Source organism: Bradyrhizobium sp. 956_D2_N1_4 (genome assembly GCF_052076025.1).
Lineage (GTDB): Bacteria > Pseudomonadota > Alphaproteobacteria > Rhizobiales > Xanthobacteraceae > Bradyrhizobium > Bradyrhizobium barranii.
In genome coordinates this window covers 334,590-391,317 of record NZ_CP197237.1, presented here as the reverse complement: position 1 = coordinate 391,317, position 56,728 = coordinate 334,590, and the positions used below count along the sequence as shown (strand labels likewise).

Annotated in this window: 52 protein-coding genes, 1 tRNA gene and 2 pseudogenes (2 of these 55 only partly in view); 15 read left to right on the top strand and 40 right to left on the bottom strand. The window is 60.6% G+C overall.

What is annotated here, in order from left to right; translation table 11 throughout:
- Positions 1-391: the 5' portion of a MarR family winged helix-turn-helix transcriptional regulator gene (locus AB7535_RS01925; protein WP_085403315.1), read on the bottom strand. The gene continues 89 nt to the left of window position 1, outside the view; the window shows 391 of its 480 coding nt (coding positions 1-391); its start codon is at positions 389-391; its stop codon lies beyond the left edge, outside the window.
- 156 nt (positions 392-547) lie between these two features.
- Between AB7535_RS01925 and AB7535_RS01920 the strand changes: the two genes are divergently transcribed.
- Entirely contained in the window at positions 548-1,876 is a 1,329-nt protein-coding gene (locus AB7535_RS01920; RefSeq protein WP_063985290.1) for a Rieske 2Fe-2S domain-containing protein, read from the top strand.
- Positions 1,877-1,881: 5 nt separating this feature from the next.
- Positions 1,882-2,934 (top strand): ABC transporter substrate-binding protein, encoded by a 1,053-nt coding sequence (locus AB7535_RS01915; protein WP_085403314.1) that lies wholly within the window; start codon positions 1,882-1,884, stop codon positions 2,932-2,934.
- 14 nt (positions 2,935-2,948) lie between these two features.
- Here the strand turns inward: AB7535_RS01915 and AB7535_RS01910 are convergent, their stop codons facing one another.
- Genes AB7535_RS01910 through AB7535_RS01885 form a run of 6 tightly spaced genes read right to left on the bottom strand, consistent with a single transcriptional unit; the run spans position 2,949 to position 9,564 of the window.
- A complete protein-coding gene (locus tag AB7535_RS01910) occupies positions 2,949-4,067 on the bottom strand; it encodes an ABC transporter ATP-binding protein (RefSeq protein WP_085403313.1) in 1,119 nt (372 codons plus the stop codon).
- Positions 4,068-4,085: 18 nt separating this feature from the next.
- On the bottom strand, positions 4,086-5,849 hold the full coding sequence (locus AB7535_RS01905; protein ID WP_439037216.1) for an ABC transporter permease: 1,764 nt from the start codon (positions 5,847-5,849) through the stop codon (positions 4,086-4,088).
- Between the two features lie 7 nt (positions 5,850-5,856).
- Positions 5,857-6,873, bottom strand: coding sequence for an ABC transporter substrate-binding protein (locus AB7535_RS01900; protein ID WP_245344197.1), 1,017 nt, complete (start codon positions 6,871-6,873; stop codon positions 5,857-5,859).
- 47 nt (positions 6,874-6,920) lie between these two features.
- The gene (locus tag AB7535_RS01895; RefSeq protein ID WP_063985295.1) at positions 6,921-7,334 is read right to left on the bottom strand and encodes a Rieske (2Fe-2S) protein; all 414 of its coding nucleotides are present in this window, start codon (positions 7,332-7,334) and stop codon (positions 6,921-6,923) included.
- Positions 7,334-8,437 carry an amidohydrolase family protein gene (locus AB7535_RS01890; protein WP_135217089.1) on the bottom strand — a complete coding sequence of 368 codons (1,104 nt, stop codon included), beginning with the start codon at positions 8,435-8,437 and terminating at the stop codon, positions 7,334-7,336. Before AB7535_RS01890 ends, AB7535_RS01895 begins: the two co-directional genes overlap by 1 nt.
- Entirely contained in the window at positions 8,434-9,564 is a 1,131-nt protein-coding gene (locus tag AB7535_RS01885) for an amidohydrolase family protein (RefSeq protein WP_354113996.1), read from the bottom strand. Before AB7535_RS01885 ends, AB7535_RS01890 begins: the two co-directional genes overlap by 4 nt.
- 144 nt (positions 9,565-9,708) lie before the next feature.
- Between AB7535_RS01885 and AB7535_RS01880 the strand changes: the two genes are divergently transcribed.
- Positions 9,709-10,212: a MarR family transcriptional regulator gene (locus AB7535_RS01880; RefSeq protein ID WP_439037215.1), complete on the top strand. Its 504-nt coding sequence runs from the start codon at positions 9,709-9,711 to the stop codon at positions 10,210-10,212.
- Between the two features lie 241 nt (positions 10,213-10,453).
- Here the strand turns inward: AB7535_RS01880 and AB7535_RS01875 are convergent, their stop codons facing one another.
- Positions 10,454-10,927, bottom strand: coding sequence for an Arm DNA-binding domain-containing protein (locus AB7535_RS01875; RefSeq protein ID WP_343287581.1), 474 nt, complete (start codon positions 10,925-10,927; stop codon positions 10,454-10,456).
- Between the two features lie 526 nt (positions 10,928-11,453).
- A complete protein-coding gene (locus AB7535_RS01870) occupies positions 11,454-11,651 on the bottom strand; it encodes a hypothetical protein (RefSeq protein ID WP_135217087.1) in 198 nt (65 codons plus the stop codon).
- On the opposite strand from AB7535_RS01870, the gene AB7535_RS01865 reads away from it, so the two are divergent.
- From AB7535_RS01865 to AB7535_RS01855, 3 genes are all read left to right on the top strand, one after another.
- On the top strand, positions 11,644-12,795 hold the full coding sequence (locus AB7535_RS01865) for a fructose-1,6-bisphosphatase (protein WP_349642911.1): 1,152 nt from the start codon (positions 11,644-11,646) through the stop codon (positions 12,793-12,795). The genes AB7535_RS01870 and AB7535_RS01865 overlap by 8 nt on opposite strands.
- Before the next feature lie 50 nt (positions 12,796-12,845).
- Entirely contained in the window at positions 12,846-14,033 is a 1,188-nt protein-coding gene (locus AB7535_RS01860; protein WP_085403306.1) for a 6-phosphofructokinase, read from the top strand.
- 96 nt (positions 14,034-14,129) lie between these two features.
- Complete coding sequence (locus AB7535_RS01855; RefSeq protein WP_084795290.1) at positions 14,130-14,861, top strand: protein-L-isoaspartate(D-aspartate) O-methyltransferase; 732 nt, start codon at positions 14,130-14,132, stop codon at positions 14,859-14,861.
- A gap of 837 nt (positions 14,862-15,698) precedes the next feature.
- Here the strand turns inward: AB7535_RS01855 and AB7535_RS01850 are convergent.
- Positions 15,699-15,908 (bottom strand): cold-shock protein, encoded by a 210-nt coding sequence (locus AB7535_RS01850; RefSeq protein ID WP_038945713.1) that lies wholly within the window; start codon positions 15,906-15,908, stop codon positions 15,699-15,701.
- 311 nt (positions 15,909-16,219) lie between these two features.
- Between AB7535_RS01850 and AB7535_RS01845 the strand changes: the two genes are divergently transcribed.
- A complete protein-coding gene (locus AB7535_RS01845) occupies positions 16,220-16,432 on the top strand; it encodes a hypothetical protein (RefSeq protein WP_085403304.1) in 213 nt (70 codons plus the stop codon).
- A 203-nt stretch (positions 16,433-16,635) separates the two neighbouring features.
- On the opposite strand, the gene AB7535_RS01840 is transcribed toward AB7535_RS01845, so the two are convergent.
- Together AB7535_RS01840 and AB7535_RS01835 are read right to left on the bottom strand one after the other, a co-directional pair.
- The gene (locus AB7535_RS01840) at positions 16,636-19,419 is read right to left on the bottom strand and encodes a UPF0182 family membrane protein (RefSeq protein WP_085403303.1); all 2,784 of its coding nucleotides are present in this window, start codon (positions 19,417-19,419) and stop codon (positions 16,636-16,638) included.
- Positions 19,420-19,549: 130 nt separating this feature from the next.
- Positions 19,550-19,693: pseudogene (locus AB7535_RS01835) on the bottom strand (SUMF1/EgtB/PvdO family nonheme iron enzyme); the annotation flags it as partial.
- A gap of 306 nt (positions 19,694-19,999) precedes the next feature.
- Here AB7535_RS01835 and AB7535_RS01830 point away from each other — a divergent pair.
- Complete coding sequence (locus AB7535_RS01830) at positions 20,000-20,122, top strand: hypothetical protein (protein WP_256376430.1); 123 nt, start codon at positions 20,000-20,002, stop codon at positions 20,120-20,122.
- 35 nt (positions 20,123-20,157) lie between these two features.
- On the opposite strand, the gene AB7535_RS01825 is transcribed toward AB7535_RS01830, so the two are convergent.
- From AB7535_RS01825 to AB7535_RS01780, 10 genes are all read right to left on the bottom strand, one after another.
- Positions 20,158-21,162 (bottom strand): formate dehydrogenase subunit gamma, encoded by a 1,005-nt coding sequence (locus tag AB7535_RS01825; RefSeq protein ID WP_063985304.1) that lies wholly within the window; start codon positions 21,160-21,162, stop codon positions 20,158-20,160.
- Between the two features lie 42 nt (positions 21,163-21,204).
- A complete protein-coding gene (gene fdh3B / locus AB7535_RS01820; RefSeq protein ID WP_063985305.1) occupies positions 21,205-21,801 on the bottom strand; it encodes a formate dehydrogenase FDH3 subunit beta in 597 nt (198 codons plus the stop codon).
- Positions 21,802-21,813: 12 nt separating this feature from the next.
- Positions 21,814-24,762 (bottom strand): formate dehydrogenase subunit alpha, encoded by a 2,949-nt coding sequence (locus tag AB7535_RS01815; protein WP_063985306.1) that lies wholly within the window; start codon positions 24,760-24,762, stop codon positions 21,814-21,816.
- Between the two features lie 12 nt (positions 24,763-24,774).
- Positions 24,775-24,984 carry a twin-arginine translocation signal domain-containing protein gene (locus AB7535_RS01810; RefSeq protein WP_063985307.1) on the bottom strand — a complete coding sequence of 70 codons (210 nt, stop codon included), beginning with the start codon at positions 24,982-24,984 and terminating at the stop codon, positions 24,775-24,777.
- A gap of 28 nt (positions 24,985-25,012) precedes the next feature.
- A complete protein-coding gene (locus AB7535_RS01805; RefSeq protein ID WP_085403302.1) occupies positions 25,013-25,792 on the bottom strand; it encodes a molecular chaperone TorD family protein in 780 nt (259 codons plus the stop codon).
- A 119-nt stretch (positions 25,793-25,911) separates the two neighbouring features.
- Positions 25,912-26,565 (bottom strand): DUF3306 domain-containing protein, encoded by a 654-nt coding sequence (locus AB7535_RS01800; RefSeq protein ID WP_085403301.1) that lies wholly within the window; start codon positions 26,563-26,565, stop codon positions 25,912-25,914.
- Entirely contained in the window at positions 26,562-27,077 is a 516-nt protein-coding gene (locus AB7535_RS01795; protein ID WP_071916335.1) for a DUF3305 domain-containing protein, read from the bottom strand. The genes AB7535_RS01800 and AB7535_RS01795 overlap by 4 nt, the downstream gene beginning before the upstream one ends.
- The gene (locus AB7535_RS01790) at positions 27,074-28,081 is read right to left on the bottom strand and encodes a DUF6352 family protein (protein ID WP_085403300.1); all 1,008 of its coding nucleotides are present in this window, start codon (positions 28,079-28,081) and stop codon (positions 27,074-27,076) included. The genes AB7535_RS01795 and AB7535_RS01790 overlap by 4 nt, the downstream gene beginning before the upstream one ends.
- Entirely contained in the window at positions 28,078-28,617 is a 540-nt protein-coding gene (locus tag AB7535_RS01785; RefSeq protein ID WP_063985312.1) for a DUF6505 family protein, read from the bottom strand. Before AB7535_RS01785 ends, AB7535_RS01790 begins: the two co-directional genes overlap by 4 nt.
- Positions 28,614-29,321, bottom strand: coding sequence for a biotin/lipoate--protein ligase family protein (locus tag AB7535_RS01780; RefSeq protein ID WP_085403337.1), 708 nt, complete (start codon positions 29,319-29,321; stop codon positions 28,614-28,616). The genes AB7535_RS01785 and AB7535_RS01780 overlap by 4 nt, the downstream gene beginning before the upstream one ends.
- Before the next feature lie 211 nt (positions 29,322-29,532).
- Between AB7535_RS01780 and AB7535_RS01775 the strand changes: the two genes are divergently transcribed.
- Positions 29,533-31,503 (top strand): 4Fe-4S binding protein, encoded by a 1,971-nt coding sequence (locus AB7535_RS01775; protein WP_085403336.1) that lies wholly within the window; start codon positions 29,533-29,535, stop codon positions 31,501-31,503.
- On the opposite strand, the gene AB7535_RS01770 is transcribed toward AB7535_RS01775, so the two are convergent.
- On the bottom strand, positions 31,504-32,802 hold the full coding sequence (locus AB7535_RS01770) for a c-type cytochrome (RefSeq protein ID WP_085403299.1): 1,299 nt from the start codon (positions 32,800-32,802) through the stop codon (positions 31,504-31,506).
- Positions 32,803-33,015: 213 nt separating this feature from the next.
- Here AB7535_RS01770 and AB7535_RS01765 point away from each other — a divergent pair, with 213 nt between their 5' ends.
- Positions 33,016-33,255: a hypothetical protein gene (locus AB7535_RS01765; RefSeq protein ID WP_085403298.1), complete on the top strand. Its 240-nt coding sequence runs from the start codon at positions 33,016-33,018 to the stop codon at positions 33,253-33,255.
- Positions 33,256-33,450: 195 nt separating this feature from the next.
- Here AB7535_RS01765 and AB7535_RS01760 read toward each other — a convergent pair whose 3' ends face one another.
- From AB7535_RS01760 to AB7535_RS01750, 3 genes are all read right to left on the bottom strand, one after another.
- Positions 33,451-33,666 (bottom strand): hypothetical protein, encoded by a 216-nt coding sequence (locus tag AB7535_RS01760; RefSeq protein WP_085403297.1) that lies wholly within the window; start codon positions 33,664-33,666, stop codon positions 33,451-33,453.
- 420 nt (positions 33,667-34,086) lie between these two features.
- Complete coding sequence (locus tag AB7535_RS01755; protein WP_085403335.1) at positions 34,087-34,923, bottom strand: glycosyltransferase family 2 protein; 837 nt, start codon at positions 34,921-34,923, stop codon at positions 34,087-34,089.
- Positions 34,924-35,085: 162 nt separating this feature from the next.
- A complete protein-coding gene (locus AB7535_RS01750; protein ID WP_135216935.1) occupies positions 35,086-36,279 on the bottom strand; it encodes an aspartate kinase in 1,194 nt (397 codons plus the stop codon).
- 801 nt (positions 36,280-37,080) lie between these two features.
- Here AB7535_RS01750 and AB7535_RS01745 point away from each other — a divergent pair.
- The gene (locus tag AB7535_RS01745; protein WP_244623454.1) at positions 37,081-38,358 is read left to right on the top strand and encodes a complex I NDUFA9 subunit family protein; all 1,278 of its coding nucleotides are present in this window, start codon (positions 37,081-37,083) and stop codon (positions 38,356-38,358) included.
- A 795-nt stretch (positions 38,359-39,153) separates the two neighbouring features.
- On the opposite strand, the gene AB7535_RS01740 is transcribed toward AB7535_RS01745, so the two are convergent.
- From AB7535_RS01740 to AB7535_RS01730, 3 genes are all read right to left on the bottom strand, one after another.
- Positions 39,154-39,471 (bottom strand): ABC transporter substrate binding protein, encoded by a 318-nt coding sequence (locus AB7535_RS01740; RefSeq protein ID WP_161495882.1) that lies wholly within the window; start codon positions 39,469-39,471, stop codon positions 39,154-39,156.
- Between the two features lie 204 nt (positions 39,472-39,675).
- Positions 39,676-40,146 (bottom strand): hypothetical protein, encoded by a 471-nt coding sequence (locus tag AB7535_RS01735; RefSeq protein WP_167768314.1) that lies wholly within the window; start codon positions 40,144-40,146, stop codon positions 39,676-39,678.
- A 212-nt stretch (positions 40,147-40,358) separates the two neighbouring features.
- Positions 40,359-40,443, bottom strand: a tRNA-Glu gene (locus AB7535_RS01730).
- Positions 40,444-40,926: 483 nt separating this feature from the next.
- Here AB7535_RS01730 and AB7535_RS01725 point away from each other — a divergent pair.
- Entirely contained in the window at positions 40,927-42,696 is a 1,770-nt protein-coding gene (locus AB7535_RS01725) for an amidohydrolase (RefSeq protein WP_245344195.1), read from the top strand.
- A gap of 154 nt (positions 42,697-42,850) precedes the next feature.
- Here AB7535_RS01725 and AB7535_RS01720 read toward each other — a convergent pair whose 3' ends face one another.
- The 5 genes and pseudogenes from AB7535_RS01720 to AB7535_RS01700 form a co-directional block, all read right to left on the bottom strand.
- Positions 42,851-43,315: an ABC transporter substrate-binding protein gene (locus AB7535_RS01720; protein ID WP_439037214.1), complete on the bottom strand. Its 465-nt coding sequence runs from the start codon at positions 43,313-43,315 to the stop codon at positions 42,851-42,853.
- A 17-nt stretch (positions 43,316-43,332) separates the two neighbouring features.
- Positions 43,333-43,749 (bottom strand): annotated as a pseudogene (locus tag AB7535_RS01715) (ABC transporter substrate binding protein); the annotation flags it as partial.
- Between the two features lie 531 nt (positions 43,750-44,280).
- Positions 44,281-45,123 carry an enoyl-CoA hydratase-related protein gene (locus AB7535_RS01710; RefSeq protein WP_244623263.1) on the bottom strand — a complete coding sequence of 281 codons (843 nt, stop codon included), beginning with the start codon at positions 45,121-45,123 and terminating at the stop codon, positions 44,281-44,283.
- Between the two features lie 569 nt (positions 45,124-45,692).
- The gene (locus tag AB7535_RS01705) at positions 45,693-46,808 is read right to left on the bottom strand and encodes a DUF2336 domain-containing protein (protein ID WP_085403290.1); all 1,116 of its coding nucleotides are present in this window, start codon (positions 46,806-46,808) and stop codon (positions 45,693-45,695) included.
- A gap of 388 nt (positions 46,809-47,196) precedes the next feature.
- A complete protein-coding gene (locus AB7535_RS01700; protein ID WP_085403289.1) occupies positions 47,197-47,925 on the bottom strand; it encodes a sulfite exporter TauE/SafE family protein in 729 nt (242 codons plus the stop codon).
- Positions 47,926-48,625: 700 nt separating this feature from the next.
- Between AB7535_RS01700 and AB7535_RS01695 the strand changes: the two genes are divergently transcribed.
- The 3 genes from AB7535_RS01695 (at position 48,626) to AB7535_RS01685 (ending at position 53,174) form a co-directional block, all read left to right on the top strand.
- The gene (locus AB7535_RS01695; RefSeq protein WP_144030810.1) at positions 48,626-51,730 is read left to right on the top strand and encodes an ATP-binding protein; all 3,105 of its coding nucleotides are present in this window, start codon (positions 48,626-48,628) and stop codon (positions 51,728-51,730) included.
- Positions 51,731-52,488: 758 nt separating this feature from the next.
- The gene (locus AB7535_RS01690; RefSeq protein WP_085403286.1) at positions 52,489-52,950 is read left to right on the top strand and encodes a universal stress protein; all 462 of its coding nucleotides are present in this window, start codon (positions 52,489-52,491) and stop codon (positions 52,948-52,950) included.
- A gap of 95 nt (positions 52,951-53,045) precedes the next feature.
- Positions 53,046-53,174, top strand: a complete 129-nt coding sequence (locus AB7535_RS01685; protein WP_256376431.1) for a hypothetical protein — start codon at positions 53,046-53,048, stop codon at positions 53,172-53,174.
- Between the two features lie 66 nt (positions 53,175-53,240).
- Here AB7535_RS01685 and AB7535_RS01680 read toward each other — a convergent pair whose 3' ends face one another.
- The 6 genes from AB7535_RS01680 to AB7535_RS01655 all read right to left on the bottom strand — a co-directional run.
- Positions 53,241-53,807 (bottom strand): DUF1697 domain-containing protein, encoded by a 567-nt coding sequence (locus AB7535_RS01680; protein WP_085403285.1) that lies wholly within the window; start codon positions 53,805-53,807, stop codon positions 53,241-53,243.
- Between the two features lie 170 nt (positions 53,808-53,977).
- Positions 53,978-54,250: a hypothetical protein gene (locus tag AB7535_RS01675; RefSeq protein WP_085403331.1), complete on the bottom strand. Its 273-nt coding sequence runs from the start codon at positions 54,248-54,250 to the stop codon at positions 53,978-53,980.
- 236 nt (positions 54,251-54,486) lie between these two features.
- A complete protein-coding gene (locus AB7535_RS01670) occupies positions 54,487-54,753 on the bottom strand; it encodes a DUF3551 domain-containing protein (RefSeq protein ID WP_085403284.1) in 267 nt (88 codons plus the stop codon).
- A 154-nt stretch (positions 54,754-54,907) separates the two neighbouring features.
- The gene (locus tag AB7535_RS01665) at positions 54,908-55,417 is read right to left on the bottom strand and encodes a DUF2867 domain-containing protein (protein ID WP_063985328.1); all 510 of its coding nucleotides are present in this window, start codon (positions 55,415-55,417) and stop codon (positions 54,908-54,910) included.
- Positions 55,418-55,579: 162 nt separating this feature from the next.
- The gene (locus tag AB7535_RS01660) at positions 55,580-56,470 is read right to left on the bottom strand and encodes a sigma-70 family RNA polymerase sigma factor (protein ID WP_085403283.1); all 891 of its coding nucleotides are present in this window, start codon (positions 56,468-56,470) and stop codon (positions 55,580-55,582) included.
- A 20-nt stretch (positions 56,471-56,490) separates the two neighbouring features.
- On the bottom strand, positions 56,491-56,728 hold the 3' portion of the coding sequence (locus AB7535_RS01655) for a hypothetical protein (protein WP_071917696.1). It continues 71 nt past the right edge of the window; the window shows 238 of its 309 coding nt (coding positions 72-309); its start codon lies off the right edge, out of view; the stop codon is at positions 56,491-56,493.

The following is a 56,728-nucleotide window of genomic DNA, read 5'->3' as shown; positions in this document are numbered from 1 at the left end:
CGTGCGGATCGAGCGCGGCCATGAGCTTGCGCTCGACCCGAACAACGAATTTCTCGATATCCTTGTAGACCTTGCGGCCATCGGTCGTGAGGCTCAGGCTGGCGCGGCGGCGGTCCGCTTTATCCACGTCACGATGAATCAGCCCTCGGCGCACCAGCAATTCGATGGAGCGCGCGACCTTGAACGCATCGGACGAGGTCAATGTCGCAAGTTGCGTGGCCGTCAGCGGCTGATGCCTGGCAATGACCGCGAGGCTTCGCCAGGCCGGCATCGTCAGCTCGTAACGATCTTCGTACATGGGGGAGATGAAGCTGCCCAGCCGCGAAGCGATGAGACCGAACCGGTATCCGGTCCAGTTCTCGAGCGGGAGGATCGTGCTGACCTTGTTCATCAAGACAATTTGCTCGCGGTGATGGGAGCAGAACCATAACGAGTTGCACTGCACCGCTCAACCGCTCGCTTTCCGGACGATCGCGTCATTGACGCAGGGGCGAATTACTTGCATAATGCAAATAATAAGCATTCAAAAGAGCTAGGGAGGATCACCATGTCGAAATCGACTGACGGCCAGGATCTGACGCTGGTTGGCCCGGGTACGGTCATGGGCGAGATGATGCGGCAATACTGGATACCCGCCGCCCTCTCTTCGGAACTATCGGTCGACGGCGATCCAATGCGCCTGATGCTGCTTGGTGAGCAGCTCATTGCCTTCCGTGACAGCTCGGGCCGGGTTGGCGTGCTGGATCATCAATGTCCACATCGCTGTGCCTCGCTGTTCCTCGGCCGTAACGAGCAGGACGGCATCCGTTGCGTCTATCACGGCTGGAAGTTCGACGTTGACGGCCGCTGCCTCGAAATGCCGAACGTCCCCCCTCCGCAGGATTTCAAGGAAAAGGTCCGCGCAAAAAGCTACAGGGTTCGCGAGTGCGCGGGCCTCATATGGGTTTACATGGGCGCGCGGGCCGAGGCGCCGCCGATGCCGATGCACGAAGCGCTGTTCGTTCCGGAGCAGGATCTGACCGTCACCATCCTCCAACGCGAAGCCAACTGGCTCCAGGGCCTCGAAGGCGATATCGACACGTCGCATTTCGGCTTCCTGCATGCCGGACACATCAACCCTGATGATTTCGAGGAAGGCCACCCGGCCCGTCACACGGTTTCCAACCGAGCGCCGGAGTACAAGGTCACCGAGACCGACTGGGGCACGATGTACGGCGCGTTTCGGCCGGAAGCGGACGATCGAATGCACTGGCGCATGGCGCATTTCTCACTGCCGTTCTGGACCCAGACCCCGAACGCCGACTTTGCCGACCACGTGGTCGCCAAGGCGTGGGTGCCCATGGACGACACCCACACGATGCTGATCTCGATCTATGGCGGCCGCGCCAAGGGGGCGACTTACTCGAGTTCCAAGCTGAAATCCGGTGGCGGCATCCCCGGGGCCGACGGTCTGGATTATCTGCCCAACACCACGGACTGGTATGGGCGCTGGCGTGCGGTCCAGAACATCGGCAACGACTGGCAGATCGATCGCGAAGCTCAGCGCACCAACAAGATCTACACCGGCATCCGCAACATCGTGATGCAGGACCAAGCCGTCACGGAAAGCATGGGGCCGATCGTCGATCACACCAAGGAACATCTCGCACCGAGCGACGTGATGATCGCGCGGACGAGGCGGCGCCTGCTCAACGCTGCACGGGCATTCGCCAACAGCGGCACCGTGCCGCCCGGCGTCGACGATGCCGAGGTGTTCTGGAACGCGCGCGCAGGCTCCTACTACGCTGACGCGAAGATCGACTGGCTCGAGGCCTATCAGGACAAGTTGAAGACCGCCATTCGCTGGCGTGCCCCGAGCCCGCAAGCCGCGGAGTAGCGACAATGGCCACGCCGGACCGGGAAAAGCGCGCGCGCATCACGCGCCGCGCTACGGTGTTTGGACTGACCGCCTCTTCGATCCTGCCATCGATCATGGCCCCGTCGAGAGCGGAGGGCGAATGGTCCGCGTTGGTCGCAGCCGCAAAGAAGGAAGGCCGCGTGGTGCTCTACAGCGCGTTCGTCGGCCTTGCCGCGCACAAGGAGCTCAAGAAGGAGTTCGAGTCCGCCTACGGAATCACCGTGGACATTCTCGAAGCGCGCGCGAGCGAAGTCCGGGAGCGCATCCGCATCGAGCAGGCCGCGGGCCGCAACGCAGCCGACGTCTCCGAGAACGGGCGGACCACGACCACGCTGCAGATCAAGGAGGAGCGTGTCTTCGAACCTCACGGCCCCCTCCCCAGCCTCGGCCGTCTCAAGGCGGACTTCCCAAGCGACGGCATGCGGCTCCCTGTCTTTGCGATCGTCTACGGCATCCTGGCGAATACCATGCTGGTCAAGCCGGCGGACGAGCCGAAAAGCTGGCTCGACCTGACGGATCCGCGCTGGAAAGGAAAAATCCTCAGCGACGATCTGCGGACGCTCGGCGGCGGCGGCGTGCTCTTCTCGGTCCTGCAGGACCTCTACGGGCGCGCCTTCCACGAGAAGCTTGCCCAGCAGGACCTGAAGTTCAGCCGGGAGATACCCGCAAATGAGCGCCGCGTAGCGCGCGGCGAATACCCGCTCTACATCCCCGACAGTCTGACATCGCTGCTCGAACTCAAGGGCCTCCCGGTCAAGTTCATCGCGCCAAAGGAGGGGCTGCCCTACGTCGGCTACGATCTCGCGCTGCTGAAGAATGCGCCTCACCCAAACGCGGCGCGGCTGCTGATGGAATACTATCTGGGCAAGACGATGCAGCAGAGCCTTGCGAGGCTCGGGCTGCTGCCGACCACGGCGGACGCGCTGACCGGTGTCGATCCCGCGGTGGCACAGATCGAAACAACGAAGCTTCTCGGCACCACCGATCCCGAACGCATGAACGAGATGCTGTCTTTGGCTCAGCAGATCTATCGCTGAGAGGCACCCCCGGCTTAAGGGGCTGCGCCGGCCTGCTCCGGCACTGCCCAAGCTGATTGCTGCGGAACGACGACGGTCACATTGTCTCCGACGGAGAAGCCACCGAACGGCGGCGCATCGACATTGAGGCGGCTATCGTCGGTCTGCACCACGACCGACCGGATCGGGCCGCGGAAGATCGTGTGCGCAATCTGTCCGGACCATCGAAGCTCGTGGTCACTGTGAGCCGCATCCGGCGCCGCGATACGCGCGTCCTCGGGACGAACCATGACGGTCACGGGCCGCCCGGGCCGGATCTCGCTTGCCGACTCGCACGCTCCACGCCAGCCCTTGCCGACGACGTTGAGCCGCACCCGGCGATCGTCGATCCGCGTGCAGGCCTCCACACTGGCCTCCAGCAGGTTCGGTGTTCCGAAGAAGGCCGCCACGATCCGGTTTGCGGGATAGCGATAAATTTCCTCGGGCGCACCGATCTGCTGGATTCGGCCGCGATCCATCACGACCACACGGTCGGACAACGCCATCGCTTCGGCCTGATCATGTGTCACGTACAGGCTCGTCATCCCAAGCCGTCTCTGGATCGAACGGAACTCGTCGCCCATCTGCAGACGGAGCTTTGCGTCGAGATTGCTGAGCGGCTCGTCGAGCAGCAGCACCTTGGGTTCGAAGACGAGGGCCCGCGCGATCGCCACTCGCTGCTGCTGGCCGCCGGACAGCGCCGGTGCCGGCCGCTCGGCGAAATCCTGCATTTCGACGAGGCGGAGTGCCCTGGCGACGAGATCGCGTATCTCGGCCGCGGATTTGCGGCGCACCCGCAGCGGATAGGCGACGTTCTCGAAGACGGTCATGTGCGGCCAGATCGCGTATGACTGGAAGACCATGCCGAGCCGCCGGCGCTCCGACGGAACAAAGACGCCGCGAGCCGCATCGCTGACGACCTCGTTGCCTATGCTGATGCGGCCGCCGGAATTTTGCTCGAGGCCCGCGACCATCCGCAACGTCGTGGTCTTGCCGCACCCCGACGGCCCCAGCAGGGTGACGAATTCACCCTCGCTGACGCGCAGGTCGACGCCGTCGACCGCGACGAAATTACCGAAGCTCCGGCTCACCTTCTCAAGAACGACATTCGACATGGCACGATCCAAGCCTGGTCACATTCCACCGATACGGCTGCTGATGAACTTGAGTTGAACCCAACGGAAGACGATCACGAGAACCATCATGATGAGCCCAATGACACTGACCTGCTCCGCATTGCCGTTCGCCCACAGCTTCAGCAGCACGACAGACAACACCTCGGAGCCGACAGAATAGAGCAGAACGGATGCGCTCAGCTCGCGCATGATGCCGAAGAACACCAGCACCCATCCGACGGCGAAGGAAGGCCAGGCCAGGGCAAGGACGATGCGCCTCATGGTTTGCAGCCAGCTTGCGCCATGCACCCGGGAGCACTCCTCGAGGTCGAACGAAAGCTGCGCATATGCGCTCGACATGGCGCGCACCGAAAGCGGCGTCCCAAGCGAAATATAGGCCAGCAGCAGCGCCCAGATCGTGCCGTAGATCGGAATCGCGTGAGGCAGCAGAGCAAACCCCCAGAGAAACCCGACACCAAGGACGATGCCGGGCATCATCCACGGCAGCCAAGCCATCGAATCGATCAGCAACCGGCCTCGCCACTTCGTTCGGACCGAGACATAGGCGACGGTTGCGCCGAGCAACATCGTCAGCGTGGCGCCGACGAGGCCCAGGAACATCGTGTTGCTGAACCCGCGCCAGAACTCGCTGCTGCCGAACACCGCCTGATAGTGCTCGAGTGTCAGCATGTCCCACTGGTAGAACCCGAAGAACTTGAAGAACGAGCCGATGATGAGTTGCCCGACCGGGAGGACCACCGTCACCACAAAGAACAGAACGCAAAAGGCAAAGGTTGCCCATCGCCATGCACCGAGTTTCATCACCGAAGGTGAATAGCCCTTGCCGGTGATGGTCTGAAAACTCCGGCCGCGCAGCATCCGCCGCTGCAGAAGAACGATCAGGAACAATAGCGCCATGATGACGAAGCTGATCGCGGTTGCATACTGATATTGCGGCGGCGACCGCTGGTTGATCGAGTCGTAGATGTCCGTCGTGATGACCCGAATTCCCGCCGGTGAGCCGAAGAAGAGCGGCGACTCGAAATTCTCGATGCCGCGAATGAAGCTCAGGATGGCCGCACCGGTCAGCGCGGGCAGCATAAGCTGCAGCGTGACAGAGCGAAAAGTTCGCAGGCGTGATGCGCCGCACATGGTCGCCGCCTCCTCGAGACTCGGATCCATCGCTCGGAAGGCGTCCACGATAAGAAGAAACAGGAACGGCACGGAATACTGCATCATGTGCCAGACTACGCCGCCATATGAATAGACGTTGATCGGCGCTGTCTCTGATCCCGTGACCCACTGATAGAGCTGATTGAGCAATCCGACCTGCGGATTGCCGAGCATGCCCCACGCCATTGCGGTCAGGATCGGGGGAATGAAGAATGGCAGCGTGATCAGGACTTCCAGAGCCCCCCGGAATGGCGTGTCGGTTCGCGCCAGTATCCAGGCGAGCAAGACGGCCAGGATTACCGAAGGGATGGTCTTGGCCAGGGATATGCCGACGGTGTTGAAGAGTGTCACCGCGCTTTGCAGCGTGATGACGTCGCGATATCCGTCCAGATTGAAAGTGCCGGCCATTCCCGGCGGCGTCGAATGCAGGCTTCCATAGAGCAGCATCGACAGCGGATAGACGGAAAGGAAGGCGAGAACGACGACGAGCAGAGCGAGCGCCGCAAGGCGGCCTGCCGCAGTCGCCTGCAGCCACCGCCCGATCCCGCTCAGGCCGGTCGTACGCCTCTCGACGAGGTTGTTCACTCCCTCTCCGGCTGAAACGCTCATGGGTCTCTCAGGGGTAAAGCTTCTTGGCGAGATCCATCATCGAGGAGCGCTCAGCCAGCTTGGCGGGACCAATGATCTTGGCGTTCACGAACTGCTGCGCGTCCGGATTGGCGCGCTCGGCGGCCGCGGCGTTCACCGGAAGCATCCATGCGTTCGCGTAGAGCAATTGCGACTCGACGCTGAGGAAGTGGTCGATGAACAAACGCGCAGCGTTGGGATGCGGCGCGTTCTTGAGCACCGCGAGATCCATCTCCGCGAAAGGTGCACCCTCCTTCGGAATCACGACTTTCACCGGCAGCCCCTTCAGATCGGACGTAAAGGCAAAGATCTGCGGGATATAGATGGCGTACTCGCCGCGAGCGACGCGCCGCGCGTCGTTTCGCATATCGCGGCTGAACACGGGCTTTTGCTCGGCGAGCTTCTGGTTGAAGTCGGTGCCCATGGTCTTTTCCAGGATGGCGAACATGGTATTCCCGCTGCCGAGCGGCCGCATGTCGTCCGAGAGGATCTTGCCCTTCCATTTGGGATCGTTGAGATCGTTCCAGCTCGTCGGGATGTCCTGCTCCTTGACCAGCCGCGTGTTGATGAGGATGCCCATCGGCTGCATGAAGGCCGGCACGCTGTATTCATTGGCTTTGAACGGCGGTCGCAAATGGGCGGCATTCGGGATCGGCGGCAGTTTCTGCACGAAATCGCCGTTCTTGAGTTGCTCCTCGATCATGGTCGTCGTGACCATTTCCGCGTCGCCCAGAAAGCGGCCGGCCGCCTGCTCGGTGCGGATGCGCTCGGAGAGCTCACTGGCACGGAGGTCGAGACTCTCGACCGGAATTCCGTACTTCGCTTCGAACGACTTGAGGACAGCCGTGAAGTAGGGAGCGCCCAAGGCCATGTTGTAGACCACGACTTTGCCTTCCTTCTTGGCGGCCTCGACGACCTTGTCCCAAGAACCGTCCTCGGCTTGCGCGGAGCTCAACAGACCCACGAAACAGGCGACAGCCGCCGACATCCCTAGCTTGAACACCACTTACTCCTCCCAATGCGCTTTTATTTGCTTAATTGATTCACTGGTCTTCAGACTTCCAAGACAACATATTGCTTGTCGATCGTGACCTGAAACGTTTCGGCGCGCAGCTCGCCTTCGATCAGCGCGCCTCCGGGCTCGACTTTCAGCTCATAGCTTCGGACCTTGGTGCGATCCGGCTCGCACCATGACCGACCGGTTCGCAGATCGAATTCCCAGCCATGCCACGGGCAGCGCAACAACTCACCACGACGGCTGTATTGATAGTCACCGGGCCCCGTCGCCTCGACGAGCCCGACGATGCGTCCCTTGCACAGGGACGCCCCCTCATGCGGGCAACGATTGCCGACGGCGAAATACTCGCCCTCGACATTGAAGATGCCGATCTCGCGTCCATTGACCTGGACCAGCAGGCGCTGGCCCGGCGGGATCTGATCCACGGTCGCAACCACATGCCGCGCCATCAGTCCAGCCTGTAGAACTTGCGCGCATTCTCGTAGAGAAGCTGCTCGCGCTGGGCCTGTGTGAGGTTGGCACGAAACGCGTAGCGCGGATCGTCGAAATCCCAATGCGGGTAGTCGGTGGAGAACAGCAGCCGATCCCATCCGATCCTGTCGAACAGATCGATCAATTCGGCCGACGTCGCCGGCTCTTCCATCGGCTGCGTGCTGAACCACACCTGCTCGCGCACATATTCCGACGGCGGCTTCTTCACATGAGGAACCTCGCTCCGAAGGCGTGCCCAGTGCTTGTCCATGCGCGCATTGAGCGACGGTACCCAGCCCAAGCCGCCTTCCATGATCACGACGCGCAACTCGGGAAAGCGCGCCAGGACCCCTTCGAAGACAAGGCTCGCCACGACCGCCTGCATGGTCTGGGCGACCGAGTGATGTTCCTCCATGTAATAGGATGTCCATCCGCCGCCGGTCGATGGATGGCCATTGGTGCCACCGACATGAATCGTGATCGGCAGGTTGTTGCGCACGGCCGCCTCATAGATCGGCCAGTAGCGCCGGCGTCCGAGCGGCTCGTCCGTCTTGGGCAGGATCAAGATCTGGGTAAAGTTGGGATCCCCTCCCCTGGAATCGATCTCGGCGACGGAGGCAACCGTGTCTTCCTGGGCGATCAGCACCGAGGCCCTCAAACGCGGCTCCTGCTTCACCCAGCGTTCGACCTGCCAGGTGTTCATCGCGCGGGTCAATGCGACGCCAAGGTCGAGATTTCTCTGACTGCCCGGATTCCAGCGCAGGGGTATCAACATGCCCACCTCGATCCCGTTCGGATCGAGGTGCTGCTTCTTCATCAGGTCAAGGCTCGATCCCGGCGGCCCACCCTCCTCCGGATAGGCATCGATCCGCGCAGCGTCGGGCGACATGCGCGGATGCGACAGCGCCTCGGAGAAGGCGTGGCGCAGGTGGCTGCCATAGACCGTAAGATGCTCGATCCATTGCCTTTCCAGATAAGGATGCACCTCGGTCCAGGACGTCATCGCCGGATGGATGTCGCAATCGATGACTTTCAGCTTGTAGTTCGAGGCCCGTGGCCGTTCCAGTTCAACGGTGCTCATGGCACAACCTCCATGATCTGATCGGCCGTGGCCAATCGCGAGTAAGTGGCGAGCGCATTTTCACTGGCGATCTTGCGGAAAAGCGCATCAGGGAGCCGGCCGGAGAGAACCGCATCCCCGTCGAAATGCCAATGCGGATAGTCCGTCGAGAACAGGAACAGTTCGTCCGACTTGATGTGATCGGCGAGCCGCATGATGGCCTCGCCGTCGTCCGCCGCATCGACCGGCTGGACGGTGAAGCGCACATTGTTACGGATGATCTCCGACGGCGTGCGCGTGACCCACGGAACCTCGGCTCGCACGCCTTTCCATGTCTTGTCGGCGCGCCAGATGAACCCGCTCAGCCACGTCAACCCGGATTCGATTGCAACGACCTTGAGCCCGGGAAACTTCGCGAACACGCCCTCCGATATCAGGCTTTGAAGCTGGCTCTCGAATGCGGCGGATTGCGCCACATAGTCCTCGACATAGTATGACGGCCACCCGACGGCGGTAGGCGCATATCGATAGGCGCTTCCTGCGTGAATTCCGATCGTCAGGCCGAGGCGCTCGGCGCGTTCGTAGATGGGCCAGAGATGTCGCCGGCCCAGCGTAGTTTCACCGGACACCAGCATGAGGACCTGCACGAACCGGAAGTCGTCGGCGCGGCGGTCGATTTCCGCCACGGCGAGTTCCGCGTTGTGCGACGGGATCACGATCGAGGCGCGGAGGCGCGGATCCCGATTGAGCCAGTGATCCCTGATCCAGTCGTTGGTCGCCCGGCAGAACGCTGCCGCCATATCCTCACTGTGAAGGACCTGCGCGCCGTAGAGGCAGTTCAGAATTCCATAGCGTGGTCGAAACCGATCGAGCACATGGTCTTGCATCGCTTCGAGCGAGGAGCCCGCCTTCGCACCACCCGGGAGAAGCCAGTCCGGACGACAGGATAGTGGCGAGTTCTGCGGGTAGCTGGTCAGGCTCAGATTGAGACGGTCGAGCGCGCGGACGGAGACCATCTCGCGCCAATAATCGTCCAGATAGGGCAGGAGGACGCCCATCCCGGGCACAGCCGGATGAAGGTCGCAATCGATTGCGCCGGCATACGTCCTCGCCTGATCAAGACCGGCGACCAAGCCGTTTCCTTCCATGTCACTCTCGCCACTTTTTTCTTGGAATTGGGAGATTGGACGCTATGTTGATACATCAATAAATGTTTTGTCAAGAAATTTGATCTGGATCAATGCGCTGCAAAATGCGGGACTTGGAACGAAGTCCATTGGAGATCTTCGAAAATGCCGGCGACCAAGAAATTCGAGAGGGAGAAAGCTTCGGACGAACGTTCCCGGAATGCCGGAATGCTGGCCCGTGAACATGTGGCCGTGCTGGTGTCGACCCTCGGCATGCGCCTCAACAGAGGCGCGACTGCGTATTACCGCGCGGCCTGGAACATCGGCATCGTGGAATGGCGTCTTCTCATGACGCTCAAGAGCATCGAATCCCTCAATGTCAGTGAACTTTCCGACGCTGCCGACGTCGACAAGGCTGCAGCAAGTCGCAGTCTCGCCATCCTGGCGGATCGAGGGCTGATCTCGATCGAGCAGACTCGCTCCCGTGGCAGAGCCGCTATCGCCAAGCTTACCCGCGAAGGTAGAGATTTCGCCACTAGAATGGCCGAAGCCTCGCGTAAGCGCGAGGCTCGGCTATTCAAAGATTTCCCAATCGCCGACAAAAAACAATTGTCGCAACTTTTACTTCAGCTTTCTAATGCCATGGATCATGCTGATTGGGAGCACTAACGGATCAGACAGCAGCGGAAGGATCAAGTGAGCTACGACGCTCAAGTCCACCCCGCAGAACGTTTCTCGATAGGATGTCCCCGTCTCACTCACGGCACGCGCGACGCTCTTGCCCTCCTTAGGGAGACGACCGGCGGTTTCGGATCGCCCCCAAGGTCCTGCTAGATGGCGCATTGTTCTGAAAGTTGTAGCCGTCTCTCGCTTTTCAACCCGGATCGGCCGCAACAATTCGTAGACGTGGCTAGGCTTGATCTCTGGGATCGTGAGTTTCCAATTGTCGGGCCAGCGTACCGTTTGAGCGACGACGGCCATTGACTGCGATGCTTCGTGCTCCAGATCGACCAGTGCTTGCGCATGTAGATTTCGGCGCACAGCTCGAAAGTAGGCAGGGTGACCTTGGTCTCTCCGGCTTTCGCTTCCTCAGGCGCCGCTCGCTTCTCCACACGATGTCGACGCCGGGTGCGCTGCGATCGCCTTTGACACGAAGACGCGCTGCGTCGCGGGCAAGCCGCGCGTCCTTTAGCGACACGTCTTTGAGCGATCCTAGACCGAGCCAGCGCGGCTTACCTTCTTTCCAGTATCGGTAGCACCAGTTCTGGCACTCGCGACGACGAGGTAGAGACCGTCGCCGTTGTTGTTGCTGGCTGAGAAGATGATGACGGCACTGCGAAAATGCGAATAACTTCCGTTGGTCACTTTTGAGGGGCTGTGTAATAGGCCAAGCGGTCTCCCATCCTCAAGCAAGTCGATCTGGTCGGACCACTGTCAAAGTCTTGGCACTGGCCTGTTTCCGGCGACAGTGGCCTAGTTTGAAATGACAACGTGGCCCGTTTTGTTCTGGGCCAACCATACGGTGTATTCACGGGCGGAACACGCCGTCATAGATTGCCGAACTTTCCCGATCTTGGCACGATCTGCAATAGACGCCGCATTCTGACGGGCAATATCATTTCCCGTTTCAGGACTATGGAGGGCGGGCGCGCTTCGCGGGCTAGCTCTTAGTCCGTATTCCTGACCGCCTCAGCTAGTATGGCGTAAAGCTGGCGCTTGCTGAGCTCTTTGGGCTGCCGCTTCTCCAGTGGTTTCGACACCTTCTTACCTACAGTGCGGGCACAAGCGGCGGACAATGCCGCTCTCTTCCGGTCTACCCCTGTGAACGGAAATCGTCAGACTGCACCGGCGTGTATCACGCGGGCCAAAACCGGACTCGTGCACCGCAGAAAATGATGCGCATGATCTACTTATCCTATCGGTTCTGGTATGATCCCTAAGGTGGTTGAAGATCTCGGGAAGCGGATGAGCCCGAATTTTTCGAGCAGGAAGGGCATCTGCGGAACCGAACGTAGCATCAGACGTTCTTCCGGCGTATGAGCAGCGCCGTCGCCCCGGCGCAGCCCGCGCAGAGGCGTCGCGCTGTGCTGGTCGGAGAGAATGCTCATGAGACTCACTCTTTCGGTCATCAAGGCTGACGTTGGCTCAGTCGGCGGGCATACGAAGCCATCTTCACGCATGATGGCAGCTGTCGAGGGCGAGGTCGCGAAGGCGATCTGCAATGGTCTGTTGATCGACGGTTTTGTCTGCCACACCGGCGACGACATTGCGATCATCATGACGCACACACGTGGCGAGGGGAGCTCAGAGATCCATCAACTCGCCTGGAAGGCGTTTCTTACGGCCACTTCGGTTGCAAGGACTTCCGGTCTCTACGGCGCCGGCCAGGATCTTCTCGCAGACGCACCTTCCGGAAACATTCGCGGTGCCGGCCCGGGCGTCGCCGAGCTCAGCTTCGACCACAGCCTCTCGGGGCCGAGACCCGCGGAATCATTCATGGTGTTCGCCGCCGACAAATGCGGCCCCGGCGCCTATAACCTGCCGCTCTACCTCGCCTTCGCTGATCCCATGTATTGCGCCGGGCTGATGCTACCCCCGATGATCAAGGGATTCCGTTTCCATGTCATCGACATGGACCACACGGCGGGCGACAGCGTGATCGAACTCGACGCGCCCGAGGACAACTACCACATTGCCGCGCTGCTCCGCGACAACGAGCGCTTTGGCATTGATCGCATCGTTTCTCAAACATATGGCGAGGTTGCCGCCGCCGTGTCGGCGCAACGTCTTCACGCAATCGCAGGCAAGTACACCGGCAAGGACGATCCGGTCGCAATCATCAGGAACCAGGGAATTTTCCCGGCGCCCGAGGAGATTATCTCGCCCTTCGCCAAGGCACACTTCGTGGGTGGCGATGCGCGCGGCTCGCATGTGATGCCGCTGATGCCCGTGCCGCTCAATACACCGGTCACTGGCATGTACTGCCTGCCGATCGTTTCTTGCGCTGGCTTTTCGGTCGACAAGGACGGCCGCTTTTCCGAGTCCTATACCGATTTCTTCGACAACCCGGCGTGGGACGAGGTGCGCCGGCGCGCGCAACGCAAGGCAATCGAGATGCCCAGCCAGGGCTGGTCCGGCGCTGCGATGCTGCCATATTCTGAGCTGGAATATGGCGGCTTCCGCGACACCGTATCCGCACTCGTGAAGCGATTTCGGCTGCGTGAGGAGCGCAAGCCGGAGGCGGCCGAGTAGCGAAGCTGCGCTGTGCATTATTACGACCTGCCAATGCTGGGAGGTTTGGCTTGGCGAAAAGACGCATCGGCATTCTCACGGGCGGCGGCGACGTCGCCGGCCTCAACGCAGTCATCAAGAGCGTGACTTATCGCGGCAGTGAGAACGACATCGAGGTCGTCGGTCTCCGCCGTGGTTGGGAGGCCCTCACGCACTTGAACCTCGAGGACCCGACCAGCAGGTCTCACTATGTCATCCCGCTCAACCGTGAAAACACTCGCACTATCGACCGGCGCGGCGGCACCGTGCTGCACTCGAGCCGCATCAATCCGTCCAGAATACAAAAGCTGCCCGATCATCTCGTCGGCAGGGACGTTCCAGTCTCCCTGAGTACCAAGGACGGCATCGTAACCAAGACCTGGGACCTCACCGGCCAGGTGCTGGCGAACCTTTCGGGGCTCGGAATCGAACACCTGATCGCCATCGGCGGCGACGACACGCTCAGTTATGCGGCCAAGCTCAACGAACTCGGCGTCAAGATCATCGCCATCCCGAAGACGATGGACAACGACGTCCGCAACACCGAGTACTGCATCGGCTTCTCGACCGCGATCACCCGCGCCAGCGATGCCATCCAGCGACAGCGCACCACTGTCGGCTCGCATGAGCGAATTGGCATTTTCCGCGTCTTTGGCCGCGATGCTGGATTCACAGCGCTCTACGCCGCGTATGCGACCTCGATACGATGCGTCATACCGGAGTACAAGGTCAACCTCGACAAACTGATCCAGCTGCTCCTCGAGGAGAAGCGAGCGAACCCAAGCAACTACGCGCTGATCGTGCTCAGCGAGGGTGCCGAGTGGGAGGGCTTCAACCTGCAGGAATACGGCGAGCCTGACGCCTACGGTCACCGCAAGAAGGCCAACGTGGCGGAATCGCTTGCCGACGAGATCAGGCGGCGCGCCGGCGAGGAGACGATCACCTCCGACCTCACCTACGACCTGCGATCGGGCGATCCGGACTTCATCGACAAGCTTGTGGCCCTGACTTTCGGCAACATGGCCTACGATGCCATCCTGGAAGGCAAGACCGGCCTCATGTCGGCGCTGGTAGAGGGCTGCTACGACCTCGTGCCCATCCCTGACGCCAAGCTCGGCCCGCGCAAATTGGACGTCGCCAGCAGCTACAACACGGAGCGCTATCGCCCCATCTACGGCAACAAGCAGGGGTTGCCGATCTTTCTCAACCGCGCGTCATAGATAGATGGTGACCCAAGCGCCGGCATGACTGGTTGCTGCGGGTGCGTCGCAACCGGCCTTGTCGCCGCAGCGCCACCGAGATCGGGGAGACGGCTCATGAGGACCTTGCTGCTGCTCGTGCTTTCTATGGTGACCGTCGTGCGCGAAGTGACCGCACAGGACGCGCAATGCGTCCTCGAACGCGCCGCCATGGTCGAAACCATCCGGTCTTACGCCCGGTCCCACGTCAGTGTTTTGGGACAGCAGGGGCTGTCGGGGAGAGTCCTTGAGGCCATGGGGCAAACACAACGCCATCTGTTCATCCCTGAGCGATCTTGCTCCATCGCATACGCAGACATGCCGCTTCCGATCGGCGCCGGCCAGACCATATCGCAGCCATTCATCGTGGCCTTGATGACTCAGCTGGCTTACGTCGCGCCCGATGATGTTGTGCTCGAAGTCGGTACGGGTTCGGGCTATCAGGCTGCCATCCTTGCGCACCTGGCGCGAAAGGTCTGCACCATCGAGATCATCCCGCAGTTGGCCGCAGCCGCAGCCAAAACGCTCAAAGACCTCGCGTATGACAATGTGAGCGTTCGGCTTGGCGACGGCTATGCTGGCTGGCCCGATTGCGGTCCTTTTGAAGCAATCATCGTCACCGCAGCGCTCGGGCACGTACCGGCGCCGCTGATTGAGCAGCTCAAATTGGGTGGCCGGCTGGTGATGCCGGTGGGACCTGCCTACACCACTCAGCAACTCACGGTGGTGGAAAAAACCGGCCCGGGCAAGACAACAACGCGCGCCGCCAGCCTCGTGCGGTTTGTACCCTTTACGCGCTCACCAGATTAAAAGCCAATCGACGTTTAATTCTTGAGCAGCACTTGCGCAGTCGCCTCGCTGGCTGGAGCCTTGCGGAAAGCGCCAGCTGTTCGAACCTGTCGGCTTCGGGTCAAAAGCTGCACTGACCGCCGCGAAGTCCAACTTCCGCTCTGCCCCTGTTAACGGACATCGTCAGACGGTCAGTCAGGTCCACCACCAGTTGTAACTCAAAAAGACCCGCGCGCGAAGGGGAACCGAATGCGCTAGGTCGCATTTCTAGACGTACAGGCACACTTGCTACGTCAAGCTGACCCTTTCACGACAACTTCCGAAAGGATGGCGACCATGCCACGGGTGAAGCAAGCTGCGAAGCACGCACGCGCAACCAAAGCCGCCGCCGTGACGGCACTCGGTACGGCCGGACTGGGTCTCTCGCTGGCGGGGAGCGCATCCGCGCACACGATACCCACTGCTCATATCCCGCATTCTGACAACATCTCGCCCAATCAGCGCTTCGTTCTTGGCGAAGAGGAAATGGCCGACGTCAGTCTCGCCACGTTCTATCTCTTCGATAAGGAAAATGCTGGAAGCGACGTGCAGCTAGCCGCTGTTGTTGTTCGCCGAGGTTGCGGTGGTTGCCGTGGCTGCCGTGGTTGCCGAGCTGTGCGTGGTTGCGGTGGCTGCGGGGGTTGCGGCGGCTGCTGCGCACGCTGGGGACGGTGCCGCTGGTGCTAAGTTCCGCGACCTAGCGGATGAACGATAAAACTTAACGAACAATCGTGCGGCATCTCCGCCGCAGGTCGGCGATGATATCCCCCCTGTAGCCTGCTTCTCAGTACATCCGTGAAACCGAAGCGTCGACCGATGTTATAGGGTCTTCAGATTTTCAGCGCTCGTCTTTCCGCGCCTCGGATCGGTCTTCTCCTCGAAGGAGACCTTCTGCCCTTCGGCTAGTCCATGAAGGCCCGCACGCTCGACGGCGCTAATGTGAACAAATACATCCGGCCCACCATTGTCCGGCTGAATAAAGCCAAAGCCCTTCTGGCCGTTGAACCACTTCACGACACCCGTTGCCATTATCCGTCTCCAACAATACCCACGAAAGAGTTCGCTACCCACAATCCGTGTGAGCAAATTCGATCCAGCGATGTCTTGGAAAGGCCCCCTCGGGGCGCGGCCATCAAGTCATTCAATAGGTCGAACCCCTTCACCATACCACCGGTGGCATGGGTTGCCACGGGAATGAGATGAGAGGGCGCCGCGGCTGGCCTCGGGTTCCGCGGCCTTCTCGAAGGGACTGTTCACGGCCCGCAAAACCTTGATTGCAATCAGCGGGCCGGCGGGCTTCTCTGTGCGGCGCACGCGCCCCAAATGCTGTAAGGAACACAATGCCCTACATCTTCTCGATCAACGACGACGTTCATCATCAAGCCCAGCGACCGCAGGGCCGCGCCGACAATGGCGGACGGACCGTCTACACAATTGTTGCATGCCTCCCGATTGAGGCGGACGGACGCATTCGATACCGCATCAAAAGCAAAACCGAGAATTTCGAGCGTGTTGTAACTGAAGATGAACTCAGTCAGTGGCCACAGCAGTAGGCGCGACAGTGGGCCTGTCGGTTGGTTCACAGGGGAGATCCGGCTCGACCTGCTTGCGGTCCACCTCGCTTCTCAGTGGCATTCGTACCGCGAGTGCAAACACCGCCTGTATCGCATCAAGCTCAAGGCCTCTCTTCGTTGCGTGTTCAGCCCGAACTATGCAGCCCCTGTGTTCTCCAATGAGCGCCAAAGGAGCCGCGACGCTAGTGGCCCGTGGCGTGCCGGTTCATTTCCTCCAGAAGCTCGCGCATTGCGTCGAACTGCGTGCCAAAGCCTTTCCAGTCGCCGGACTTCAATCGTTCAACGGCATGATTGTAACGGTCGAGCGCCTCCCGTGCCTGACTTGCCGACGGGCGTGCGACAGGAATTTCCTCCTTCGTGTTCGAGACCGGCCGCACCGCGCCAGGCTCGATAAACAGTGCTGACAAGGCCTCGTCGAGCGTCTCCTTCATCACCACATGTTCACCATAGGCTGCGATCACGCGTTTCAACTCCGGCAGGTGTCCGTGCTCCGCTCGCAAATAGAGCGGCGTTACATAGAGGATCGAGTTCTCGATTGGGATCACAAGCAGGTTCGCACCGCGTATCACCCGCGAGCCCATCTGATTCCACAGCGTGATCTGCTGCGATATATCGGTGCTCTGATTGATCCGCGCTTCGATCTGGAACGGCCCGTAGACGAGCTTCTCCTTGGGAAACTCGTAGACAATCAGCTTGCCGTAGTCGGGTGCGTCGCAACGCGCGGCGAGCCACGCGATCATATTGTCGCGGCGGCTTGGCACCATGGGAAGCATGAGGAAAAACTCGGCCTGCGGCTCGCCGGGCAGTCGCATGATGATGTAATATGGGGCCATCGTCGCAATGCCGCCGCCGCCCGGCTGGCGCGGGAACTGCCAGAGATCCTCGCGGTTATAGAAAACGTCAGCGGCCTCCATGTGATAGCTCTGATAGAGCTGCGCCTGAATCAGGAACAGGTCCTCCGGATAGCGAATGTGCCTCTGCATATCCGCCGGCATGGCCGAGAATGGCTTGAACATGCTCGGAAAGATACGCCTATAGGTCGCTGCAATCGGATCGCCGGTGTCCATCAGGTAAAAGTCGACGGTCCCGTTATAGGCATCGACGATGACCTTCACTGAATTGCGAATGTAGTTGATATCCTCGTCTTGCGCCGGCTGCGCGGAGGGGAAGTAGGAACTCACCGTGTAGGCGTCCTGCATCCAGAACATCCGCCCATTGCTGATGACCAGATAAGGATCGTGATCGAGCCTGAGGAACGGGGCGATCGTTCGTACTCTTTCCCCGATATTGCGCCGGATCATGATACGGCTGTCGGTCGTGATGTAGCTTGAGAGCAGTAGGTTCGGGTCGTTGAAGTAGTAAGCGAACAGGCCTCTCCACACCATCGCTCCTATCGGAACGCCGCCCGTACCGTCATAAGCCGCGTAGACATTGTCCTTTCCCTTCGGATAGTCGAACTCCGGCGTGCTCCCCTTGACGATGACGTAGTTGTCGCTCCGTTCGCCGTAGTAGAGGCGCGGCTCGTGGATTTTGGGGCCTCCATCCGCAACCGGAGGGATATCCCGCAAATAGAGCAGCGGTAGCCCCTCGGTGCTTTTGCGCGTGACCGGGCTCATCACCGCGCCATTGCCGTGAGTAAACAGCACGTGGCGGTTGACCCATGTCTGGGCATTGGGCGGCAGCAGGGAGGGCTGCAATTCGCGAGCCGAGAGCATCACGCTTTGGTAGGAGCCATCGAGCCAGTAGCGATCAACATCAAGATCATGGAATTTGTAGTAAGTGCGGATCTCTTGCAGCTGCGCGTAGGTGTCCGACAAGGGCAGCCAGTCCCACAGCCTGATATTGTCGATTGTCGCCTTGTTGGCGTCGAGCGTCTTGAAGCTAAGCTTCTGTTCCGCCGCAAACGGCTTGGCTGCGATCTGATCGAGATTGTAAGCCTGCCGGGTGAGCGCAATGTTGCGTTCGATATAGGGCCTTTCCAGCTCCAATTCGCTTGGTTTGACGAAGAACTCCCGGAACAGCACGGGAATCACGCTGGACAGCACGAAAGACCCGATCACGACAAGCAGGAACGCGGCGGCAAGAAGCCGGTAGGTGCGCACCCGCAAATTTGCCCACGTGGCGAACGCCGCGATGACCGAAAGTCCGATCATCAACCACAAGGCCGGGAGCCTCACGTGGACATCGGTGTAGCTTGCGCCGACGACCACACCGTTGTCGCCGTAGAGCAGCAGATAGCGATCAAGACCATAGGACCAGGCCTTCACCGCAAAGAAAAGACCGAGCAGCACTGAGCCGTGGGCAATCGCCATCGACGACATTGATCGACGATGAAGGTCGTATTCGATATCGCCGTGCACCCAGTAGATCGCCGCGGCGAAAAGCGCGCTGAGAACGAGCGCGAGCATGATCCAGTTTTTGATGAGGATATAGGCGGGCAGCGAGAAGAGATAGAAGCCGATGTCCTTGTTGTAGAGCGGATCGTCTGCGCCATATGGCACCTGATAGACAAACCGCAGGAAGACACCCCAGTTGCCGACTTCTGCGGCGGCGACGAGCAGAGCGATCAAAGCTGCCCCACCTACGATCAACCGGGACCACGGCAGTCGATCGCGTAAAAGCGCAAGCAAATCTGGCGGCGCGTTGACCGCGAAGTTCCACACCGAAGCGGTGACAAGCTGTGTCGACCGCCGTCGGGCAAAGCGCAGTGCGAACCATCCGTTCAGCCAAAGGATGATGGCGGTTCCGGTCCAGACCGCAAGAAAGATGACGGTTTTCGCACCGATTGTCGTCCAAAAAACCTGCGGATAATTGATCGAGGAAAACCACAGCCAGTCGACGAGGAGGTCGCTCGCGAGCCAGAGAAGGATCAGGCAAACCCCAATGACAGCGGCCGCAATAGTGAGCCCGACCACGGCACTCTGCCTTGGTACCTTCCGTTCGGGTCCGGTGATCCCGATCGTCATGGCTTGATCATAGCGGAAATGAGGGACGCCCGCCGCTCGATTTCGCGGTCGGAATAGCGCCTCAAGGCGGGGGCACGGGTGCTCGAACCTGGGTCGCCAGGATCGCGAAACAGCGCAAAGTGGCGAGGTCGGCCGCGAATTCCCATTCGGCCTCGGTCGGAAGTTCCTTGCCTGCCCACTTGGCAAAAGCCTCGGCGTCGTTGAACGCCACATGCACGACCGGGTGCTCGTCCAGCTCGCGGATCGAGCTGCCCGGTCCGTAAGGCCGCCGCCAGCAGAAAATTTGTCATAATTCAAAGGCGCGCGATGTACCGATCATCGGCGCGACCTAAATGATCTGCGGACAGTTTTCTTCCTGACGGCTCAGCGATTGCGCCAACGAGTCGCGATGATTGCCTATGTTGTTTCGTCAAACTACTGCTCGACAGCTGACTATGGTCGCTCCGTTCTTGTGGTAGATTCGGCGGCGCTATCGTGCCAACCGACCAACCAACGATCGGATTTTGACACGTGCTGATTCAGTTGTCCGCAGGTTGCTCGCTCATATAAACTACCCCCCGATCTCCTGCGGAGCCTTGCCATGAAAGCCTTCTTGCTCGCCTGCGCAGCCGCAATTGTGATCGCGGCGGCCGGTTTTGTCGTCCTTGACCAGATCCAGGAACCCGTCCAACAAGCGTTTGCGACGACGGGCGTGCGGCTCTGACCAAGCGCCTGGCACATTTATGGGCCGCGCGATCCCTACTCCGCCGCGGTGGCCGCCGGCCGGGGCCGTGCATTCGCTTCGGCGCGCGCATTCTGCTCTTCAAGCCAGAGCCCATGGTGCTCCTTGGCCCAGTTGACATCGACAGTGCCGCTGCCCATTGCCTCGAACGCGCCTTCCATACCGATCGTCCCGATATAGATGTGCGCCAGCATCGCCGCGATGAAGAGCATCGCCACGATGGAGTGAACGATCTGCGCGAACTGCATCCCTTCGATACCTGACAGATAGAACGGGAACATCAGCACATATCCGGTGGCCGCCACCAGGCCTCCGCCGATGACCACGATCCAATAGATCGCCTTCTGGCCGGCGTTGAAACGATAGGCCGGTGGATGATCGTGACCTACTATACCGCCACGGCGCTTGATCCAATCGACATCCGCCTTGTTCGGGACGTTGCCAGCGATCCACATCAGGAAGATCAGCACGACTCCGATGGTGAACGGAAAGCTGAGGTAGTTGTGCGCATACTTCGCCCACTGCGACCATTCGGAAAACGCCTCGTGGCCAATCAGCGGCAGGAGCAACGGACGGCCGAAGGTGATGTTCAATCCGGAAATCGCCAGAACGACAAAGCAGGTCGCAGTCATCCAATGCACGAAACGCTCGAATAAGGAAAAGCGCACGATTGTGCGGCCGGATCGTCCGCTTTCCAGACGGACCATGCCGCGCGTCAAATAGAAGATCACGAGAACCGCCAGCATGCCGAGGATGGCAACCCCGCCAATCCAGCGCAGCGCCACGTTGCGGAATTCACGCCACTCGCGGCCAGCCGGCTGCATGAGCACGCTGGAGCGCTGGTCGGGAATGCTGACGCGCCCCTGGATCCGGTCCATTTCCTGGAGCAGCTGCCGCTCGTTAACCGAGCTCGCTGTCGGATTGACCTGCTGGGCCAGTGACGGTGCCGGCGCCGCAATGATCAACAGAAGCAATGCCCACGCGCCGATGGTGACTGGAATGAACCTTCCGGATGACGACATGAACTCCTCCTCGGCATCTGCGCCGCGTGGCCGCGGCCTGCTTCAGGACTCGATCGTCTCGCGATAGGCGGTTTTCCAGCCCCATGCGCCCGAGCCGTAGCCGCGCTTCAGTACGCGCTCTCTGTAGATCTGGGCGATGATCTCGCCATCGCCGGCGAGCAGCGATTTTGTCGAGCACATCTCGGCGCAAAGCGGCAGCTTGCCTTCGGCAAGCCGGTTCGCGCCGTATTTCTCGTATTCCTCCTTGCTGCCGTCGGCTTCGGGACCGCCGGCGCAATAGGTGCATTTGTCCATCTTGCCGCGGGAGCCGAAATTGCCGACCTTCGGATATTGCGGCGCGCCGAACGGACAGGCGTAGAAGCAATAGCCGCAGCCGATGCAGAGGTCCTTGGAGTGCAGCACCACGCCGTCGGCGGTGGTGTAGAAGCAGTTCACCGGACACACCGCAGCGCAGGGCGCATCGGTGCAGTGCATGCAGGCCATCGAGACCGAGCGTTCGCCCGGCTTGCCGTCATTGATGGTGACGACACGACGCCGGTTGATGCCCCAGGGGACCTCGTGCTCGTTCTTGCAAGCCGTCACGCAGGCGTTGCACTCGATGCAACGGTCGGCGTCGCAGAGAAATTTCATACGTGCCATCGTCGTTGCTCCTTATGCCGCCGCGATCTGGCAGAGAGTGACTTTCGTCTCCTGCATGTTCGTCGCGGGATCATACCCGTAGGTGGTGATCGTGTTCGCGCTTTCGCCGAGCACGATCGGATCGGTGCCCTTGGGGTAGTTGCTGCGAAGATCCTTGCCTGCGAGCCAACCGCCGAAGTGGAAAGGCATCCAGGCAACGCCCTTGCCGACACGCTCGGTGACGAGCGCCTTCATCCTGGCCCTCGAATTGTTCTCTGCGCCCGTGACCCAGACCCAGCCACCGTCCGTGACGCCGCGCTCGGCGGCATCGGCTGGATTGATCTCGATGAACATGTCCTGCTGCAATTCGGCGAGCCAGGGGTTGGTGCGCGTCTCCTCGCCGCCGCCCTCATATTCGACCAGACGGCCGGACGACAGGATGAGCGGAAATTGCTTCGCGATCCCCTTCTCGACCGCCGCCTTTTGCACCGAGAAGCCGATATTGGGCACCCGGAACTGCTCGGCGTCGGGCAACGTCGGATATTTCGCGACCAGGTCGACGCGCGGCGTGTAGATCGGCTCCCGGTGTACCGGAATGGGGTCGGGCAAGCCGAACGCATTCATCCGCGCCTTGCCGTTGCCATAGGGCACGCAACCATGCATGAGCGCGACACGCTGGATTCCGCCCGACAGGTCGAGCGACCACGACACCACGTCTGGCTTGGCCGGGTTGATCTTGTTGATAACAGCCATTTCGGCTTCCGTGAGCTCCGTGTCCCAGCCGAGCTTCTTCAGGCTCGCCAGCGTGAATTCCGGATAGCCGTCCTCGATCGCCGAACCCTTCGAGTACGAGCCGTCCGCGAGCAGGCTGACCTTGCGCGTGGTGCCGTCGGGCAGCTTCTCTTCGCGCTCGACGCCAAAGCGCGGACGGAACGTGCCGCCACCGTCCATCACGTGCAGATTGGTGTTGTAGAGCAGCGGCGTGCCCGGATGCTTGACTTCAGGTGATCCCCAGCACGGCCAAGGCAGACCGTAATAGTCGCCGCCGACCTCGGGATCGTCCTTGGGCGCCCGCATCGTCAGCATGTCGAACTTCGCCTGGTTCTTCATATGCGCCTTGAGGCGCTCGGGCGATTGCCCGCAATATCCCGTCGACCAGCTGCCGCGGTTCATCTCACGCAGCACATCCTCCGCCTCGGGCAGATTGTTCTCGACCTTGATGTTCTTGAACATCTTGTCGGCGAAGCCGAACTTCTTCGCCAGGAGATAGATGATCTCGAGGTCGTCCTTCGATTCGAAGATCGGCTTCACGACCTGCTCGCCCCATTGCAACGAGCGGTTCGAGGCAACGCGCGAACCCTTGCACTCGAATTGCGTGGCAACCGGGAGAATGTAGACTCCATCCTTGCGTCCCGCCTCGACCGAGAGCGAGGCCCAGGTCGTCGGATGCGGGTCGGCGATGACGAGCAGCTCGAGCGCCTTCAGGCCATTAAGGGATTCAGGAATGCGGGTGATGCTGTTGCTGGCGTGCCCCTGCACGAACACGGCCCGCACATTGTCCCTCTGCGCGATCCGATCTTTCGGCAGCGTCACCGCTTCGAACCAGCGGGTCAGCGGGATGCCGGGCGTTTCCATGATCTGCTTGGAGTCGAAGCGCGACTTCAGGAACTCATGGTCGACTTCCCAAACCCGCGACCAGTGCTTCCACGCGCCTTCGGCGAGCCCGTAGTAGAACGGCAGCGTGACGATATCGAGCCCGACATCGGTCGCGCCTTGCACGTTGTCATGGCCACGGAAGATGTTGGCGCCCATGCCCGCTCCGCCGACATTGCCGGTCATCAGCAGTGCGATGCAACTGGCCCGCACGTTGGCGGTGCCAACGGTCTTCTGGGTCTGGCCCATGGCCCAGATCAGCGTTGCCGGCTTCTCGGTAGCAAACATCTTGGCGACGCGCTTGAGCTGCTCGCCGGGAATGCCGGTGACACGCTCGACTTCTGCCGGATTCCACTTCTCCACTTCTTTCCGGAGATCATCGAATCCATAGACCCGCTGTCGGATGAACTCCTTGTCTTCCCACCCGTTCTGGAGGATGTGCCACATCATGCCGTACAGCACCGGGATGTCGGTGCCCGGCCGCATCCGAACATATTCGGTCGCGTGTGCCGCGGTTCGCGTCAGGCGCGGGTCGATGACGACAAAGTTGGCCTTTTGAAGCTCCTTGCCCTCAAGCAGATGCTGCAACGATACAGGGTGCGCCTCGGCTGGATTGCCGCCCATGATGACCTGGGTCTTGGCATTGCGGATATCGTTGAAGCTGTTGGTCATCGCGCCGTAGCCCCAGGTGTTGGCCACACCGGTAACGGTCGTTGAATGGCAGATGCGCGCCTGATGATCCGTGTTGTTGGTTCCCCAGAACGCGCCGAGCTTGCGGAACAGATAGGCGCCTTCGTTCGTCATTTTGGCCGAGCCGAGCCAATAGATGGAATCGGGCCCAGATTTCTCGCGGACTTCCAGGAGCTTGTCGCCGATCTCGTTGATCGCCGTATCCCAGGAGACACGCGTCCACTGCCCGCCCACAAGCTTCATCGGATAGCGCAGCCGCCGCTCGCTGTGCACGAGCTCGCGCACAGAAGCGCCCTTGGCACAATGTGATCCGCGATTGATCGGGGACTCCCAGCTCGGCTCCTGGCCGATCCACACCCCATTCAGCACCTCCGCCGTCACGGTGCATCCAACCGAACAATGCGTGCAGACGCTCTTGCGAACGGTTGCTCCCGATGTGAGGGGACCTGCCACTGCTGCTTTCGCCTTGCGGACGCCGCCGACCGGCAGCGTGCTCACTGCAGCGAGAGCGCCGCCACCAAGGCCAGACCGGAGCAGGAAGGTGCGGCGGTCGAGACCATTGGTTTGCCCGGACAAACCTCCCGCGATTGATCCGCGTGAAGCGGATTCGGAACGCTGTTGTGTTCTCCTGATCAGCACGGCCGCCTCCTCTCAACCCGGATAGCGATTGACACGGTAGTACGCCTTCACATGATCGGTCTCCTTGTAGCGCGCCTTGCGTTTCTCATCGTCGGTCTCGCTGTCCGCCTGAGCAGGCGTGATCAAGGGCGTTGCCAGCGTCGCGCCCGCACCGACCGTGCCGATGCCGACCTTGCGAAGGAAATCGCGGCGTCCGACTGTCGTTCTCTGCTCGTCCCTCATCGCATCTCTCCTGGACCAGCGGCGCTGGTCAGTTGACGAACGTGAAAGCCTCGGATTCGATTTCCAGAAAATTTCGTCCAAGTGTTCCGACCGACCGGTAGAATTTGGCGTTTTCCGCCTTCTCCATGTCGGCAAACAAACGTCCCATCCAGCGGGACACATGCTTCTCGAAGAATGTGCGCTGTGCTTCCGTTGGCACTGGGAAGCGTGCCACCGCAAGGCCCGCCATGATCTCGCACAGCGTCGCCGCGTGATCCTCGGGCTCAAAATTGCTCTCGACCCGCTCAATGCCGAGCGCGGCGAGATCGTCGCGCAGGCGCGACAGCGGACGTTCGTGGAGAAACCCCGTCAAGTAATAGGATGCGTAAGGCAGCAACTCGCCGCGACCCAGACCGACGAAGAGGTCAAAATATTCGCGCTCGACCTCGGATACGGCCGCTACCGATGCAGCTTCTGCAATGGTTGCATGGGCGCGTCCAAGCGGCGTCGCATCGCCATGCAGTTGCGCGATCTGCTCGAGCAATGCGGCCGACGGCGCGGACGAGAGCAAGGTTGCAAGCAGCGCGTATTCCTGCGCGCGCGCGGCATCGGTCGGATCAACCGCGTCGTCCGGCGCGGCCGGCTCGCTATAGAGATCGGGACGAAGCACTTCGCGCGACACACCCGTTGCGCCTTCGACCGCAATCACACGTTGCGCGGGCACCCTGTTCCAGTTCGACACCGAGGGCTGGGCAATACCGATTTTTCGGGCAAGCTCGGCAACGCCGCCCGCCGCATCGATGGCTCGTTCAAGGCCCGCATCGCGCATGCCGACCTCCCATCCAGGGGGCCAAGCGCTTGATTGCGTTTGCGTAACAAAGACTAGCCGCGTGTCCGGGAGCGGTCAATTGATAGCCATAGCCTGAGGCTATCGCATTTAGTCGCAGTCTACCGGGGCAACGCCCCGCCATGTGTGCGGTGCCGAAGGGGAGTCTCTTCACTCGCAGCTACGGGTTGCGATGCAGTAGAATTCGACGGCAATTCCGCGGCTGCGAACTCGCCGAGCGGTCGAGGTTCCGTGATCGCCTTCACCGGATTTGATGATTGCTCGAAACCGGCCTCCGCGGGAGCCGATCGCGCGGCGTCTTCGGCAGCCTCGCGCGGATTGGGGCGGCCCTCGGCGGCCTCTACCACGCCCCCGACGACGCGGCGGACGAGAGCGTCAATTTGCTCGGCCGAATAGTCCAGCGGACCGAAGCCAGCCATGGCGTTCGGGTCGTTGAAGTCCCAGGCGTTTTCCGCCAACCCCACGAAATCGCGGATGGTGGGATCGGCGCTCCAGGCGCGACGGAGCGCCGCCCGGCTCAACTCCTGCGGAATGCCTTTGCGCAGGAAAGCCGTGATGTCGGTGGCAGCATCGATCGATTCAATCGGGGGCAATTTCGACAGCTCCGTCTCCGGGGGAGCCGGCTCTGCCGCGGCCCGGTTGGACAGCGCCGGCCCATGCGCCTCAGCGGCTTCTTCAGGGGCTGGTTCAGCGTGACCGGCCTTCGCCTCTTGCTTGCGGCGCGCCCAGCGCGCCAGGAATTGCTCGTCGCTCATTCGTGCTCACCGTCGTGGTGACGCCGCGCAAGCGCCTCAGGATCGGCGCGGCGTCGCTCGCGCTTGACGAATTCCCTCTCGACGTGGTGCTCGGCGATGAAATTTTCAATCGCCTTATGCAGTATCTCAGGCATTGGCACCGCTTCGACCAGATTGGCACCTGCTTCCGTGAATGCCTCGCCTTCCGCTGGATCTGCGGTGACGGCCGAAACGGCATAGGGCCAGGCGCCCTCGGAGGGAGTCAATACGATCCAGATGCGGGGAGCGCCCGTGGCAAGATTGTCGCGGTAGCGCTCGGTTTCCGAGCGATAGAGATCGACCATGGCGTTCCCGGCATAAAAGAGCGTCAATCCCTCCTGCGCCCGTAGGACAGTCCACGGCATCATCTCCGACTCATCCGGCAAGACGCCGATGCCGCGCCAGACAAAATCAATCCATGGGGAATCCGCCTTGCGGCGCTCGACGACAACGCCGACCGGAATGCGCAACAATGGCAGCGCGCCGGGGCTCACGTTGCAGCCTCCAGGTGCTTGATCGGCAACCCCGTCAACAGATTCTGCGGCTTCATCTGCACCAGCTGATCGGAGGTCGTTGCAAGGATCAGGTAGACCGGCTCGCCCCCGACCGCATCAACGACCAGGCTGGAATCTGGAAAAGTGAGCCGGAACAGCGCTAGCACACGACTTGCGGTGCGGTCGTCCAGCGCCTCTCCATGCCAAAGCTGGTCGCCCATCCGGGTGGCTTCAGCATCGAGCCCAACATACCAGGTGAGCTTCGCATCGCGCAGGGCGGTGAGCGGCTCAATTCCGACGGCAAATCCAAGCAAATGAGTAATCCAGCGCCCCATGGCCTCTGCCAGCGCAGCGGGGCCCCGCGTTCCGCCGGTGAAATCGAGCGCAAGATCGAACTGATCGCTGCGCTGCCAGTAGCTGTCGGCATTCCCCTCGCTGAGGACGTCGATCTCCGCGCCGGTTGTTGCCCCCAACATGGACATCAGCGACAACACGGGCGTTTGGCTTGGCCCGCCAATGATTTCCTCGTCGCCCAACAGCAGCAAGTGTTCGTGCGGCACGATACGCTGCGGCCGGAAGAACAGTTCGGCCGCGCGCAGCACGAACGGGTCCTCGCAGCCGTCAAGCGCATTTCGCAGGATCACGTGAACAAGGTGGTTCACAAACAGCGGCGGCAGGTTGACGTGACGTGAGCGAACCAATGCAAGATAGGCCGCTTCCAACGTGGGTTCGCGCAGCAGAAGCTTCCGAAATGCCAGTACGAATTGCCAGTTCTCCCGCGCATCCGCATCGGCGATCGCAGCTACCTCCTCCGCAGCGACTGCCCGGCCCGGGTCAGCGAGCAGCTCCTGGTGCAACCTGCGTTCGACCGCGCAAGCGTCGTTCGGCGGCATCAGTTCGGGACGCACGAAGTAGGCCTTCAGGAACTCATCCGTGACCACGAGCCCGCCGCTCGCATTGTGATCGAGCAGGTGGTGGCCGCAGGCGATCCAGAAATCCCTCATCGGCGCGACGGCTCCTCGCTCATATTCGCAAGATTGAGATCCTTGTCGGGCTCGGTGTCATCCTCCACTTCCATGAACGAGAACGCCTTGCCGTGACGCTGGCCCTCGCGCAGTTGCAATCTGCGGAATGACTCGCGGACCTCGCCATTGCTCGCCGAGCGGTGGACCGCGATCAGCGCGCTGATGGGATGTGTGCAGAGTGATTGCGCAAAGGCGACTTCCTCTTCAGCGGCAAGGCGCGCGGTTGCAAGGTCCGGCGCCCCGAACCGTTCGACCAGTTGTTTCGCAAGGAGCTCCACCAACGTCCGGCGATCGCCTTCAGTCGCGGGGACGATTTGCACCAGTGTCGACCAGCCCCAGGATTGCACGCCGAGGAAACCGCTTCGAAACGCCGAACGGTCCTTGCCGCTCAGCTTCGCTGCATCCCGATTACAAAAGCGGAAGGCGCCCGACACCGCCCAATCGCCGGGCTGCGCCGGCACGTCGAACACGAACGTGTCGGATGGATCGAGCGCGATGGTGCGCAAGAGCTTCACAGACGCGGTCCTCCGAGTATTGAATCGAACCATGACGGCGATAGCAAGCCCTTCTTCAGGTCGTGCCGATCGGTCCTGTTTGTCCCAATCCGGCGGGCAATAAGATCACCGTTGTCAGCGATCACATATGTGGTTTGCCGCGCACGCGGCAACCGACTTAGAAACTCGCGTGCGATGCCGTCGAATCCATCGGCTTGCCAGGCGTCGAGAGCGCGCATCAGATGCCGCACAAAGCTCTCCGTCACCTGAATCGCGCCGGCCTCACCAAAACCCTCCTGATCCAGGGCGGAAGCGAGCGGATAAACGCCGGCTTCCCTGTCGCTCATCGCAACCGTTCGGATCATGGCACCGAACACCAGCCAGCGCGGCGGCTCGTCCTCCTTTGCGGACGAAGGCCAGCCGAGCCGCCCGCCACCAACGAGGCCGCCGTCAACACGGATCGCGTCCGGCCAGTCGATCGCGATCTCCTTGTTCGGCGGCGCATACGCGCGCAAGGCGTCGGTCAGCGCCACCATCCCCGCATAGAAAGCGCGGCGCGCGGTACGCAACGGCTCGCCAGGTTCAAGGACGACTGCGAACTCGGCAAGATCGAACCGCCCCACGTAGGTCAGCGTACCTGCCCCACTCTCTTCGGCGATATGCATGGCATGGGCGAAAGAGTCACGACTTTCGCGCAGCCTCACCAGCGTGAATGGCGGAGGCAGATTGATTGGCTCCGTGACCGATGAGTGCCCAGGGGCTGTCGGTGTCAGGCGGACCTCCAGCTTTCTTTTCTTCTCTTGTGAGAATAACTTAATCGACCAGGAGGGGCGACGCGAGTCCGCTCGCCGTCGTTCCCGGACCTCTTCAGGAGGTGAAGGGCTGCGCATGCCTGATCCGCCGAACACGATCCTGATCTGCTCGTGCGAAGACACGATGCGCCTCGATACGGCCGCCGTGAAGCGAGGATGCCGCAAAAGCGAAATCGCCGAGTTCCGCCAGCTCTGCAGGGCCGAGCTCGATCATTTTCGCAACGCGGCGAAGGCGGAAGGACCGCTCATCGTCGGCTGCACCCAGGAGGCCCCACTGTTTGGCGACGAGGCGAAGGGGCGTTCGGGGAAACTGGATTTCATCAACCTTCGCGAGACGGCCGGCTGGTCGGTGGAGGGAACCAAGGCAGGCCCAAAAATGGCAGCACTGCTCGCCGCTGTGTCCGAGGCTGCGCCTGCTTTTCCGTTGGTCACCCTATCGAGCGAAGGGGTGATCCTGATCTATGGCCGCGACGAACTTGCGGTCGAAGCTGGTCGATTGCTTGCCGATCATCTCGACGTGACGATCATGATCACAAAGCCGTCACAGATTATGCCGCCGGCGACGACATCCTTTCCGATCGTCCAAGGAACGATCCGTAACGCCAAGGGCCATTTGGGGGCCTTCGAGTTGACGGTCGACGACTATGCGGCCCCCCGCCCCTCCTCGCGCGATACGCTCGTCTTCGAGGCTCCGTGCGACGGCCTGACTTCGCGCTGCGACATCGTCCTTGATCTCTCCGGCGGGAAACCGCTTTTTCCCGCGCATGACTTGCGCGACGGCTATCTCCGCGCGGATCCGCGGGACCCGGCCGCGATGCTGCGTGCGGTGCTCAGGGCACGCGACCTCGTCGGCAACTTCGACAAGCCGAAATACGTCAATTTCACCGCAGAGATCTGCGTCCATTCGCGCTCGAGGCTGACGGGTTGCCATCGCTGTCTCGATCTCTGCCCGACCGGAGCGATCACGCCACATGGCGATCACGTCAAGATCAACGCCGAGGTCTGCGCCGGATGCGGCCAGTGCGCCACGGCCTGTCCGACGGGTGCAGCAACCTATGCCCTTCCGCCGCCCGATGCGCTGCTGCACAAATTGCGCGCAATGCTTTTGACCTACCGCGAAGCCGGCGGCTCCGGTGCGGTCGTGCTGCTGCACGACACCCAACATGGCAGCACGCTGATCGATGCGCTCGCCCGCCACGGCGACGGGCTTCCCGCCAATGTGCTGCCGTTCGCCGTCAACGAGGTGACACAGGTTGGATTGGAAGCGGTCGTGGCATCCTTCGCCTATGGCGCAGCGGGGATACGCTTTCTCCTCCGCGCAAGACCTTTGCACGACATCTCCGGGCTTTCTCAAACCATAACGATGGCTGATGCCATTGTTTCCGGATTAGGTTTTTCGGGGCGCCGGGTTGCGACTATCGAAACGGACGACCCGGACGTGCTGGGCGAAGTGCTGCGGTCGATTGAACCCGCGCCGGCCGTGGAGCGTCCCGCAACCTTCAAGACGGTAGGCAAGCGGCGCGACCTGCTTCGCTTCGCTCTTCACGAACTGCACCGCGTTGCGCCTGTGCCGACCGACGTCATTGCGCTGTCCCAGGGCGCGCCGCTTGGTACGGTTACCGTCAATACGGACGGATGCACTTTGTGCCTGGCCTGCGTGTCGGCCTGTCCCACCGGGGCTCTCCGCGACGATCCCGAACGTCCCGTGCTTAAATTCGTCGAAGATGCCTGCGTGCAGTGCGGATTATGCCAGAGCACCTGCCCGGAAAAGGTGATCACTCTGAAGCCGCAGATCGATTTCCGGGCCGCAAGGGCTCCGGCACGGATCATCAAGGAGGAGGAGCCGGCGCTTTGCATCCGCTGCAATAAGCCCTTTGGGGTAAAGAGCACGATCGAGAAGATCGCTGCGAAACTCGAGGGCCGACACTGGATGTATCCCGCGGGCGACAAGCGGCTGGACGTGGTCAGAATGTGCGCGGACTGCCGCGTCACCGCCATGAGTGAACAACAGTTCGACCCGTTCGCCGGCGTGCCCGAACGCGCTTCGCCTCGCACGACCGATGATTATCTCCGTGAGCGTGAGACCAAGCGTTAGCTACTTGGCGGTGGCGCGCGCCAGGAAATCCGTAAGCGCCTTGCGATCCTTCGCGGATCCAATCCGCTGCTCCGGCATTTTTGTGCCAGGCGTATAGGCGTTCGGACCGAGTTCGAACAATTTTGACACGGTCTCGGGCGTCCACACGATGTCCATCGCTTTGAGCGCGTCGGAGAAGCGATAACCAGGCAGCGACGCGATCCTGCGGCCGTATAAGCCCGCAAGCGTGGGGCCGGCGCGCTGCGCGTCCTGCTCGGACAGGGTATGACAGGCAACGCACGCCCTGAACACCTCGGCCCCGTGATCTCCCGTATAGGCTGCAAGCGGATCGTGCGGCGTAGCTTGCAACGATGAGCCGATGGGGGCGCCGGTCAGCGCATTCCAGCGCCGGATCCTGCCGTCGACGCCGCCCGTCAGCAATGTTGCGTTGTCCGGCAGGAAAGCGACCGACCACACGGGCGAACCTGTATCGACCAGGCTTCGCGCGATGCCTCGCGCCTTTCGGTCGATGACCGTCACGACACCGCCAATTCCTGCAGCAGCGACCGACGTGCCGTCTGGAGAGATCGACAACGCGACAATCGGCGTCTGGCCAGCTTGCACCTCGCCGCTTTCCCGGCCCTCCGACATCAGAAAGCGTAGCTTGCCATCAGCACCACCCGTTACGATCTCGCCGTCAGGCGCGACTGCCACGGCATTAAGGGGTGAGCCCAGCGTGATGACATTAGGGGTGCCACCCGCCAATGGCCAGATCCTCAGTTCACGATCGTAACCCACGCTCACCAGCGATCGTCCATCCGGCGTGAATGCGACGCCGTTGACGTTCTGCGCATGCCCTTCCAGCACCTGCTGCGCGCCATCGCCGAGCGACCAGATACGAACTGTATGGTCCCAGGAGGCAGAAGCCACTCTTGCGCCATCCGGCGAGACTGCAAGTGAAGCGATCGGCGCGCCATGGCCCTCGAAAACCTGATCCGGCTGCTGCCGGCCAGGCGTCCAGATCGCTACCTTCGCATCCGCTCCGGCAGTCACCATCCGCCCATCCTTCAGGAAGGCCACCGCGTTCACCGCATCGGAGTGAAAGCGAAGGACCTGCTCGGCGGATTCGGTCTTGAGCGACCATCGGATGGCGGCGGTGTCGAAGCTGCCCGACAGAACATTTTTGCCATCACTGGAAATCGCAATCGCCCGCACGGGCCCACCGTGACCTGTCAATTGCGCTGGCGCCGGCGCTGAATGCATCGCCAACAGAGCGGCAACGATGCAGAGACTGGTGCTGAGACGTGGGACCCAATTCATCTGCGGCTTACAGGTCGTTCGGGCATGTCGTCGGTGTTGACACGGCGTACGTGCACTCGCTCGGTCTCGTCAATGATTGAAGCCGTTATCCGGTTTCCATGCTGCACCGCAGGACGGGCATGGCTCCGCTACTCAATGCCGCAACGGCTGTTGTCGGCTTGAACCGGGCATAGCCTGAACCTATGCTTGATCTGACACGTCGAGGACGACGTCATGCAAATACGACCTAAAACGTATCTGCATTTCATTTCGTTGTGGCGATCACTTCGCGATGCGATACCGCCACACCGTGACGATGTGCCCGCTGAAACGTCACCGTTCCTCATCTATACCGCGGCCGTGCTGATGCTTCTCTTGGCCATTCTGGAACTGGACGCTCATCGAGGCGAGCTGGAATTGCTCGGCCTTTTGGGGAACGACTACCCGATTCCGCCCGCTTTCCTGGGCCCGTAGCCCCGCCTCTCGACCACGATTTCGTTCGACCTCGCAGGCTCAAGCGCATCGATTTGCGAGCCCTGGCTGAACGGTCTGCTGCGCGGCCTTCTGCCTAAAGCGCGATGAGATTGGGATGAATCGTCATCGCGCTTTAGGTTGTTGTTTGAGCATGATCTTTTCGGAAAACCGCTGCGCACTTTTTCGGATCATGCCTTAGCGCTTGGAATCCCGCGGAAAGACCAATGACCGATCGTCAAAATCGTCGACCGGCAGCTTGTCTGCGCTTCGACCGCTTTGCATGCCCTGCAATGTCGACGTGCTTGATGTTCCGGCGCGCCCGACCGTTGCGTTCGAGTGTGATCGCGGGATGCCGGTCACAGCAGCAAGCAGACCAACAGCGGCGATGGAACAAATGATCAAAGGCTTCATGCGAAATCTCCTGTCCGCCAGAAATCCCCGCAGCGATCTGATTAGCGCGAAGCCTGACGTGGGGGTGTGAGCCGCCTCACACCTCCCGGGATTCTTGCGCTCAGCGCCTGTCAGGTTCCTAGTTTGGAACCGTCAGAGCCGGCTTCATCCCGGAGCGAGGTTCGTCGACCGCGCGGGGCGGCAAGGCTTGTTGGGCGCGATTTGTTTGGCGCGCTGGTCACGAACAATCTTCGGGAGGCGTTGCGAAACAGCACGTCAGGCACGAAAATCTCAGACCATCTACCGCACCAGTTTCGCACCAGAAACGATCTCACCGGAACACAACGAACACGACCGAACGCAGACCAAAACGCGTCCAGATCAACGAAGCCGACTTCGAAGCGGCCGCATTGGCACGGGGGCGGCTCAGTTTTCGGACAATCACATCTTGATCGCATTCGCGAAGAGCCCGTCACCCCACTCGTACAACGGCCGCATGAAGTCCGATTGGGTGTGGATTGCTCGACCTTTGCGTTCACGCCATTTTCGTCCGTAGGTATCGAACGGAAAGTGTCGCATGTAGTAGTCGCAGGTCTCTTCCCAATGGTCGACCGACAACGATTTGCCGTAGTGCTGGCAATAGAGGCCAGTCGCCACGCGTTCAACGCCACCCGGCTCGCGCGCATGGTGCTCTGCGAAGGTGACCTGCAACCGGTTTCGCCACAACATCAGAATGTCTCGCCTTTCCGGACCAAAGAAACGACGAAAGTCCAACAGTTCGCGATCGGCCTGATAGGGTGCGTGGTCCCCAGGAGTCATATAGGCATCGAACAGTTGAACCCGCACGCCGTCGCATTCGCTAGAATGCGTTCCTTCTATGAATCCGCGTAAATCCCCGGTAACGCGCTCATCCGCATCGAAGCAAAACATCCAGTCGAACTGCAAATGCTCGCGCGCCGTCTGCAACAAGAGGCCGCGATGCCGACCCTCAGCAATCCGGCGCGCCTCGATGTCAGCTTCCCATGAACGATTTGTCACAATCAGAGCGACTTTCGGGTGTTCGCATAGAATCTCCAGCGTACGATCCGTGCTCGCGTCATCATAAGCGACAATCGCATCGACCTGCTTGCCCACGTAATCCAGTGTGTCTCTGAGAATAAGCGCTTCGTTACGAACGCGGGTAGCGCCGATTAGAAGGTGCTTGTCACCCAATAGACCTGTGTTGCAAGCAATAATTCGTTCGCCCTCGCGAAGTAGCCAACCAATGGTGCCCGGCATGATCGACGCCTCCCGACTATAAAAAATTGACACCAACGATGGCGGACGGGCGCGTATCAGCAAGATTAAGAACTCTCGTTGTCGCCGCATCGAGCCGGCGAGCCGCCCCTCTTGACCATCCCTCCCCATACGCGATTTCGTGATATCTTCTCAAAGAGGTTGTTAGATCAGCGAATGCAAGGCCCTGACCGCGGCTTCGCGGGTCTCCACAGGAACGAACAAATTTATCGAATGTGGTGATAGAACGTACTTTTCAACGACAATCCCGTGGGATTGCAGAATTTGCATCGCCTGAAATGGCAAGTCTGAAGAAACGCCGCCGAAGCAAGTGAGGCTCACCGAACTCAAAGTCTCACGCCCTTTGCGCAAGTCCTTGCTCCTTTCCAGCGTGCGCAGCAGAGTGTCGAGCGTTTCCGACTCGCAAGTCATCATGATGCGCGTTTTTCCGGCGGTGAAAGCCGAGACGAGGACTTGCGGCCAAGATAGGCCGTTTTGCTTGAGATGCTGCGCAAATTTCTCAAAACCATGACTGAGATTCGTCGAAGCGATCTCCACATGCTCAATACGAGCCATCGAATTGACGGCCAGAATTTTTCCGGTTTCCATTCCGATAACCTCTTTCATCACTCGCGTGCTGTGTTCGTAATTGCCCCATTTTCGTAAGAACAAAGGGATATTTTGGCTTTGTGCCAGCTCCACGCTGCGAAAATGCAAAACCTTGGCGCCCCAAAAACACATTTCGGATAACGATGCAAAATCCAGCCGGCGCAATGGCTTTGCGCTCGCCACGACGCGCGGATCGGCCGAGCAAATTCCGTCGACCTCTTTGATAATTTCACAGCGCTCGGCCTTTAGCGCCGCAGCCATGGCGACGGCAGTGGTGTCGCTGCCGCCCCTGCCTAGTGTGGTGATCTCTTTGGTTCGCGGATTCACGCCTTGAAAGCCCGCTAAAACCACGATGCGTCCGCGATCGAGTTCTTCGAGCACGCGCGCAGGCCGCACATCTAAAATTCGCGCGGAAGAATGAGATTCGTCTGTCATTACACCGGCCTGACTCCCGGTAAAACTAATGGCTGGCGCACCGAGATCAGACAGGGCCATGCTCATCAACGACATGCTGATGCGCTCACCGGTCGTTAGCAACATATCCAGTTCGCGGCGGTTGGGATGCGGGCTTACTTGATAAGCCGCCTTAATTAATTCGTCGGTCGTCTTACCCATCGCTGAAACGATCGCCACGACGCGATGACCACGGCTGTGCAAATCGGCGAGGCTCCTCGCAACCGCGCGGATTTTTTCCGGGGTTTCTAGACAGACGCCGCCGTATTTTTGCACGATGGTCGGATTGTTGCGCATTTACGTGCGACGGCAGCTGTATGAGCGGTGGCCTGATGTTCGCTTCGCTCCGCCGGATAGTTTCATGCATCTAGCTCCAGAACTGCTTGCGGTCCGCGCAAAGATTGGATCACCCCTATCGAATTTCGCGACGTTTTTTCCGCGCGCCAGCGCGTCTCTGAGGTTCAGAGATTAGGCCAGTGCACGCGGTTGCCCACGTACCTCTCCGCTCATCGCCTTTCACAGCTCTCCAAGTATTCGATACAAGAATCGTTTTTCTTGGCGGAAGATTGGCGGTCACGACAAGATCGGCTGGGTAACGCTAAAGGTTCTGCCGACCCGAAAAATAATCCCTGAATGAAAGTGTCGTACCGGTTTCGCCGGGAAATGGCCACACGCACGTCCTCGGACCAGCGGTGCCGCCGACCCGTCTCCACCGCTTCAAGCCGTTCGACTTGGGCACTGAGCCCATCACCGTCCATCAGGACAGTTCTCAATACCGCGCCTCTTTCGGCAAGGCGGCCCCGCCGGATGTGTCCTAACAGAGTGGCCCGACGTCGTGTTTTCTAGGACGTACCAAGACTTGTCAGCCTTGCACTCCCCAAAGGCCTTGCCCAAGGCAGCTAACGAAAATTTGGGTCCAGATGCTGGACATAATCGATGTGGATCAAATATCATCCACCATTGCGCGCGATTGTTCCAAGCTCCGAGAGCTTGGCGGCCGGACCCTGTCGGCTGAGACAACAACTGACGCCCCCCGAGCCCGTGCCTACTTTCGCTTGGTTGCCCTGAGTTAGTGCGTCGCTACCAGCAGGTTGCGCTATGCTGAAACACTTGCTCATTGAAGTCATTGGTCACGTTTCCGGTCTCAGCGACGCGCAGCTTGAACAAATTGAGCGGTCGTTGCCCGCGACCAAGGCGCTGATCGATCTTCTCAGTAAGGCACATCCGATCATCGAACAGGCGGAAACGCTCTATAATGAGGCGCAGCCGCTAATCGATCAAGCTAGGAGAGAGTGGCAAACGGTCGGCCCTGCAGCGCACATTTTGATTGATGTGATCTCACATCATCTCAACAAAGGCAGTTCGCCGGCGGAGGCCACTGAGGCAGTGCGCGCGGCGCTCGGCGGGTCAATACAGAACGTTGCGCAGGATCGTGGGATGGACCGGGGAATGAACCGCGTGACCGTGTTTGGGGGGACCGGCTTCGTTGGTTGTCGCGTTGTACGCCATTTGAGCGTCTCCAGCGTTACGGTGCGTATAGCCTCACGGCATCCTGCGCGGGCCGAGGGCGACAACGCGGAACAGGTCATCGCTGATGCCCATGACGAGCGCTCTGTAGAGGCCGCCGTTATGGGTGCCGACGGCGTCGTCAACGCGATCAGCCTTTACACCGAGCATGGAGGCGACACATTTCATTCGGTGCACGTCGAAGCGGCCGCCAGGATCGCTGGAGTGGCACGGCGGGCCGGGGTCAAACGGTTTGTGCACCTATCAGGCATAGGCGCTGACCCCACATCGCCGTCGCCCTATATTCGCAATCGCGGCGAGGGCGAGGTGGCTGTGCAAGCGGCGTTCCCTGGCGCAGTCGTTATCCGCCCGGCGGTAATGTTCGCGCCGGACGACGCCTTTCTCACGACAATTCTTGGGCTGCTTCGGACCCTGCCGGCTTATCCGCTATTCGGCGACGGCAGGACGAGGCTTCAGCCGGTGTACGTGGACGACGTCGCCGCGGCGATCGCACAGGTCCTGCGGCAAACACAAAGACCGTTTCCAATCTACGAACTGGCCGGCCCGCGCGTTTACTCATACGGCGAGCTGTTGCGGACCATTGCGCGCACCGCCGGATTGCGGCCAATGCTGGTGCGAATACCCTTTGCTTTCTGGAATGCCGCCGCCGGCCTCGCTGAGATCCTGCCGCACCCGCCGCTCACGCGCAATCAGGTTGAGCTTATGCAGATCGACACGATGGTCTCGGGCAGCCGGCCGGGATTCGGTTCACTCGGAATTTCGCCGCGATCGCTCGAAGAAGAACTCAAAGCGATGCTCAAGCATACAAACGAGGAAACTCAAAACACAAATGAGGGTCGAGCCAGGTAGGGTTGAGACTTCGTTACCGTGTCACGATGTGACTACTGATGTCGGGAAGCGGCTTACCTCCGAGGTCGAGCACTAGGCCCGATAGATCGATGGTCGCAGCTCAGGGGTCAGTTCATCCGCCAAAGTTTTTACAAGAGCCGAAGGGGAATGACCCTCCCGAGTGAACCCTTAGCGTGCGGCCAGCCGCCTGGAGCTGTCCGAATTAGGACAATCGATCTGTCACATTAGGATACCCAACGGAGTGCTCCTTTTGCGCAGTCACCTCTTCACTTTGACCGGGAATAAATTGAGTTGGCCGGCTCGACTCATCCAGCCCAAGTCCGGACGGCAGGCGGCCCTACCACGCGACTCGCGAGGCGGGGTCGTTGCGTGTAGGGCTATCAGATGTGCTACCAGTTGGGCCGCAAGATGGTAGCGGGAAAAGCAGATCATGACTGACGATCAGGTCAATCTCGTGGTTCGGCACCTTTGCGAGCAGTTGCACTTGACGCTCCGATTGAAGGGCAGCGAGGCACATCCACCAAACGCCAAGGATATTGGTTTCGATCCTGCCTCTGTAAGAACTGTGTTGCTGACGTTCGGCGGGCTTCACAATCCACCACGAGGCAATCGGGGCGAGCGAAGAGCCGCCGTGGTCCTAATGAAAAGCCCAGGACAGAGGTCCCGTGCCAAGGTCCGGGTCGTACGCACCGGTCCACCTTTGAGCCGGTGACTTCCGGTCTACTCGCGTGAACGGAATTTGGCAGACCAACGCGACTGGTCGGGCTCGTGCCAATAGACGTCTTTTGCGTCTACTCAATTATTTGAGTCAGCTTGTGCGAGTAGTGTCGTCGGAACTACGAGCTTGAGCGCTTTTGCAGTTCTAACGTTGATCCATAACTCGACCCGCGTCGGCTGTTCGACGGGCAAGTCGCTGGCTCGTGCACCCTCAAGGATTCCTTTGACGTGGTAAGCTGATCGAATAAAATGACGCCGTCTCGACGCACCGTAAGCGAGTAGACCACCTTCCCCGACGAAATCCGGCGATGTTGCGAAGCTCGGAATGCGGTGCATCAACGCCAACGCGGCGATGCGGCTTCGATACGCGAAACGAGGACGACTTCGCGACTCCATCGGCCCCGGACCCGGCGAGCGCAAGAGCGCACCCGCGTTAGCATTACTTGGGCCGCTTAACGATACCAGATCGCTTCGCAGATGGCCTCCGGGTGACGATCGTTTCAATACCTTGCAGCGTCCGCGCGAATTCGGACCGCAGGTGCTGCGCGTGTGCTGCATCCTTCGGCTCAGATAAAAATGCAATCTTCACGAAGAAGCGGTTCAATCGCGATGTGACGAGAAGATTGTCAGAGTGTTGCGAGCGTAAGTTCGTGATCTGTCGTCGCATCTCAACGAGATCGAACCGGTCATCGTCGGGCTTATTCGCCAAATGAAGCTCATACCGTTGCGGTAGATAAACGAAGCCGCCGCGCCGAGTATCTTGGCGCGACGACCTCGCCATGGTGAACCCGGACGGGGCAATGTCCGGTGCAGAGAGGTTAGCGCTCCGCAGCTCGGGTGCAATCGAAGACGCGGATTAAGCTTGATGTCGTCGCGGAAGGTTAAATCTGGAACAAGCGCTACTGTGGTCTGCAGCACGCCCGCGCGTCCAGTTAAGCGCTCCTTCTCCAGCGACGTCCCGGCCACGCGATCAAGGTCGGAGCCTAGCGCTTTGGCGCGGGTTACGTCGCGCTCAATCGATCGCTCGGACTTGCCAGATTTTGCCGCCGTGTCCTTAGCGAAACTGTCCATAAGGCCGTCAAGCCGCCTTTCGCTTGGAGATCAGCTTCGCCCGTTGCGCCGACGTCAGGTCGCGGCGGATCAGGTTTTCGTCGATTTCCATATCCAACCAAATTCAACTTCACGAAGCACTCGCCCGGCGAGCGTGGCGACCCCGCGAATTGCCGCTATCGAATGCCGCTAGCGCCGCTATTTGTTGATGTAAGTGACTGAAAAACACTTGCTGGCGCTCCCTAGGGGAATCGATCCCCTGTTTCAGCCTTGAGAGGGCTGAGCAGCAAGAGTGAGTTCGCCGCCGGAGTTGTGGCTAGGATCAAGAGCCGAGCCCCTGGTTCAGGCGGAGTTCCATCCATCAAGGACTAGGTGGTTGGCTCGAGCTTTTGTCAGAATTCGCGGCCTAGTTCACGAGTCGCGACCCGCTAGGCTGCCTTTGACGAGACTTCGACCTACGACATTTAGCGGGCAACGCGAACTCAGAACTCAATATCGAGCGCGCTTCCCCTATCGACTCACGAGTTTTGGCTTTTGGTGAAAATCGACTCATGATTCTTGGGTTTCTCGACTCGCGAATTTTTGGCAGGCCACGATAAATCAATGGGTTAAGCGACTCGCTTTTGATTGGTCCCGACACGCTTCGCGAGCTTCGGCTAGGCAAACCGGTGCCGCAAATGGCAAGCGAAGCGGCGAAGGCTGCCGCGCCGAAGCCCGACGGGCGAAGGCGGGCTGCGAAATCAATGATTTGGGCCTTGACCGAATTTTCCGGTGGACCGGCTGATTTTGTTGGAGCCAGACATGATCAAGATCGCGACACTCCCCGTTGCGACACGCGATGCCCGCGAGCGCATCCAGCGGCGGATGTGTGGCGCCGTTCCTGCCTCTCTCATTCCTGCCTCTCTCATTCCGGGACTGAACATGCGCAAGCTTCTGGCGATTTTGGTGATCTCGTGCTGGGCCACTTCGGCTTACGCACAAACGGCCGACCTCATTGTCACGAACGCAAAGATCGTGACGCTGGATCCTGCATCGACGATCGCGCAGGCGCTCGCCGTCCGCGACGGCAAGATCGTTGCAGTTGGCGGCAACGATGCCATGGAAGGCCTGATCGGGCCCGCGACGCGCCGCGTCGACGCCGGCGGACGCACGATCATTCCGGGATTGATCGATTCCCATATTCACGCCGTGCGCGCCGGCCTCACCTACGCCACCGAGGTCAACTGGATCGGCGCAAAGACCATTGGCGAAGCCATGGAACGCTTGCGCCAGGCGGCCAAAGCGCGCCCGGCGTCCTGGATCATCGTGGCCGGTGGCTGGAGCGACTTGCAATTTGCGGAGAAGCGGCGGCCGACGCTCGCCGAGGTGATGTCGGCCGTTCCCGACAATCCGGCCTACATCCAGCTGTTCTATTCGGCGCTGCTGATGACGCCGAAGGCGCAGCAAGCCCTCGGGATCTCCGCGGATCAGTTGCCGGCCGGGATCACGGCCGAGCGTGCCACATCGGGCGAAACCACGGGCTGGTTCAACGGCTCCATCGTCAGTATCTCCGCGCTGTTCGATCGCCTGCCGAGGCCCAATTTCGAGGACAATGTCGCCGGGACCCGGCAGTTCTTCACGGAGCTCAATCGTCTCGGAATTACCGGGATCGTGGATCCCGGCGGTTTCAGCATTTATCCCAGCCACTACGCCGCCTTGCAAAAGCTCTGGCGTGAAAAATCACTTTCGGTGCGTGTCTCCTACAGCCTGTTCGCCCAGAATGTCGGCGCCGAATTCGAGGAGTACAAGAACCTCACGCCGTTCCTGCCGATGGGATTCGGCGACGACATGCTGCGATTCAACGGAATCGGCGAGCGGATCACCGGCGCCATGTACAACAACAACGCGCCCGACGCGGCGGCGAAGGACAAGTTCCTCGAGATCATTCGCTGGGCGGCAAAACAAGGGCTGACGGTCACCATCCATTGGCAGGAAGACAAATCCGTCCATCACCTCCTCGACCTCTATGAAGAGGTCAACAAGGAGACGCCGATCGCGCCGCTGCGCTGGTCCATCGCCCATCTCGACAACACCTCGCCCGAAACGCTGGCGCGGATGAAGGCCCTTGGTGTGGGCTGGACCATGCAGGACGCCATGTACCTCGGAGGCGACCGTATCGTGGCGCAGGCGGGCGAAGCCGCGCGCAGCATGCCGCCCATCGTCACGGCGTTGCGGACGGGCGTCCATGTCGGGGCCGGCACGGATGCGCATCGGGTCGCATCCTACAATCCGTTCGTGGCGCTGCAATGGATGCTCGACGGCAAGACCGTCGGCGGACTATCGACGCGCGGCCCGGACGAAACACCCAGCCGCGAAGAGGCCTTGCGCCTCTACACCGTGGGAAGCGCCTGGTTCTGCTTCGACGAGACGCGGCGCGGCACGCTCGAAAACGGCAAGCTCGCCGACTTCGCGGTTCTCGATCGGGACTTCATGTCCGTCCCCGTCGAGCAAATTGGCGCCACGGCGTCTCTGCTGACGGTCGTGGGTGGCAAGGTCGTCTACGCAGCGGATGTATTCGCAAACGCAAAATAAGAGCTGGAGGCCCGCCGTGCCGCTCTCGCGAAATCTCGGCCTGTTGTCCAATGCAGCGATATTTGCTCTCGTCTCACACCATGCAGCTCGGGCCGACATACGTTCCAGCCAGTTCCTGGGCGGCGGTCCCTTGGTGGCTGCCCGGCAGCCGCGCTCATTCAACCACCTCGTCGGCGCGTAACAGGAATGACTCCGGTACTTTCAGACCGAGTGCCCTGGCGGTCTTCAGATTGATGACGAGGTCGAACTTGGTCGGCTGTTGGACTGGCAAGTCGGCGGGCTTCGCCCCACGCAAAATCCTGTCGACAAAGGTCGCAGCAAGCCGCCATAGGTGGGTTGCGTCCACGCCGTAGGACATCAGCCCGCCCGCATCGACGAACTCTCGGTATTCAAACATCGTTGGAATTCGCGCGGTCAGCGCTCGGGTCGCAATGGCGAAGGTGAGTGGGACGCCGACGGCATAGAGTGCGTCCGCACGGTCCCTGAGGGCCTCGAAAGCCGATGCAACGTCCTCTGCGCGCCGGATTTCCAATATCGTCGCCTCGAGGCCGAGCGCGGATGCCGCCGCCTGCACCTCATCCATCCTGTTTTTGAAACCGGGGCTATTGGCATTGACCATAACGAGCGGCGGAAACCTGGGACAACCTCGCGCAACAGCTCGAGGCGCTTGCCGGCAAGACTGATGGGGTTGAGCGCCAGGCCGGTCGCATTGCCGTCCGGTCGGGCCAAACTTGCGACGAGGTCGCTGCCAACAGGGTCGCCAGAAATGGAGACAATTGGGATGAGCGATGTCGCGCGTTTTACCGCGAGAGTCGGAGATCCCCCCACCGTGACGATGACATTCACCTTGAGCCGGACGAACTCGGTCGCAATTTCCTTGGAGCGTTCGGTATGTCCCTCCGCAGAGCGATACTCGATCGCAACGGTCCGCCCCGCGATCCAACCGAGTTCGCGCAACTGATCCTCGAAATCTTGGGCCGACCAGGCCGGGCCCAAGAATCCGATGATGGGTAGCTTTTTCGTCTGCTCCGCCCGCGCCGGGCTCGGGCCCATAACCGCGGCAACGCCGACGAGCGTGATGAACTCGCGCCGCCTCATTGAATTACTCGTTTGAAGCGCCCGACTGAGGCATACAGCCTAGCATTTTTCAACCGGGAGCCGAGCGAGAAAAGGGCTGGCAGCCCGCCCTAACCGTGCGACGCAATGTCCGCAACGGGTCAAAAACGGCGCTTGGGAAGTCGGCCGGTCACTTCCGGTCCGCCCCGATAAGCGGACCACTTCGCAGTTCGCTTGCAGTTCGCATTGGGGCCATCAGGAGAAGTAAGCCGTCCTCACTCGATCACTTCGTCGGTGCGGGCGAGGAGCCCTGGCGGTACAGCCACGTCGAGAGCCTTTGCCGTTTTGAGGTTGACTGCCAACCCCGTCCCGATGCACCCAACGACTTCTTTATCCAGCCCGCCGCCATCCCAATGAGGCGTGGCACGTCGCCCAACAGTCGAAGAGCGCCTGCCCTTCGGCGAGACTTGGTAGAACGAAATACGCTGGCGATACGCGAACGCAACACGACCGTCCGCGAGCTTGTTGTCACCGTCCATCGTAAACGGGTGGACGCTTTTGTGCCTCGGCATCACGGCCTTCCTGGAAATCCCTGGTCGTGAGCAGCGCACTATATTGGTCGCCGAGCTTAGCGAGCGCCGTCTGAGAGTCTTCGAGCGCCATATGGGAGGAGGCCAGGGACGTCTTAATCCCGAGAGGGCCGCATGCGGCGATCTTGTTGGCGATCTCGACAGCCTTCGCGAGAGCCGCATCTCGGTTTGGGGCCACTTCCTGAACCGTTCCCATCCGGAGGGCTTCCTTCGCACCCCAATGATCGCCTGTTAGAATGAACCGCATGGCATTTCCCCATCCGGCTTCTCTGGGGAAACGAACCGTTGCACCGCCTCCGGGAAAACGGCCGTGCGTATTCTCATCCTGACCGAACTCCGTGTCTTCCGACGCTACGCGTATGTCCGCTACAAGGAAAAGCTCGTGCGCCATATTCCAGGTGTCGCCATGCACCGCGACAACCAGAGGCTTCGTGAGCGCTGGCCCGGTCCGCCCCAGAGGGTCGATGAAGCCGGGCCCATCCATCATCTTTTTTCCCGACTGAGCGAATGCCTTGTAGGCATCGACATCGACACCTCTGGAGAAGCGGTCGCCATAGCCGAACAGAACCGCCGCACGGAGCGAGGGGTCCCGATCATACTCGTAGTATGCTCTCGCCACGCTTTCTGTCGCATCCGGATCCAGCCGGTTGTCGATGTAAGGCCGATTGATGCCAATCAGTACAATTTGGCCTCTGCGCTCGATGGTGATCTTCGTCTGCTGATCGTACGGGATGTCCGCCATAAGCCTGGACTGCGCGGCCTCGTCGGTTTGTGATGTCATCGACTTGTCTCCCGATTTCTGGGCCTGCAACGCAACCGTCCCGAAAAGAACGGCCACTACTCACCGCTATCGGTGCTGAAAGCTGTGGTGTTGAGCAACGCCAGGCATTGCCCCATAAGCCCTGTTGGCCCCATACCAGGGAGCCGCGCCGCCAGGGAGTTCGAGGCCCATTCTGCCTGCTGGCGTTAACTCGCAGTCGTTCAATATATCCCTATTGGGATATTGCGCCTGAAACGAAGCTGGATTTTGAGTCGCCCACGTCGGGCACTGGGCACTTGCAGAGGTTATCGCGCCAATCGACATCATCGCTGCAATAATGGAAGTCCTGAATCCAATCATAATCGTACTCCGAACGGTTGTTGTTTTCGTGCGGAGCGTTCGCGCTGGCTAGAATCGGCTGCTCTGTTGAAAGCGTTTCCTGCGAATTTTTTTGACAAGGATTAGCTAGGTATGCGCTTGGGAAAAGACACGCAGTGGAAAATCACAGCTGCGCGAACGGCAAATCGGCACGCTCACCATTGCGTGAGCCGCCCCCACATCCACGGATGTCTGACGTCGGGATTGCGGTCCTAGATCATGCGCCGAGGCTGTTGAAAGGAGCCGCCAAAAACCTCCTCCTTTCGCGTTCGGTAGATGGTGACGACCTCCCGGCACGCTTTGACATTCAACCGGTGGAAATCGATCTTCAATTGATCCAGCTCGCCAACGGTTATCCGGTAGTTGGCCGCGCCCAGGAACAGCAGCGCCATTGTGGTGGGCCATGAGAAATCGAGAGACTTGGCCAGGATCAACACCGGCTCGCGATCCTTCTCGATCAATGCCCGTTCCGCGACGTCTATTGGAAGCCCACAGAGCAACGACAGGGCAACGGTGGTCTCGTTGAACTTGAGAGAGTGAGCAAGCTCGAAGACCTTGTCTTCCGTCAATTCGCCTCTCTCGTGCAGTTTTGCCACCGTGCGTTTCGCCGTGAAGTAATCCTTCGACGCCGGGCCAAACCTGGCGTGAATGGCGCCGGTGACATCGACGACGACGCGATGGACCTGATTTTCGATATCCGGACGCTCCCTCTTCAGCTTTTGCCGCACCTCTTCAGAGGCTTTGGCGATCAACTGGTGGAAGAGATGTCGAGGAATATCCTTTCGAAGTCCTACCGATTCAGCGAGGATCGAATCCCCTTCCGACCGCCGCACCAGGTGCAGAAATCCGGATTTGGAGAGGTTCGCCCCGGCATTTGAAGCGACCGAGGTTACGACCTCGGGAGATCCGCGCACCACCAGGACATCGGTGACCGTTTCCGGGACCGTTTGCCGCTTGGAGATTGCAAGCAAATGTTGCTGGCTCTTGTTCTTGGCACACGCAATCAATGTCTCGGTGTCGAGGCGCTCCGACTGACTGAGAACCGGCCATGCGACATCGATGCAGTCGTCGCTTGCCATCTGCCGGGTCAACGCATAGGGCGCGTTTGAGCTGCATGCGAGCTTTCCCGCGAGCTTCGCCCGCGCGCTCGTTTCAATCTCTTGCGCGAGACGACCGATGACCTCACCGAACGTCCAGATCTGCTCCTCGGAATAAGTGCCGGCGATCAGGATGTCCGCCGCATGCCAGAGCGCCCGCAGACAACTCTCGGGATTTCCTCTCGCAACTGCTTCGTCCAACTCGGCCAAGAATGACGTGATAGCAGCCATTGATGCGCTCGCGGTTTGAAAATAATCGAACGACAAAAGCGGATTTCAAACGAATGGGCGATGACACCACTCCAGACCTGAACACGCCGTAAAATCATTCCCGCCGCCTCGGATCGGGCATAAGATTCGCCTAATCAGATCGATCGAATTTTAGGTAGTGCCTGACTTGGAGGAAGCGGACGCCGTCAACACCCGCCCAACGTAGCTGCACCCGCGAGGTCACGCGTTTTGACCAGCAGCAGCCTCCGGCAAGCGAAGGATACCTCGGCTGGGGCAGCAGCACCGCCCACCGAATGGTTCGGCTCACGCTTAAGGGATTACGGCGACAGTGCTACTGCGCGCCGTACTCGAATGGCTGAAATTGTAACTGGAGGCGCGACCGACGTAACTACAATACCAGCAACAGTCCCGAAACCAGCAAGATGCTGAGGATAATTCGCCGGAACAGCGCGTCATCGACGCAGCGAAAGACAAAAATCCCGAGCGCCGTTCCTGCAACGAGCGCCGGGATGCCGACGGCGAAGTCAACCAGGACCTTTGTCGACAGATCTCCTCGGATCAGCATGAGAACAAGTGCGAATATCTGCATGGCGGCGATGAAGGGTTGAACCATTCCGCGCTGTTCGGTTTTCGGCACGCCGTGGATGTCACACCATATGGTCGGTATTGCACCCGGCATTGCCGTCAACCCGCCGACAAAGCCTCCGCCGAAGCCGATCAATGCATTACGTCCCGCATTCATCTGCAGGCGATGAGAAAGCGCCGGCCGGAACAACGTGTAGGCCGCGTAGCAGGCGACGGCGAGACCAAAGCTCTCCCTGAAGATCCGGGCGTCTGCAGCTTGCAGCAACCACACGGCGATCGGAACGCCAAGCAATCCGCCGACGACCAGTCCCGAGCTCTGCTTCCAGCGGATGCTTTTTCTCAAGGCCCAAAGACCCGCGGCTTGCACGGTGATGCTGCAGGCCATCATCAGCGGGACCGCCTCCCGTGGCGGGAGAACGTGAAGGAGAATCGCGCCGGCCACCGCCGAAAAGGCAAAGCCCGCGAGGCCCGAGACGAAAGCGCCGCAAAACACGGCGATGCTGAGCAGGCAAAACGACGCCATGTCGCCCATGAGCTAACCCTTCGTGTCTGTCAAATCCTGGAATAGCGAGCTGGCGATCAGTCCCCGGACGACAGTCCGGGCGGCTCGGGCGGTGCCCCAGCATCGCTCTGGCGGGTCGACGTCAACATCGTGGCTGCAAGAATGTGAAAAATGACAACGCCGATGGCGATCGTTGCGAGCAGCGTATTCTCGCCCGGCGCCGAAATCCGAAGCTTGCGTTCGGACGGCTTTTCACTGACCGGCATTGTCTCGCCCTCCAACATCTGACCGAGAGGCAAACTGGGGCCACGCATTGTCGATCAGGTGGTAGTTCTGCCGAAGGGTGCGCTCTGCCTGCAGCCGTCGCGCATGGTGGAGCGCTTGAAGGAGGCGCCCAAACCAGCCTTCCTTTCGGGAAGACCCCGTGGAGGCGACAAACGAACTCGCTGAAATTGACGCATCGCCTCTGGGTGAAGCTCTGCCGTTAAACAATGGTACGGAGGATGCCACGAGCGACTGAAACATCTTGTGAAGCAACAACCCATAGAACACGCGGGTGAGACGCCGTGCCTTATCTTCCAAGCGCATGACACGAACACCTTGTGTGAGTGACCGGATACGGCTGGAAGTATCGAGCGGGACGCGGGGCCACGCTTTAAGGCGAGCTTAATTTGTTCTTATCGTTTCCTTGATTCTGAAGGGTGTGCTTGCTTTCGGGCCCGCGTACCGGTTGAATATCCGCCTTGCGCACACCTCCGAAGGCATTGTTTTGCTGTACCTATTTGACGAGTTTGTCCTCGACACCGACCGGCGGGAATTGCGCCGTGACGGACGTACGATCCCGTTGCAGCCCCAGGTTTTTGACGTCCTCGAATATCTGATCCGCCACCGCGCCCGGGTGGTGACCAAGGACGATCTGATCAGTGCAATCTGGGGCGGGCGCATCGTCTCGGAGTCGGCGCTCACCACCCGCATCAACGCAGCCCGTACCGGAATAGGCGATTCCGGCGAGGCGCAGCGGCTGATCAAGACTTTGCCGCGCAAAGGCGTCCGCTTTATCGGCACGGTGCGGGAAGCGGCCAGGGAGGTCGAGAACGCGGTCGTACCTCTGAAAACCGAAATCTCCACCCCGGTGGTCGGCCGGACCCCCTCCTTCGAGACGATCGACCAGATGACGCGGCACGTCCTGTCCGGCAAACGGCAGATGGCTTTTGTCACCGGAGAAGCCGGGATCGGCAAGACGGCCTTCATCGCCAAGGCGCTCGAGCAGCTGACGGAACAGGGCTTCGATCAGCTCTATGGGCGCTGCACCGAACGGTTCGGAACCGACGAAGTCTTTCTTCCACTCATCGATGCGCTGGTGAGCCGCTATCGCGCAAACGGCCCGGAACTGATTTCGGCAGTTCGCGCCCACGCACCCACCTGGATCCTGCAATTGCCAGGCGTCATCGACGCATCGGAACGCGCGGCTTTCCAGGACGAAGTGTTCGGCGCGACGCGCGAACGGATGCTGCGCGAATTCTGCGATCTTCTGGAAGCGCTGAGCCTCGACCGCCCCTGGGTTCTTGTTCTCGAAGATCTGCACTGGAGCGACTTCGCGACACTCGACGTCCTGTCTCGGTTCGCACGCGGGAACGGCAACGCGCGCGTGCTGGTCCTCTGCTCCTATCGTCCGGCCGACAGTTCCGTCGGCGGGCATCCCATCCCTCGCCTGCACCGGGACCTCGAGATTCACGGATACTGCAGCGAATTGCGCCTCGATCGGTTGTCGCGTCCGGAGGTCGAGCGTTACCTGGCATTGCGCTTCGGCGACGAGCAGCTTGCCTCCAGCCTGTCAAAGCCGGTATTCGAGCGAACGCTGGGACATCCGTTGTTTGTTGCCACGCTGCTCAAGCACTTGATCGACCAGGAGTCGATCATCGAAATTGACGACGGATGGCGCCTGTCCTCACAGGCGGCATTTGCGCAAGACCGCATTCCGGACAGCCTCGTGAACATGATCGGCCACGAGCTCGATCGCCTCACCGACAACGAGCGGCGTCTGCTCGACGTCGCCAGCGTTGCCGGCGAGGAATTTTCTGCGGCCCTCGTTGCGGCCGGTCTGTCCGACGATGCGATCGACGTCGAAAGGGACATCGAAGCGTCGATCCGGAAGGATCAAATCCTCGCTCGGTCAGGGGTTTCCGAGTGGCCCGATGGCACATATTCGGGCTGCTACGCTTTCCGTCACATTCTCTATCAGAACATCATCTACCAGAATCTGCCGCCGGGGCGCCGCGCACAAACGCACAAGCGCCTGGGCAAGAGGCTGGAGGAGGCCTATGCCGGCCGCACCCCTGAAATAGCGCCTGCGCTCGCACTTCACTTTGAGCAGGGTCGCGACTTTCCGAGCGCGTTGCGTTACCTCCGGGAAGCGGCAAAGAACTCGACGAAACGCCTCGGCCACGCGGAGGCCGCAAGCTATCTCACCCGCGCGCTTGGCATACTCGATCGTTTCGATGCTGCCGACAAATTCTCGACCCGCGTCGCTCTTCTGCGGGAGCGAAGCTGGGCTCTTCGCTCGTGCGGCGACCTCGCCGGCTCCATCCGTGATCTGCGAGACATGATTGCCTGCGCCGAACAAGCGGGCGAGATCAAGCAACAGCTCAACGGCCTTACGGCTGTGAGCAGCCTCTGCTTGCGCGTGGATCGCCACGCCTGCCTTGAGGCCGCTGAAGATGTGCTGTCGCGAAGCCAGGCGCTGGCGGACGACACATTCAAGGCTCTGGTCCAGGGCAGCAGCGCGAGCGTCAACCTGTTCCTCAACGGCTGGCGCAAACAGGACGCCACGCTCTGCGACAGGGCGATCGAGCTGAGCGCGAATGCCACGCATTATGGCATCCTGATCAGGCGCAATGGAATATCCGGTATCGTCGATTGCTGGAGGTCGCGGTACCAGGAGTGCCGCCGCGCCGGCACGGAAGGCAAGCGGTTGGCCCGTCTGGCCGGCGACGTCTACACTTTTGTTCTGTTCAACGTTCTTGAGTCGATCGCGCTTATTCATCTGGGCGAGTGGCGCGAGTTGCGACTTGAAATCACGGCCGGCCTCGAACTGGCCGTCAGGAACGCGAACGGCCCCAGCAGCGCATTGTGCCGGCTGACGCTTGCGTGGTTGCACGTCGAAGCGATGGACTTTGATGGAGCCCGTGAGCTCTGCGAAAGCGTCGACGATAGTCTGCTGGTCGGAGATCAGTCGACCTACTTCCACAAGCGGGCCGTCCTTGCCAAGGCCTATGTCGGGCTGAACGACCCGTCGGGAGCTCGCAGGCAATTTGATGACATCGAGCGCCGCAGGCATGAAGAAGGCATCGATATCGAGTTTACCGCCGCGACGCAGGTGTATCATTGTCTCGGCGAATATTACCTGCAGGTTGACGACTTTACGCAGGCTGAGAGCTGTGCGCGCCAGCTCCACGACTATGTGGCCACGGCTCCGGATCTCAATCACCTGGCCCAGGCCCACGGACTGCTCGCCCGTACTGCGCTTGCCATGGGCAATTCAGCGGAGGCTCAGTTGCAGCTGTCCCGCGCGCTGGAGATCGTCGACAGCGCCGACTTCCCGATTGCTTCCTGGCGGGTGTACCGCACGGCCGCCGAGATCTTCGCGAAGTACGGCGACGTCGACAGAGCGGCGACGTATCGCATGCGATTTGTCGAGACCGTCCGAAGGCTCGCGCAAAATTTCGAACCCGGGGATCGGCTGCACAAGAGCCTGCTCGCCATGTTGGCGACGCGAACAGCGCAACTGGAAGCAATGACCTCTCTGCCTTCGCGGCCCGACAGTGCACGCCATTGACCCGATCCGCCTCGACACGCATGGCGGCCAGGTCTGCAATCTACCGATCGGTCGGCCGAAATGGCGATAAACTGTGCGGCAAGTTGCGATGAAAATGGCCAAGCTACTTTGAGCTTCGCGCCGCGCGCCAATCCTTGCGAACGCCGGCGAGGTCCGCTGCTCAGCATATCATGGGGTTATCCCCGTGGTCGCAAACTCCACCCGGTTGATCCGAGGGCACTGGCGCAAATGCGTGGTAGGCCGGCGCAGCGATCGATCGCTCGAAGCGGGAGCTCGCCCCCACGCCCTGTTCGGTGTGCCGATCGCCAGTGCGGTGCTCACGCGCCTGGAGCGGCGTGCTGAAGATTGCGGTGACGACCAGTCCGGTCAACAACGCCTTGGACAGGACTGATCCGACGAGATTTTTGAATGGTGTCATCGTGGTGGTTCCTTTCGTTTGGGGGATCCCCCGCGAGGCAAGAGATCCGATCCACCACCCTTAGACGTGCGTTGTCGCGCGCTTATTCCCAAGTCACAAAGTAGTTTCCGAGGCGCGTACAATCTTCTCGGACACGAGACAGAGCTCTACGCCAGATTCGGTTGCCTGCATCGAACGTGAATAAAAGTTTAGTTAGCCGAGAGCCGGGCGCGTCCACGCGGTGCGAGGCGAACCTTGTTGAGGCTGTGACGGCGAGACCGAAAACGCGGATGGACCCACGGCGCGTATGAGATCATATTACCCAGGCATCACTTTGTTCGAAGAGCAAAGGATTAATCGAATGTACGCCAACATTCTCTTGAGCACGGACGGATCGGACGTCGCGCGAAAAGGCGTTGAGCATGGCATTGCCCTGGCGAAGGCGTTGAACGCCAGGCTGACGATCATCACTGTGACGGAAGCGCTGCCGGTCGACTATGGGAGCGGACACGCCTCGGGATGGATTCCGACCCAGGAGGAGGTTGACAGCTATGACGCAGCCTGCAAAGCCCGTGCAGGCAAAGTGCTCGATGAAGCGCGCGCCATGTCGGAGCAGATCGGCACGCCTGCGGAACTCCTGCACGTTCCGAATGCGCACCCGGCGACTGCGATCATTGAAACAGCAGAGTCGAGAGGCTGCGACTTGATCGTCATGGCCTCTCATGGGCGTCGCGGCCTCAGGAAGCTGTTTCTGGGCAGCCAGACATCCGAGGTCCTGGTGTACGGAAGCGTGCCGGTGCTGGTCGTGCCAAAACCGGCATAGTGCAGGGCTTACCCGACGCCACTCGGCTGTTCTGCCGGGCGAGCCCAACCGAAACAAGGCGCCAATCGACCGCTCTCACGCGGCAGGAGAATTTTATGGTCAGTGAAAAAGGCCCGAACATCAAAAAGAAGCAGAAATGCAAAAATTGCGAGGGCAAAGGCTTGCTCAAGAAGGGCGAGAAGGTGGTGAAGTGCCAGCGCTGCAAGGGCACGGGGGTGCGGTGATGTTGAGTTGATGACCGCTCTATTCCCGGGGGATTGAGATGACAGTGCACTTCCAAGCAATCGATTTTATTTTTGATCAGCCCGGCTGGATCGGACCGAAGTCACGGCGTCACCGATTCGCCTTAGCGTATTCGTGTTGCGCAACGTGCCGACGCCCTTCAGGCGCCCCGCGCCTAACGCCGAAAGCAAACGCGATCGCGCTGGATCGCCCGTAAAATGGATCCAGAGATCGCCGCCGGCGACGGCTATTCGTTCATCGCTGACATAGCGTGCGAGGGCGTTTTCGCCACCTTTCGGGATTGGACTGCGCATCACGCGAACGGCGACCCTTTGCGGATCAGCGGTCGCTTCGGCACGAAACGGGTTTGCGCGTAGCAGGCGTCGCCACGCGTCAGCGTTGCGAACGATGATTGCGACATGCTTGCCGAACCGCACGTTGAAGGCCGCTTCGAGATTTTCTTCCAACTCGGAAATCGACGCCTTGTCGCTGTCAAACGTCAGATTTCCCGTCGCGCCGATGGTTCTGGGGTCGTGGAGGCCGAGGCCTTGCGCCATGGCACGCAGCTCGGCCATCGCCAATCGCCGGCCGAGCGGGAGAACCACACTGTAAAGCAGGGCCACGTAGGTCGTCATCGTTGGATGGCTCTCGTTCTCGGTCGGCTATCCTGACCAGCTTTATCGTTCACAACGTCAAATATCTTACGGGGTGCAGTCAAGCACTGTCACCGTAGTAGCCCGCACCATGAAGCCACTGGTATTCCGGCCGGCAACATCAAGCTTCGTGCGGTATTCTGGGCGATCCATCACAGAAAGGTCGTGAGCTCATAAGCCAGCACGGCTCCGCCAAGACAGCGCCGCCATGGGTTCACCCCGCGGAAAATCTCGTCGAGGGCCCAAACGATGAGGCCGCCTTTGAACACGATGTCCAGGGCAATAGCGGCATTGCCCGGCGGCTGCCAGATCCAGCGCAGGGCACCGGCCACGATGACGACCCAGAGAACGAGGTTGGGGGCCTGGGCGATCGTGATGTCACCGGTTTCGCGATTCCGAAAGAACCATTGCAGGAACCTGGACATGATCGCGCTCGCCTCTCCGATCGCGAAGATTATCGAGTACTCCGGTCGCCGCGATTCCCGATGTTTGCGATCGAGGGCCGCATCGGGTCTTTCGCGGTTTCGGGAGATGACGACGACAGCGCTGGATTGCTCGCCATCGACGGGCAGCCTATGCGTCCCGACGCATTGCGGCTGCTTCGGTGGAGCAGCCACATCGAACAAGGGCGCCGTCGCCGGCGCCCTTCATCGCTTGCCGCTCAATCCCGGCTGCGATGCAGCACGTGCCGTTGCTGCTGCGGCGCGTAGGCCCGCATCGGGTTGATACCGCAGCTCTCGTTGGTGCCGCTCGCGGTGGCGCGGCACTGCTCATAGGTGGAAAACTCGCAATTGCCGGGGTAGCCCGATTGGCGGCCCTGCAGGCAATAATTGTCTTGCACCTCGGTTGCGGACGCGGCGGTAGAGGATGCCGCGACGGTCAAGGTGGAAACGGCCGCAAGGACGGCGATGGCAAGATGACGATGCATGAGGGAACTCCTGTGTAGCGCTCGCCGGATGCGAGGACTCTCGTAAGCTAACGTTTGAGATCTCGAATACTTCGCAGCCGGAGAGATTAAATCGCTGTTATGTGCCACAGGGGCGGCACGCCCGTGCTCCGCTCTTGCGCCGCGGCGCGCGACCTTACAGTTCAGCTGGCCAGCCCGATCGCTCGGCTCGACGCAAGGACGACTTTACGATCAGGCGATGGAAGGGCGCGATTCCCGCGATATAGGCCCGCCCTCCCAAATGATTGAAGGTCACGACCGTTGTGGCGACAAGTCGGCGGCACAAGGCGGACTCTTCAACCAAAACGGACAAACGGAAGTCGAGATGGCGATCGTCCTCGCCAAGGATAATCTCATGACGACGCCGATCGTAGACCCGAAAGAAATCGATCCTGTCGGTCGCAACGTCATCGCGCAAGTCAGACGATGTCTTAAGACCGAACCCCGCAACCAAAGTGTCCCTTAGAGCCACCAGCCAGCCAACCCACCGCGCCTGACCCATAAGCATATGGGTGGCGAGGCGCTCGGCGTCGCCCGTCGCATGGCTCGGCAGATCGATCGCGAATGCGTCAGCGAAGCCCGCCTTGGCGTAGAGCGGCTTGAGCACCGAACGCTGCGGCAAATCCACTCGAGCAACGCGCGCCATAGATGTTCTGCCCGGACTGAATGGAAGCGAAGAGGCGGTGGAGACCAATAGCACCGGCGGGGCTCTCCAACAAGCGGCGAGGCCCCCGGGCAAGTCGATGCCCCCTCCCCACTCAGCGGTCATTGAAACTGAAGCGCGGACCACGCTGCCGGCCACGCCCACTCACCCTCCATCCACTACGCACTCCGCACCATCGATAACGTAGGCTGCGTGACGAAAATCCCTGATGATGGCGAGCTTGTCGGCGGACCAGTTCAACAGCATGAAATATTTCGCCCGCCCGCTCGGCTCATTCGGATCGAACACCAGGATCGCGGGACGTCCGTCGACCTGCCCCGTCACCAGGTGCCAGTCGCTGATCTTCGAATAATTGCCGAAATAGCGCGACACCTCGGCCTTGCCGTTCAGCCTGGTGCGGTTGATGAGCTCGAGCCTGACGTCATCGGCGATCATGGCGCGGATCGCGTCGAAGTCGCGCGCATTGAAATGGCCGACATAGGCGTTGAGCCGCGTGCGATCGGCCTCCGACAGGCCTGGCTGCGGCACATCGTCAGGCTCCTCGGCGAACTCACGCAGCTGCGTGCGCCCGCGATGCAGCGCGGCCTTCACCGCCGGCAGGCTGAAATCCATGATGTCGCAGACCTCGGCAAGCGAGCAGCCGAGCACGTCCATCAGGATCACGCTGGACCGCTGCGCCACCGGCAGCCGCATGAAGGTGCGCAGGCTGGTCGCAGCGATCTGGCGGCTTTCCACATCATCGAGCTGGTCGGCAATCATCTCCACCTCCTCAGCCGAATGAAGCGCCTCCTGTCGGTTGCGGCGGCGCAGGAAATCCAGCGCGGTGTTGTGCGCGATGCGGAACAGCCAGCCCTCCGTATTGACGACGGGCGTGACCGATTGCAGCGCTCCCATCGCCTTGATCAGCGCATCCTGCAGCACATCCTCACCGTCGATGACCGAGCCGACCATGCGCGCGCAGTAGCGATGCAGCTTCGGCCGCATCTGCGCCAGCAGCGCCTCGATATCGATGGTGGCCAGTGGCTCTGGCGCCATTGTTCCTCCGCCTCGCCTGGTCAGGACTCGTTCAGCATACGGTAGTTGCCGACGATCCTCACATCACGAACCAGCGGCGGCTCGGCGCAGCGGTCGCGGATGCCGTCCTGGAACGCCTGAAACGCCCTGAGTTTCGGGATCGGGCTCGAGCCGTCCTCGGCCGCGGCCTCGACCAGATGGATGAAGGTGTCGTCCTCCAGCCGCAGCGTCAGATAGCGCACGCCGTCCGGCCCGGCCGCCTTCAATTCGGCAAATACC

Excerpts from the sequence above, each read along its gene's own strand:
- AB7535_RS01920 (WP_063985290.1), top strand. The coding sequence starts at position 548 with ATGTCGAAATCGACTGACGGCCAGGATCTGACGCTGGTTGGCCCGGGT.
- AB7535_RS01915 (WP_085403314.1), top strand. The coding sequence starts at position 1,882 with ATGGCCACGCCGGACCGGGAAAAGCGCGCGCGCATCACGCGCCGCGCT.
- AB7535_RS01910 (WP_085403313.1), bottom strand. The coding sequence starts at position 4,067 with ATGTCGAATGTCGTTCTTGAGAAGGTGAGCCGGAGCTTCGGTAATTTC.
- AB7535_RS01905 (WP_439037216.1), bottom strand. The coding sequence starts at position 5,849 with ATGAGCGTTTCAGCCGGAGAGGGAGTGAACAACCTCGTCGAGAGGCGT.
- AB7535_RS01895 (WP_063985295.1), bottom strand. The coding sequence starts at position 7,334 with ATGGCGCGGCATGTGGTTGCGACCGTGGATCAGATCCCGCCGGGCCAG.
- AB7535_RS01890 (WP_135217089.1), bottom strand. The coding sequence starts at position 8,437 with ATGAGCACCGTTGAACTGGAACGGCCACGGGCCTCGAACTACAAGCTG.
- AB7535_RS01885 (WP_354113996.1), bottom strand. The coding sequence starts at position 9,564 with ATGGAAGGAAACGGCTTGGTCGCCGGTCTTGATCAGGCGAGGACGTAT.
- AB7535_RS01880 (WP_439037215.1), top strand. The coding sequence starts at position 9,709 with ATGCCGGCGACCAAGAAATTCGAGAGGGAGAAAGCTTCGGACGAACGT.
- AB7535_RS01865 (WP_349642911.1), top strand. The coding sequence starts at position 11,644 with ATGCTCATGAGACTCACTCTTTCGGTCATCAAGGCTGACGTTGGCTCA.
- AB7535_RS01870 (WP_135217087.1), bottom strand. The coding sequence starts at position 11,651 with ATGAGCATTCTCTCCGACCAGCACAGCGCGACGCCTCTGCGCGGGCTG.
- AB7535_RS01855 (WP_084795290.1), top strand. The coding sequence starts at position 14,130 with ATGAGGACCTTGCTGCTGCTCGTGCTTTCTATGGTGACCGTCGTGCGC.
- AB7535_RS01850 (WP_038945713.1), bottom strand. The coding sequence starts at position 15,908 with ATGGCAACGGGTGTCGTGAAGTGGTTCAACGGCCAGAAGGGCTTTGGC.
- AB7535_RS01845 (WP_085403304.1), top strand. The coding sequence starts at position 16,220 with ATGCCCTACATCTTCTCGATCAACGACGACGTTCATCATCAAGCCCAG.
- AB7535_RS01840 (WP_085403303.1), bottom strand. The coding sequence starts at position 19,419 with ATGACGATCGGGATCACCGGACCCGAACGGAAGGTACCAAGGCAGAGT.
- AB7535_RS01830 (WP_256376430.1), top strand. The coding sequence starts at position 20,000 with ATGAAAGCCTTCTTGCTCGCCTGCGCAGCCGCAATTGTGATCGCGGCG.
- AB7535_RS01825 (WP_063985304.1), bottom strand. The coding sequence starts at position 21,162 with ATGTCGTCATCCGGAAGGTTCATTCCAGTCACCATCGGCGCGTGGGCA.
- fdh3B (WP_063985305.1), bottom strand. The coding sequence starts at position 21,801 with ATGGCACGTATGAAATTTCTCTGCGACGCCGACCGTTGCATCGAGTGC.
- AB7535_RS01810 (WP_063985307.1), bottom strand. The coding sequence starts at position 24,984 with ATGAGGGACGAGCAGAGAACGACAGTCGGACGCCGCGATTTCCTTCGC.
- AB7535_RS01805 (WP_085403302.1), bottom strand. The coding sequence starts at position 25,792 with ATGCGCGATGCGGGCCTTGAACGAGCCATCGATGCGGCGGGCGGCGTT.
- AB7535_RS01800 (WP_085403301.1), bottom strand. The coding sequence starts at position 26,565 with ATGAGCGACGAGCAATTCCTGGCGCGCTGGGCGCGCCGCAAGCAAGAG.
- AB7535_RS01790 (WP_085403300.1), bottom strand. The coding sequence starts at position 28,081 with ATGAGGGATTTCTGGATCGCCTGCGGCCACCACCTGCTCGATCACAAT.
- AB7535_RS01775 (WP_085403336.1), top strand. The coding sequence starts at position 29,533 with ATGCGCCTCGATACGGCCGCCGTGAAGCGAGGATGCCGCAAAAGCGAA.
- AB7535_RS01770 (WP_085403299.1), bottom strand. The coding sequence starts at position 32,802 with ATGAATTGGGTCCCACGTCTCAGCACCAGTCTCTGCATCGTTGCCGCT.
- AB7535_RS01765 (WP_085403298.1), top strand. The coding sequence starts at position 33,016 with ATGCAAATACGACCTAAAACGTATCTGCATTTCATTTCGTTGTGGCGA.
- AB7535_RS01760 (WP_085403297.1), bottom strand. The coding sequence starts at position 33,666 with ATGAAGCCTTTGATCATTTGTTCCATCGCCGCTGTTGGTCTGCTTGCT.
- AB7535_RS01755 (WP_085403335.1), bottom strand. The coding sequence starts at position 34,923 with ATGCCGGGCACCATTGGTTGGCTACTTCGCGAGGGCGAACGAATTATT.
- AB7535_RS01750 (WP_135216935.1), bottom strand. The coding sequence starts at position 36,279 with ATGCGCAACAATCCGACCATCGTGCAAAAATACGGCGGCGTCTGTCTA.
- AB7535_RS01745 (WP_244623454.1), top strand. The coding sequence starts at position 37,081 with ATGCTGAAACACTTGCTCATTGAAGTCATTGGTCACGTTTCCGGTCTC.
- AB7535_RS01740 (WP_161495882.1), bottom strand. The coding sequence starts at position 39,471 with ATGGAGTCGCGAAGTCGTCCTCGTTTCGCGTATCGAAGCCGCATCGCC.
- AB7535_RS01735 (WP_167768314.1), bottom strand. The coding sequence starts at position 40,146 with ATGGACAGTTTCGCTAAGGACACGGCGGCAAAATCTGGCAAGTCCGAG.
- AB7535_RS01725 (WP_245344195.1), top strand. The coding sequence starts at position 40,927 with ATGATCAAGATCGCGACACTCCCCGTTGCGACACGCGATGCCCGCGAG.
- AB7535_RS01720 (WP_439037214.1), bottom strand. The coding sequence starts at position 43,315 with ATGGTCAATGCCAATAGCCCCGGTTTCAAAAACAGGATGGATGAGGTG.
- AB7535_RS01710 (WP_244623263.1), bottom strand. The coding sequence starts at position 45,123 with ATGACATCACAAACCGACGAGGCCGCGCAGTCCAGGCTTATGGCGGAC.
- AB7535_RS01705 (WP_085403290.1), bottom strand. The coding sequence starts at position 46,808 with ATGGCTGCTATCACGTCATTCTTGGCCGAGTTGGACGAAGCAGTTGCG.
- AB7535_RS01700 (WP_085403289.1), bottom strand. The coding sequence starts at position 47,925 with ATGGGCGACATGGCGTCGTTTTGCCTGCTCAGCATCGCCGTGTTTTGC.
- AB7535_RS01690 (WP_085403286.1), top strand. The coding sequence starts at position 52,489 with ATGTACGCCAACATTCTCTTGAGCACGGACGGATCGGACGTCGCGCGA.
- AB7535_RS01685 (WP_256376431.1), top strand. The coding sequence starts at position 53,046 with ATGGTCAGTGAAAAAGGCCCGAACATCAAAAAGAAGCAGAAATGCAAA.
- AB7535_RS01680 (WP_085403285.1), bottom strand. The coding sequence starts at position 53,807 with ATGACGACCTACGTGGCCCTGCTTTACAGTGTGGTTCTCCCGCTCGGC.
- AB7535_RS01675 (WP_085403331.1), bottom strand. The coding sequence starts at position 54,250 with ATGTCCAGGTTCCTGCAATGGTTCTTTCGGAATCGCGAAACCGGTGAC.
- AB7535_RS01670 (WP_085403284.1), bottom strand. The coding sequence starts at position 54,753 with ATGCATCGTCATCTTGCCATCGCCGTCCTTGCGGCCGTTTCCACCTTG.
- AB7535_RS01665 (WP_063985328.1), bottom strand. The coding sequence starts at position 55,417 with ATGGCGCGCGTTGCTCGAGTGGATTTGCCGCAGCGTTCGGTGCTCAAG.
- AB7535_RS01660 (WP_085403283.1), bottom strand. The coding sequence starts at position 56,470 with ATGGCGCCAGAGCCACTGGCCACCATCGATATCGAGGCGCTGCTGGCG.